This window comes from Actinomycetota bacterium, from assembly GCA_023488435.1.
Classification (GTDB): Bacteria; Actinomycetota; Coriobacteriia; order Anaerosomatales; family UBA912; genus UBA912.
In genome coordinates this window covers 1-46,060 of record JAMDCK010000051.1, presented here as the reverse complement: position 1 = coordinate 46,060, position 46,060 = coordinate 1, and the positions used below count along the sequence as shown (strand labels likewise).

Genomic DNA, 46,060 nt, shown 5'->3' with positions numbered 1-46,060 from the left:
ACCTTCTGATCCCACCGTCACCCCCAAGTGCGGGACGCCCAATCTGCGCATACTAGATACTGGTTCGACGATTGGCGCCCGCTACCTGCCAAGAATCCATAGAAGTGGGCAAATCCTTGTAGGAAACCGGCTACTGGCGGAGAAAAGAGCCATGGAGGATCCATCCGACGCGCCCGTAGGGGCTGCTTTTGGGCCGGTGTCGTATGAGTGGCAAGACTATTCTGATCGCTGATGACAACAACTTCATACGGCGCTTGGTCAGCGCTGCTCTTCAGCCTCTCGGCTGCGATCTCATCGAGGCTGTAGACGGCGAGGAGGCCATAACGATCATCGCAGACCGATGCCCCGATATCGTGCTGCTCGACCTCGTCATGCCCAAGCTCAATGGCTTCGAGGTACTTGAGTGGCTACGAAGGAGACCCGAGACCTCGGACCTTACCGTAGTGATGCTGACGACCGCCGCCTCCGAGGCGGATCTAGCCGCAGGCGAGCAGCACAGGGTCGCTGCGTACATCGTGAAGCCGTTCAACAACGCCGAGCTCAAAGAGACAGTCGCCCAGCTACTGCAACACTGATCAGTGCAGTAGCGCTTCGCTCACTCGCGTGCCTAGATGGCCATGCCGAGCTCATCGTCGATCATGTCGATGGTAGCTGTGTCGCCTTCCGAGATGACACCCTCGATCAGCGCCTTGGCCACACGGTCGATCACCTCACGCTGGATCACTCGCTTGAGCGGACGCGCTCCGAACACCGGATCGAATCCTTCGAGCGAGATGCGGTCCATCGCTGCGGGAGTAATCTCGAGGGTCACTTTCCGTTCGGCGAGTCTGTCCCGGACCTTGCGTAGCTGTATCTCGACGATCTCGCTGATCTGCTCCATCGAAAGCGAGTGGAAGAGCACGATGTCGTCGATGCGGTTCAGGAACTCTGGGCGGAACGTCTGCCTGAGGGCCTCTTCGACTGCGGAGCGCATATCGAGCTCCTCGCCGCCGGAGCGGGCATACTCCTGGATGTAGTGTGAGCCGACGTTGCTCGTCATGATCACGATGGTGTTTCGGAAGCTCACGACCCTGCCCTGTCCATCGGTCAGGCGACCGTCGTCAAGCACTTGGAGCAGCACATTGAAGACATCCGGGTGGGCCTTCTCTAGCTCATCGAGTAGCAGCACGCTGTAGGGCCTGCGTCTCACGGCCTCGGTGAGCTGGCCGCCCTCTTCGTAGCCGACGTACCCCGGTGGCGCGCCGATCAGGCGCTGGACGCTGAACTTCTCCATGTACTCGCTCATGTCGATGCGGATCATTGAGCGCTCATCATCGAAGAGGAACTCCGCAAGTGCCCGCGCGAGCTCGGTCTTGCCCACCCCGGTCGGTCCCATGAAGATGAAAGAGCCCAGCGGTCTGTCGGGGTCGGAGAGCCCGGCGCGCGAACGCCGAACCGCCGAGGCCACCGCGCGGACGGCCTCCTCCTGACCGACGACCCTCTGGTGCAGGTGCGCTTCGAGCTGGATCAACCTCGCGGTCTCACCCTGCAGGAGCCTTGCGACCGGGATGCCGGTCCACGACGCCACGCCCTCGGCGATCTCGGCCTCGGTGACCTCTTCGCGCAGCATCGCGTCGCCCGATTGCAGCTCGCGAAGCCTGACGTCCGCGGCTTGCAGCTCCTGCTGCAACTGCGGAATGCGGCCGTAGCGGATCTCGGCCACTCGCTGCAGATCGCCATCGCGCTCGGCGCGCTCGGCCTCGATGCGGGCCTCGTCGATCTCAGCGTTGAGGCGTCCGACATCAGCGATCACGCCCTTCTCGCTCTCCCAGCGCGCTTTGAGTCCGGTCAGCGTCTCCGAAAGGGCCGCCATCTCCGCTCGCAGGGCTTCGAGGCGCTCGGTGCTTGCAGCGTCGGACTCCTTGAGCAGCGCGGCTTCCTCGATCTGGAGCTGCCGATGCTTGCGGTCGAGCTCGTCGATCTCGGCAGGCATCGAATCGATCTCGATGCGCAGTCGCGACGCCGCCTCGTCGATGAGATCGATCGCTTTGTCCGGCAGGAAGCGATCGGCGATGTAGCGATCCGAAAGCGTGGCGGCGGCCACGATGGCGCCGTCAGTGATGCGCACGCCGTGGTGAACCTCGTAGCGCTCCTTGAGTCCCCGGAGTATCGCTATGGCGTCCTCGACGGACGGCTCGCCCACGAGCACCGGCTGGAAGCGCCGCTCCAGCGCCGCGTCCTTCTCGATATGCTTGCGGTACTCGTCGAGCGTGGTGGCTCCTATCGCGTGCAGCTCGCCTCGGGCGAGTGCGGGCTTGAGCATGTTGCTCGCGTCCATCGCTCCTTCGGCGGCACCGGCACCCACGAGCGTGTGCAGCTCGTCGATGAAGAGCACCAGCCGCCCTTCGGCTTGCTCGATCTCGCGCAGGACCGCCTTGAGGCGATCCTCGAACTCGCCGCGATACTTCGCGCCGGCGACCATCGCGCCCAGGTCGAGCGCGACCACGTCCTTGTCTCGCAGGGTCGTCGGCACGTCACCGTCGACGATGCGCTGCGCAAGCCCTTCGGCGATAGCGGTCTTGCCCGTGCCCGGCTCGCCGATGAGCACGGGGTTGTTCTTCGTGCGGCGCGACAGCACCTGGATGACCCTGCGGATCTCCTCGTTGCGGCCGATGACCGGGTCAAGCTTGCCATCCCTGGCCGCCTGAGTGAGGTTGCGCGAGAAGCGCTCGAGCGCTTGGAACGAGGACTCCGGGTTCTGGTCGGTAACCTTCGCACCGGCCCTGAGCTCGACGATCGCCTGCATCAACCGCTCGGTGGTCACCCCGGTATCGGCAAGTAGCCGCCCGGCCGCGCCGCTGTCCTGAGTCATGCCAAGCAGCAGGTGCTCGGTGGAGACGTACGCGTCCTTGAGGGTCTCGGCGTGCTTGAATGCCGCCGAAAGCAGCGTGTTGAGCCTCGCACCGACCGAAGCAGGCGCACTGATGCCTGAACTCGTCACCTTAGGTGCGCTCTCAATAGCTGCCGAGACACCCGCCGAAAGAGCCCCCGCGTCTGCGCCGATCTTTTGCACGACAGGGCGGACGATGCCATCCGCCGAATCGAGGAGTGCTTTGAGCAGGTGTTCGGGCTCGATGACCTGCGAGGATGCGTCGTGGGCAGCCTCTTGTGCGGTCTGCAGGGCCTCCTGGGCCTTTATCGTCAACCTATCGAGTCTCATGCCAGGTCGCCTCCCTCGCGCCGAACAAGTCCTCCTCTTCTTACCATCACAAGCTCGGTTCTAGTCGTTGAACTTGCAGTCTTCCTCGCTATTTTGGCCAGCTCGTGGTCCTTGAGGACCAGAGCGGACTTGAGTGCGTCTCTCTCGGCACGCAAGCCTTCTACCTCCGCCCGGAGCTCGAGGATACGCAGGACGCCGGCAAGATTCACGCCTTCGGCGGTCATCTCCTGGATGAGTCGCAGCTGGTCGATGTCCGCGTCCGAGTAAAGGCGCGTGTTGCCCGATGAGCGCTGCGGCATCACGAGTTCCTTGCGCTCGTATATACGCAGCGTCTGCGGGTGCATGCCCGCCAAGTCGGCCGCCACGCTGATCATATACAGTGGCCTGCTGCGATTGTTCGATCGCCCGCGTTTCATCTTCCTCCGCCTTTCGGCTTGTCGTTCTCGGCCGCACACATCGTTGCGTGCACACCGCCTGCTATCGTGTTCGCCATCACGTCATGTGTGCGCGGATACTGCCATCCGCGAGTTCGCCCAGGCTCTCCATGAGTTTGCGCTCCTCGGCGGTGAGCTTCGTGGGGATGGAGACCTTCACCTTCACGTTGAGGTCGCCTCGGCCGGAGCCCTTGAGTCGGGGGGCACCCTTGCCTTTCATCCGGAAGACCTTGCCGTTCTGGGTCCCTGCGCCGATCTTGAGCTTCGCACGCTTGCCATCCGGAGTCGGGATCGTCACCGCTGCGCCAAGTGTCGCCTCGGCGATGGTGACCGGCACTTCCATGTGGACGTCGGCGCCATCCCTGACGTAGTAGGCATGCGGATTCACCCTTGTCACGACGTACAAGTCGCCGGGCGGGCCGCCGTGCTCGCCGGGCTGTCCCTTGCCCTTGAAGCGCAGCTTTCCGCCATCCACCGCACCAGGCGGGACATTGACGGTCAGCGGGCGGACCCTCGACACGCGACCGTTGCCCCTGCACGTCGTGCACGGGTCCTTGATGATCGTGCGCGCGCCGCCGCACCTCGGGCATGGGCGCTGGAATGCGAACATGCCTCCGCCCTGGCTGACGTGGCCGGTTCCCGAGCACGCGGGGCAAGTCACCGGCGAGGTGCCGGGTTTGGCCCCGCTGCCTTTGCAGACATCGCACTCCTCGGTGAGCTGGACATCAAGTCGCACCGAAGCACCGGCGAACGCCTGCTCGAAGCTGACCTTCGTCTCGTAGGTGACATCACGACCGCGCCTCGCCGAAGACGCCTGTTGCCTCCCACCGCCAAAAAGGTCGCCGAAAAGGTCGCCCAAGTCGACGCCTCCCGTGCTCCAGCCGCCAGCGGAACCACCGCCGGCGCCCGGCGGCCATCCAGCAGCCCCACCCGGGGGCGTCGCCCCGCCGAAGTACTGGCCGTACTGATCGTACTGCGCCCTCTTCTCGGTGTCCGATAGAACCTCGTACGCCGCGTTGATCTCCTTGAAGCGCTCCTCGGAGCCGCCCGCATCCGGGTGATGCTTCCGCGCCAGGCGGCGAAAGGCCTTCTTTATCTCTTCGGCCGTGGCGTCCTTCTTGACGCCTAGTGTCTCGTAGTAGTTCTTGCCCGCCGCCATCGTCTCTCTATCCTTCCTGAGCCGGACCTCCGAAAGACACGACGACCGCGGCCGGACGGATCACGCGCTCAGATAGCGTGTACCCCTTCTGGTACACCTCAAGCACGGTTCCTTCGGCGACGTCGACATCCTCTCGCTGCCCGACGGCCTGATGCACGGTGGGATCGAAGGGCTGCCCGGTCGGATCGATCGCGGCGACGCCTTCCTTTCGCATCACATCTTGCAACTGCGAAAGCACCATCTCTACCCCGGTGAGCAGCTGTGACTCGCCGGACTCGGCCGCATGGGCTATCGCCCTTTCGAGATTGTCGATTGCCGGCAACAGGCTCACGACCACTCTCTCGCCCGAGCGCTTGAGGAGATCCTCTTGCTCGCGCTGGACCCTCTTGCGATAGTTCTCGAACTCCGCCTGGGTCCGCTGCGCGACCTCGAGGTTGCGAGCAGCCTCTTCCCGGGCCTCGGCGAGATCAGCGGAAAGCTGGTCTCCCCGAAGCTCGAGTTCGGGCCCTAAATCCTGCGAAAGCTCCGGGTCTACCTCTGCGCGCTTGCGGGCAGCTGTCATTTCTTGTCCTTGTCGTCATCCTCGACTACCTCGTAGTCGGCCTCGACCACATCATCATCGGAGTCCTTGGCCTCTTCGGCACCCTCGTGCTCGGCGTGTGCCGCCTGCGCGTCCGAGTACAGGATCTCCGCTAGCTTGTAGCTGGCAGTCTGAAGGTTCTCGGTAGCCGACTTGATCTCATCGGAATCCTCGCCCTCGAGTGCCTTCTTGCATGCCTCGACAGCGCCTTCGACCTCTGTGCGAGTCTCGTCGGGAACCTTCTCGCCGAGGTCCTTGAGGGTCTTCTCGCTCTGGTAGATCAGGGTGTCGGCCGTGTTGCGTGCCTCAGCGGCTTCCTTGCGTGCCCTGTCCTCATCGGCGTGCGCATCGGCGTCCGAGACCATGCGGTCGATCTCCTCGTCCGAAAGTGCGGTTGTGCCGGTGATTGTGATCTTCTGCTCCTGGCCCGTGCCCATGTCCTTCGCCGAGACGTTCACGATACCGTTGGCGTCGATGTCGAAAGCGACCTCGATCTGCGGAATGCCGCGGGGAGCGCCCGGGATGTTCATCAGATGGAACTTGCCGAGCGTCTTGTTGCCCGAAGCCATCTCGCGCTCACCCTGCAGCACATGGATCTCAACGGAGGTCTGGTTGTCCGCAGCGGTCGTGAAGGTCTCGCTCTTGCGGGTCGGGATCGTGGTGTTGCGCTCGATGAGCTTGGTCATCACACCGCCGAGCGTCTCGACGCCCAGCGAGAGCGGGGTCACGTCCAGAAGCAGGATGTCCTTGACGTCACCAGCGAGCACGCCGCCCTGGATGGCCGCACCGATGGCGACGACCTCGTCAGGGTTGACGCCCTTGTGTGGATCCTTGCCCGTGATGCCCTTGACCATCTCGGCGACTGCCGGCATGCGGGTCGATCCACCAACCAATATCACGTGTTCGATGTCTGCGGCCTTGATTCCGGCGTCCTTGATGGAGGCCTGGACCGGCTTCTTGCAGCGATCGAGCAGGTCGGCGGTAATCTTCTGGAACTCGGCGCGGGTAAGCGTGTAGTCCAGGTGCTTGGGGCCCGAGGCATCGGCCGTCACGAAGGGGAGGTTGATCTGCGTGGTCTGCGTGGTCGACAGCTCGATCTTGGCCTTCTCGGCAGCATCTTTCAGGCGCTGCAGGGCCATTTTGTCGGCGCGCAGGTCGATACCCTGATCCGACTTGAACTTATCGGCGATCCAGTCGATGACCCGCTGATCCCAGTCGTCGCCGCCCAAGTGGTTGTCGCCGCTGGTGGACTTCACCTCGAAGACTCCCTCACCGAGCTCGAGGACGGAGACGTCGAACGTCCCGCCGCCGAGATCGAACACGAGAATCGTCTGGCTCTCGTGGCTCTTGTCGAGGCCGTACGCCAGCGCTGCAGCGGTCGGCTCGTTGATGATCCTCTTCACGTCGAGGCCGGCGATCTTCCCGGCGTCCTTGGTGGCCTGGCGCTGCATGTCATTGAAGTATGCGGGAACGGTGATGACCGCCTCGGTCACGGTCTCGCCGAGGTAAGCCTCTGCGTCGGCCTTGAGCTTCTGCAGGATCATCGCCGAAAGCTCCTCGGGCGTGTAGTTCTTACCCTCGATCTTGACGGTGACGCGACCGTCCTTGCCCTTCTGGACATCGTAAGGAACGGTCTTGCGCTCGGAATCCGTCTCCTCGAAGCGCCTACCGATGAATCGCTTGATAGAAGTGATCGTGTTCTCAGGGTTGGTTATCGCCTGGTTCTTGGCGGACTTGCCCAGAACGCGCTCGCCATCCTTGCGGAAAGCCACGACCGAAGGGGTCGTCCTATCACCTTCGGCATTGATGATGATCGTCGGCTCGCCACCTTCAAGCACCGCGACCGCAGAGTTGGTCGTGCCAAGGTCAATTCCGAGAATCTTACCCATCTCTATCTCCTTCCATTGCGCGAAGACGCCATGACAGCGACCGCGCGGATGCATTCACATGTGAACGTAGTATAAAATCTCACTCACCCATTGTCAAGTTTTCTCAAGTGCGCGTACTCTACATCAGGCCCTAGCAAGTACTAGGTATCTTTCTCCCCCAACAAACCCCACAACAATGTCGTTTCGACCTTTACATCACCGGCCCGCACCGATAAAGTTGCTTCCGATGAAGGCCGAATGACCAGCATGAGAAGGAGGCGTTATGCCCCGTCCGATCATCAACACTGACGACTGTTCTGCTTGTGGGATTTGCGTCGACGCATGCCCCGAAAGCGTTCTTGAGATAGTCGGAGACACCGCAGTTGCCGTCAACGATGACGACTGCACCGCTTGCTCCGCATGCCTGGAAGAGTGTCCTATGGGTGCCATCGAGGAGATCGAAGAAAGCTAGAGCCCTGTGGGTCGGGGCACTTTTCGAAGCTGACCCCAGATCACTCGCTTCCGGCTCTCGTCTGAAAGCGCTTCCTCGAACCCATCGACTGCGTGGACGACCCGGTCCCTGATGTGGATCGGTCTGCCGAAATCCGGCACATCAATTCCAAGTGCTAGCGCCACATCTGCCGCAGCGATGCGATCGAGCGCAATGATCCAGAATGGGTCGACAGCCTCGATCTGCAATCTCAGTCTTGAGGCCACGGCGTCGTCCGGATGGGCGCTCCCGAATGGCCGTGTCAGCGTCTTGAAGCTTTTTGCCGCATCGAATCCCAGCGCAGTCAATGCTTTGCCGATAGCCTCCCCGTCGGCTCCGCTGAGCGGACTCCCGCCCGCTGATTCTGCGGGTCCCGGAATCCCCTTCGCGAGCATGACCTGAGCAAACATTGAGCCGGCGAAGTATCCGTCTCCGGCCAACCCCAGTATCTGCTCCGCCTCCATCAAATCGGCGTGTATCTTGGCTGCGTAGATTCCCTCTAGGTCGGGAGCCTCAGGTACTTTCTCGGCCATCCTCGAGCCTCCGTCTCGCAGCGTACCAGTCCAGCGTCGCAGCAATCCCCTCCGCTAGCGGGATATGCGCACTCCAGCCGAAAACCTGCCGCGCTTTCTCGGAATCCAGATAGCTGCTCCTGATATCACCCGGCCGTGGAGGCTCGTAGAGCACCTGTACTGGCGTGGCCGAACGAACCGCCATGATTTCGATCATGTCCGAAACGCTCGTCTCGGTCCCGGTGGATATATTGTATGCCGAGCCAGCGCCTCCGCCTTCCCTGAGCACCGGCTGGGATGCTAGGGCGAACAAGATCCCTGACACCACGTCCTTGACGTAGATGAAGTCGCGAGTCTGATGTCCATCGCCGTACACCACGATCGGGTCGCCGGCAGCGATCTTGGCGGCGAAAATGGCCACCACTCCCCCCTCGCCCTCGCTGCTCTGCCTGGGGCCGTACACATTCGCGAAGCGAAGACTCGCAAAGTCCACGCTCGTATCGGCCAGCTCTCCCGCAAGGATCTCTTCGGCGGCGAGCTTCGACTTGCCGTAGGGGCTCATAGGACGCTTGTGGCTGACCTCCTGTAGCGGCATCGAGGTCGGATCGCCATAGACAGCCGCCGAGGAGGCCGAAAGTACCGTCCGGGTACCTGCAGCGAGCGCCGCCAACGCCACTCGGCGAGTACCTTCGACGTTGAGCTGCCAATCCGCGACCGGGTCCTCAATCGATACGCCGACGCTCGTCTGGGCTGCGAGATGGACTATGGCGTCGGTCTTGAAGTCGACGACAACCGCCTCGAACCGGGGGTCGAGGATGCTTAGCTCCGTGAATCTTGCTGCCTCGCTCAGATTGGCGCGATTCCCGGTCGACAGATCGTCCACAACCGCGACATCGTGCTCCTCAACCAATGCATCGACCAGGTGCGATCCGATGAATCCGGCGCCGCCCGTCACCAATACCCGCATCCACATCTCCTGTCTTCGTACCCTAGAACTTCGTCACTTCTACCAGCCGTGCCTGCACAATCAACCTGTAATCTGCGCTGAACGGCGGATCGCATGCCGAGAGGGTGAGCGTCGGCTCATCCGTTGGGCGCATCACATCCACTCTGTCAGGGGTGACCCTGAACACCTCGGCGACGCTGTACCTATAGCTTCTGTACGGCGATTGCAACTCGAGGATGTCCCCTACCCGGACTTCGTCCAGTCGTCTGAACGGTGCGCCGAAAGTAGTCCTATGGCCAGCTATGCCTACGTTGCCGGTCTCGCCTGGAACGTCAGTGTAATCTATCCACCCCGGTCCTCGCCGGAGCACATCACGAGAGTGGCCTTTGACTACCACCTGGTCGAGATCAATCCGCTCGATGATCAAGCGCCCGAACGAAGCCCCTTCGGCTTGCTCTGTCCAAAAGCGCAGGTCCTGCTCATCCCAACCGACAAGATCGATGGGGTCGGCGGGTGAGGGGTCAGGGACCGGAAGGGTGTCTGCCCTTGCGGGGAACTCGGCCTGCAGCTCCCATTGCTCGAAGCGGTTCAAGACGTCTGTCAGCAGGTAGTAGAGCAGTAGTCCCGCGGAAAATCCCAGCAGCACGTTGCTAGCCGCCAGGGCAATCACACGGATCCTCGCCCGATTCTGTGTCGCCGATCCCGCTGCCTGTTCGAGGTCGCTTTTCATGACATTGAGTTTACACCCTAGGCCCGTTCGGGGGGTCGGGCTAATGTCGCGCGCCGAAATTCCGATATATGCAGTGAAGGCCATCCGGCCCAAGCAGCCCGCAAACCGAAAGCTTTTGGGCTGGGAAGAAGGAGTGTCGAAGTGCGACTGAACTCGAAAAGAACGATCCTGCAGGTAGCCGCAGTGATGGCTGCCGTTCTGTTGCTGGCTGGATCGGCATCCGCCGTTGCAGCGCTGTCCTCAGCCCCCGCCGCAGCCGGACTTACGGCAGGATTCACCGAGACCAACCCACCAGCAACCGCTGAGAAGGTGCCTCTCCAACTCGACCGACCGCAGGCAGGAGCGGTCGCCTCGGCAAGAAGGAGCGCTCCTGCTCCTGGGACAGCCGCGATCGGCTCCTCAGATGACCGAGCGCAGGCGATTCTGGCCTCGTTCAAAGCTCGCTACCCGATCCTTCGCGGTGTGACCGTCGAGTATGGCAATGCGCGAGGCTTCCAGGCGATCGCCTATTTCCAGAGCGGGCGGATCGTCATCAGCAGGACGCACACTGCATCGCTTGAGAGGATCATCGAGCACGAGGTCTGGCATGTCATCGACTGGCGTGACAACAACCGCATCGACTGGGGCGAGAACGTACCGCCCGCCAACGCCAGCAGCTTCGCCAGATAGCGGCTGTCACCTACTGCGGCGCTTTTTGGAGCTGATTCCGGCTGAGCAATCGGCGACCAACGCTCGCTCGAGAACCTCGTCCATCGTCTTGACCGCGATTATGTCGAGCTCTTCTTTGATTGGAGCCGGCAACAGGTCTAGGTCACGAACGCTGCCATGCGGTATGAGCACCGTTTTGACTCCCGCCCTGTGAGCGGCCAGAAGCTTCTCCTTGATCCCACCCACTGGCAACACCTGTCCACGCAAAGTGATCTCGCCAGTCATCGCGATATCGCGGCGCACCGGACATCCCATCAAGCATGATGCGAGCGAGGTGGCCATCGTTATACCCGCCGAAGGTCCGTCTTTAGGGATAGCAGCGGCCGGCACGTGGATGTGCATGTCGAACTCTTCCGCGAAATCCGACTCCAAGCCCAGCTCGGGTGCTCGCGTCCGGATGTAAGAGAGCGCGGCTTGCGCCGATTCGCGCATCACGTCCCCAAGCTGACCCGTCAAGATGAGCCCGCCTTTGCCTTTCATCTTCGTCGACTCGATGAAGATGACATCGCCACCGACCTCGGTCCATACGAGTCCTGTAGCTACACCGATCTGATCCTTCTCCTCGGCGAGTCCGAAGGTGAACTTGGGTGGACCGAGGTACTTGTGAAGGGTCTTTGCTGTCACTCGCGTCTTGGTCTTCTTGCCTTCGACCACTCGGCGGGCGACCTGTCGGCAGATCATGGCGACAGTGCGTTCCATCCCACGGACGCCTGCTTCGCGAGTGTATCTGCGCACGATCTCTCGCACGGCGTCCTCGCTCAATTCGAGCTTACCCTTGCTCAGCCCGTGCTCTGCGAGTTGCTTGGGTATCAGGTAGTCGTGCGCGATCCGGGCCTTCTCGTCCTCTGTGTATCCGGGGAAATGGATGACCTCCATGCGATCGCGCAATGGCGAAGGGATTGGATCGAGCAGGTTGGCGGTCGTGATGAACATGGTGTTGGACAGGTCGAACGGCGCCTCCAAGTAGTGGTCCTGGAATGCGTAGTTCTGCTCGGGGTCGAGGACTTCAAGCAGCGCGCTCGTCGGGTCGCCTCGGAAGTCCAGGCCGACCTTGTCGATCTCGTCCATCATGAAGACCGGATTCTTGGTTCCCGCCTGGTTGATCGATTGGATGATCCTTCCGGGTAGCGCTCCGACATACGTCCGCCGATGCCCCCGAATCTCGGCCTCGTCGCGAACTCCTCCGAGCGACATGCGGATGAACTCGCGGCCGAGTGAGCGGGCAATCGACTTGCCGATCGAGGTCTTCCCAACTCCGGGGGGTCCCACGAAGCACAGGATCGGGCCGCGCATCCGGTCCGTGAGCTTATGGACCGCAAGGTACTCCAGGACGCGCTCCTTGACCTTCTCGAGACCGTAGTGATCCTCGTCGAGGATCTCTTGGGCCGCAATCAGATCGAGTTCTTCGACCGACTCGGTGTTCCAAGGCAGGCCGATCAGCCAGTCGAGGTAGGTGCGGATCACGCCTGTCTCTGCACTCGCCGAAGGCATCTTCTCGAGTCGGGATAGCTCCTTGAGCGCCTTCTCTTCGACCGGCTCGGGCATGCCCGCTTCAGCGATCCTGGTGCGATAGTCATCCATCTCGGCCTGAACCTCGTCGTAGTGACCGAGTTCCTGCTGGATGGCCTTGAGTTGCTCCCGCAAGAAGTACTCGCGCTGGGTCTTGGTCATCTGATCCTTGACACGGTCCTGGATTCGACTCCCGAGCTCTAGAATCTCGAGCTCCTTGCCCAGATAGCGGGCTGCAGTCTCCAGCCGCGTGTTGGGGTCGATGGCCTCTAGGATGCTTTGCTTCTCGGCGACCTTGAGGTTCAGGTGGAAAGCCACGAAATCGGCTAGCCTCCCGGGCTCTGCGATACCGGAGGCGGCCATCAGCACCTCGGCAGGTATCGGCTTGCCGAGTCCCCCGGCCTTCTCGAAGTCGTTGATCAGCGCCCGCATGAGCGCCTCAGTCTCGACGTCGGTGTCGGGGACTTCGTCGATGTACTCGACACGCACCTGAATGAATGGCTCGGATGTGATCCACTCGAGGATGCGGATGCGCTTTCCGCCTTCTACCAGCGCTTTTGCGGTTCCGTCTGGCAGCTTGAGTTCTTGTATCACGTTGGCCACACAGCCGATAGAGTAGACCTCCGCCTCACCTGGATCCACTGTCTCAGCGTTTCGCTGTGTGACGAGCGCAACCTGATGGTCGCTGCGCATCGCCTCTTCCAGCGCCTTGATCGAGCGCTCGCGGCCGACAAACAGCGGCACCACAAGGTGCGGGAAGAGTATCAGATCCCGCAGAGGGATCAGCGGTAGTATTTGGGACATCTGATTCGAACTGCTCTCTTCAGACAATCGAACAAGCTCCTTTCGATACATCATGCGATAATCAGCTTGTATGCACTTATGGTACGACACTCGCTGACACTGTTCACTAAAATTCGAAACCCTATGACTGTTCCAGGAGATATGAGATGACCTACCCTCCGGTCTTTCGACCGGCAAGAGTCCGATACCTGCTCTTGGTCGGCATATTGTCGGCAAGCGTGCTGGTGGCTGGCGCACTGGCGGCTTCCGCATGGGCGAATCCAGCGGTCTCAATCACACAAGACGGGCTCGTCAGGCTTGAGAAGGATGCCATATCCACCACCGAAGATGGATCCCTCGCAGCAACGGTGACCGTCACGATCGATCGACCGACCAGCTACCTCGAAGCCAGACTCCAGATGCGCACTCAGGCAGGGCGACTGATCTACCAGAAGACCGAAGTCTTCAGCAACCTAACCACCGGAACCATCGATATTCGCTTCGACCGCGCTTTGAGCGACCTAGGAATGGACACTGGGGCTTACCCCATCGAACTTCGAGTCAGATCCGATTCGACCGAGGTCCGTGAGTGGAACATCTCCGATCGGCTGCTGGTGTGGGATCCAGAGCGCGAGTCGGCCCCGGTGGTTCTTGTCGCCAACATCAACGGCATGCCCTCCTTCGACTCTTACGGCAGGTTCGTGCGCGATCCCGCCCTGACATCACGCGCACGACTGGACGCGCAACGGATAGCCCAGCTTGTGATCGACAACCCGCGGCTCCGGCTGACTCTGGCCGTGCCCCCGTTCCTGCTGGAAGAGTGGCACGCCATCGCGCAAGGATACGAAGTTCTGCGCGAGGATCGCGTCATCGCTGTACCAGCCGAGGATCCCACGGCTCGAGCATACGCATCCACCCTTGACCTCATCGGACGCGCCGTCGCTACTGGAAGACTCGAGTTGCTGCACCTGCCATACGGCCTGCCTGATGTCGGCGTTCTTCAGGAGGCCGGGCGACTCGGAGATCTGAGTCGGCATCTTCGCCGAGGTGCCGATGCGTATCGCACCGTACTCGAGACTACACCGACCGCCGGCGCCCTCTTCTCCGAAGGTCTGCCCGGTGCCGCAACGCAGTATCTGGCAGACTCCGGGATCGAGTTCATGATCTCGGGAGTGGGTACACTCCAGCCTTCCGACGAGACCACTCCTCACTCGGGAGCCTACCGGTCGGGAGCGATGGGAGTTCTGCTCTCCGACTCGAACATCTCGCAGGCTCTGAGCACAGCGGACGCCGACTCGGCACTCGATGCCATCTTCGATCGAGCGGTATCGGAAGATGCGACCATGCCCATCGTTGCCGTGATCGAGATGGGCTCTGGCCCGCAATCCGACTCGGAGGAAATCCAGGATGCGATCCTCTCACTCCTCGATCCAGGATGGATGGCGTCCATATCGGCAGAAAAGGCTTCAGCGCACCCGGATGCCCAGCCTGTAACGCTTGCCGAAACGATCCTGCCTGCAAGCGAAGCGAAGGCGGACTACTGGGAGACTGTTACCGAGGCGCGGATCCATGCGGCAGCCCTGGTCGAGGTCGCGGGTCTTGACAACCCCATCGCCCACTCGGCGGATGCTGCATCGCTGCTAGCGCAGGGGCGCATGTGGGCCGGCCCGGATGGCCGATGGGCGGCGGTGGATCGGGGGCTGGCCTTCGCAAACTCGGCGCTGCGGGATTCACAGTCAGTGTTTGAGGCGGTCTCCATCAGTGCTCCCGCTGATCTGACGCTATCCTCGAGCCGAGGCGAAGTCCCGCTTTCCATCACCAACGACTCAGGTGCCGACCTCGAACTCAGGATCACGGCCATCGGCGACGGCCTGCTCGCCAATGATGAGCCAAGGACGCTACAGATTCGACCCCAGGAGAACTTCATCACGGTCCCGGTCGACCTCGAATCCTCGATCTCGGGCCGCTTGGGCATCGAGATTTGGGCTGGCGAGCTCAGGCTCGCACATGCCGAGACGACCGTGCGTGCCTCCTACATCGACAGGCTCGTCATCGTTGGCAGCGTGATCCTCGTGATGCTCGGCTTGCTGCTGTTCGTCCGAAAAAGAGTACTTCCGACCCTGCGTGCTGATAATATCTCAGGTAGTCAGAAGTGAACCGGCGGAAGAGCACATGAGAACCGTAGTCCTAGATACCAACGTTTTGCTTGCTGATCCGGCAGCACTGTTCGCTTATCCCGGTGCCAACGTCATTATCCCTGACCCGGTCCTCGGCGAGCTGGATAAGCTCAAGACATCAAGGGTGGACCCGGACCTCAGGTTCAGGGGGCGATTGGTCAGTCGTCACATATTCGAGCTTTCCGAAGGCGGTTCTCTCGCAGAAGGTGTGCCCCTGCCAGGCGGCGGCACTCTGCGGGTGATGTCTCTACCGTCCGACGCCATCATCCCCGACGGCCTTTCGCCCAGGAACACCGATGACCGGATACTGGCTGTCGCAAGCCTGGCTTGCGGAGACGGGTGCGATGGTCTCACGCTGGTCACGAACGACCTCAACATGCTGCTCAAGGCTCAATCCTTAGGCCTGGAGGTCGATAGGTACAGAGACGGCACCGACGACACCCCCGTCAAGAAGTATCTACTGCGGCCTGCGCAAAGGTACAAGATCCCCATCAGTATCCTGGCCATCTCGCTCGCGGTCTTCGTCGCAGTCTTGCTCTTGGCTATATACGGCTCAAGACTGGTTGCCCCACAGCCTCAGGCAGGGGTACCCGAGGAGTTCCTGCAATTGCTCAATGCGGAGCAGCGCAATGTCCTTGAGGACCTTCAGATACTCGCTACCAACCCTCACAACCCACAGGCATTGCTCGACATGGCGAACTACTACTATGCGCTCCGGGAGAACACGGGCGACCCACGATGGGGCCGACTGGCGATCCGATACTACGAGGATTACCTCGAGATCACCCCTGACGACGTCAACGCCAGAACCGAGCTCTCCGTGATGTACTTCCTCATCGGCCAGACGGACCGCGCCATCCAAGAGGTCTCGAAGGGACTCGAGGTGGAGCCGAATCACATCAGCGCGAATTTCAATCTTGGCCTGTTCTTCTGGCAGGGACGTAAGGATTTCGCTGGTGCCGAGGCACAACTGATGCGAGTGCTGGAGCTCACCGACGCCACCCCGAACTCACCCGATCACGGATTGCGACAGCAAGCAACCGCCGCCCTGGAACAACTTCGCCAAGAGGCAGAAGCTGCTGGAGCCCCGCTGCCTGACGAGACTACCGAAGGAGCCACCTTTTGAGCGACATCGAGCAGATAGACATTGCGATCATCGGCGGCGGACCGGCTGGTCTGACTGCGGCCATCTACGCTGGGCGGGCTAGGGCGAAAACCGTCGTTTTCGAGCGAGGCATACCCGGCGGGCAGATCACGACCACAGACATGGTCGAGAACTACCCAGGTTTCCCTCAGGGAATCTCAGGCCAGCAGCTCGGCGATTTGATGCTTGCACAAGCCGAGGAGTTCGGGCGAACTACTACTATGCGCTCCGGGAGAACACGGGCGACCCACGATGGGGCCGACTGGCGATCCGATACTACGAGGATTACCTCGAGATCACCCCTGACGACGTCAACGCCAGAACCGAGCTCTCCGTGATGTACTTCCTCATCGGCCAGACGGACCGCGCCATCCAAGAGGTCTCGAAGGGACTCGAGGTGGAGCCGAATCACATCAGCGCGAATTTCAATCTTGGCCTGTTCTTCTGGCAGGGACGTAAGGATTTCGCTGGTGCCGAGGCACAACTGATGCGAGTGCTGGAGCTCACCGACGCCACCCCGAACTCACCCGATCACGGATTGCGACAGCAAGCAACCGCCGCCCTGGAACAACTTCGCCAAGAGGCAGAAGCTGCTGGAGCCCCGCTGCCTGACGAGACTACCGAAGGAGCCACCTTTTGAGCGACATCGAGCAGATAGACATTGCGATCATCGGCGGCGGACCGGCTGGTCTGACTGCGGCCATCTACGCTGGGCGGGCTAGGGCGAAAACCGTCGTTTTCGAGCGAGGCATACCCGGCGGGCAGATCACGACCACAGACATGGTCGAGAACTACCCAGGTTTCCCTCAGGGAATCTCAGGCCAGCAGCTCGGCGATTTGATGCTTGCACAAGCCGAGGAGTTCGGTGCCGAGATCAAGCCCTTCATCTCCGTCACCAAGATCGAATCCGAAGGCCAGGACTTCCTGGTAACCACCTCTGAGGATGAGCGGTACCTGGCGAAATCCGTCATCGTTGCGACGGGTGCAGTGCCCAGGAAACTCCACATTCCTGGAGAAGCCGAATTCACCGGCCGAGGGGTCTCGTGGTGTGCGACGTGCGACGGAGCGCTCTTCAGAGACAAGGTCGTCGCAGTAGTAGGTGGCGGTGACGCTGCGATCGAGGAAGCCCTGTTCCTGACCAAATTCGCCGCCCGAGTACACGTGGTCCACCGCAGAGATGAACTTCGCGCCACCAAGTGCATCCAGGAGAAGTGCTTCGCCAACGATAAGATCGAAGTGCACTGGAGCAGGGCGGTCCGCGAGATCCAGGGTAGCGACAGCAAGGTTCAATCGGTGATTCTGGCGTCTACCAAGGGCGAAGCGGATGTGGTTCTCCCCTTGGACGGGGTGTTCATATTCGTTGGAATCGATCCGGTCAACGAATTGGCAATTGACGTGCTCGACTTGGACGATGCCGGGTATATCAAGATAGACCATGACGGTCGCACCTCGTGGCCGGGCATATTTGCCGCAGGTGACGTGACCGATTCGGAGCTAAAGCAAGTCATCACCGCTGCCGCGAAAGGCGCTTCTTCGGCGTTTGAAGCGGTCAGGTATATTGATGAGAAGGTCTGTGCTATCTAGATCGACGGATGCATGACAACGAGAGGAGACTGGAATACATGGGAGAGCTAGTAAAGGTCACGGATGCCAGCTTCGAGGCAGATGTGACGAACAGCAGCGTGCCGGTGGTCCTCGATTTCTGGGCACCATGGTGCGGGCCGTGTCGGATGATGGAGCCTGTACTGGCAGAGGTCGCCTCGGAGTATGGCGATAAGCTGCGAGTGGCGAAGCTGAACGTCGATGAGAACCCTGGAATCGCAACGCGCTTCGAGATCCTCTCGATCCCGACCCTGCTCGTCTTCGTCGATGGACAGGTCGTCAAGAAGCTCGTTGGCGCGATGCCGAAGAAGAAACTCGTAGAGGAACTGACGCCCTTGATGGGCTAGGAGGCAAAGGGGCGAATATGTGCGAGAAAGGGCTGAACGCCGAGCAGTTCCAGTTCATGATCAAGCAGGCTGATGACTCACTGGCGATGTCGCAGCAGTGGCTCGAGCAACTCCACCACCTTGCGGACCATGCCGCTTTGCGTGATGCGAGCGTGGCGCTCGCACAAGCGACGGTGCTGCTCGGCGAGACGCGAGCCAAACTCGAGCATGCGGTCGACATGCTCGATGTTGCTCCCAGCGCATCCGTGACCGTGAAGCGGATCTAGGTATGCGCACATCGGATACCCGGCAGGACCGATGAAGAAAGCGAAAGCCTCCAAAAAGGCCGTCGTGCACAAGCGAGTCAGCGATGTTGCGCCCACATACTTCGAGTGCCCGGAGTGTGGTTATCTCACGGCCGACCCCAAGTTCGGCTCACATGAGATCGCCTGCCCGGTGTGTGCCGCGTTCGGGGATAGCCGAAGGACGTTCCCCACGGATCGCCTCAGGAGACTTGATTCTCGGATCCGCGCATACTATCGCGAATCCGAACACGAGATCGTGGTCATCTTGGCCGAGACCTTCCTTGAGTCGATCTTGGAGGACATCATCGACCGGATACTGACCGCCCAAGGGGCAAGCCTCAACGTCAGGGAGTTGGTTTTCGACAGCCAGCGATCCATCGGCGCGCGGATCGGACGTCTGTTCCCGAGCTTGGTGGGCGAGTCCTTCGAAGACGTAGCCGCCGAGCTCGGGTTCCGCGATTTTCCTCGGCGGTGGCGGGCGACTCGAGCCGTTCGCAACGCGTTCATCCACGACTCGCCGTTCCGAGGTCCGCAGGAGGCACTTACTTCGAAGGACTCCGACACGGCGATGGAGCTACTCGACCAGGCATACGCGCTGTTCGTCCTGATCAACAACCGCTTCGTGGCGGGCAGCTTCCCCAAAACCCCACAACAGAAGCACGGCTGATCACAGGGCGCCGCCGATGCAGACCCAAGCCCTGAAGGTCCACATAACCGGCATCGTCCAAGGCGTCGGATTCCGCCCGTTCGTGTACAACCTGGCGGTCCGACTTGGGATCGTGGGCTGGGTCATCAACTCCAGCGACGGAGTCCACTGCCTGATCCAAGGTAGCCCCGAGTCATTGCGAGACTTCCTCGAAGCGCTTCGGCGAGAAGCTCCACCGATGTCGGTGATCGAGGACATAACTGCCGAAGATGCGCCACCCGGGGATTTCGGTGGCTTCACGATCGGGGAGTCACAGGCCGTGGCGGACGCCATTACGCTCGTGTCGCCCGACATTGCGACGTGCGATATGTGTGTGAGCGAGCTGTTCGACCCGGCGGACAGGCGATCGGGTTACCCGTTCATCAACTGCACCAACTGCGGTCCTCGCTTCACGATCATCGACGACGTGCCGTACGATCGTCCCTCGACGACCATGAAGGTCTTCGGGATGTGCCCGGATTGCTCGGCCGAGTACGCCGATCCGGCCGACCGTCGGTTCCACGCTCAGCCTGACGCTTGCTTCGTTTGCGGCCCGCGTCTGTACCTCAACGTCACGAACCCCGAGGCCGGCGACAACCGATCTCAGGCGGGCTCCTGGGAGTGGACGCCGGATGTCGAGTCGGTGCCGCGCCCTCATCGTGACGGCGGCTCCGAGCGAAAGCGCAGCAACGACATCCTGACAGCGGTGATCTCCCTGCTCGAAGAGGGCGCCATCATCGCAATCAAGGGGCTGGGCGGATTCCACCTTGCGTGCGACGCAAGCAACGAGTCGGCGGTCAAGCGACTCCGAGAACGCAAACACCGCTGGGGCAAGCCGCTTGCGGTCATGGTGCCTGATCTCTCCTCGGCGGGTAGGCTGTGTGTGGTGAGCGATGCCGAGGAAGCCCTGCTCGCCGGCACCACGCGGCCCATCGTCCTCATGCGGCGCCACGACGGCGAAGGCGGACTCGCTCCGTCGGTAAGCGGCGACCTGCCCGAGATCGGCGTGATGCTGCCGTACACTCCCCTGCATCACCTGCTCCTGGCGCGAATGCGCAGGCCGCTCGTGATGACTTCGGGCAACCTGTCGGAGGAGCCGATAGCGACCGGGAACGCCGAGGCGCTCAGCCGCCTGGCGCGCATCGCCGACGGCTTCCTGCTACACGACCGCGACATCCACTCCCGCTACGACGACAGCGTGTTCCGCGTGGTTGCAGACGTCGTGGAGCCGGTCCGCCGCGCGAGAGGCTACGCTCCCTATCCCCTGCGGTTGCCCGGGCGGTCGCAGGTCGACATACTCGCCGTAGGCCCCGAGCAGAAGAACACGTTCACGCTAGTCAGGGCCGAGCACGCCTTCGTATCGCAGCACATCGGCGATATGGAGAACCGCCAGACCCTTGAGCACTTCGAGCAGACGATCGATCTCTACAGCAAACTCTTCCGGGTGAAGCCGCAGCTTGTCTCCCACGACCTGCACCCCGAGTACCTCTCGACCAAGTACGCAACGCAGCTCGATCTGCCGAAGGTCGGGGTCCAACACCATCACGCCCACGTGGTCTCAGTCACCGCGGAGCACGCGCTCTCTAGCCGGGTCACCGGAATCGCATTCGACGGCACCGGCTTCGGAAGCGACGGACGGATCTGGGGCGGGGAGGTTCTGCTGGCCGACTGGAGCGAGTTCGAGCGGTTCGCGCACCTGGCGTATGTGCCCATGCCCGGAGGCGCGGCTGCAATCCGCAGGCCGGCGCGTATGGCGATCGGGACCCTGCACGCGACCGGACTACTGGATCACCCGGGAGCCGGCCCCTTGCGGCAGCGCCTGCGCGAAGGCGAAGAGGAGTTGCTGCTCAAGATGGTCGACCAGGGCATCAACTCTCCGCTCACATCGAGTATGGGTCGGCTGTTCGACACCGTCGCCGCCATCGCAGGCGTGCGTGACGACGCCGCATACGAGGGCGAGGCCGCCATCGAGCTCGAAGCTTGCGCCGACCGCTCAGAGGCTGGTGCTTACGCATTCGGGTTTCTCGGCGATGGGGAAGCCACCGTGGTCGATCCCGAGCCCGTGCTGCGGGCAGTGCTCGATGACGTAGCTCGCGGCGTGTCAGCTGCGGTCATCTCGGCGCGCTTCCACGCTGCTGTGGTTTGCGTTATAGTCGACCTTGCCAGACGGGCGGCAGATCTCACCGGCGTACGAGACGTCGCTTTGTCCGGCGGAGTGTTCATGAACCGCATAGTGCTGGAGGGGGCGTTGCGAGACCTGGGCGAAGCTGGATTCTCGGCGCTCACCCACAAGCGGCTGCCCACCAATGATGGCGCTGTGTCGTTCGGCCAGGCGGTCGTCGCCTGGACCAGAAGCAGGCAGTGATGAGCCCCGTGAGCTACGGCGGATCATCCCGGCAAAGGAGGTAAGGGAGCATGTGTCTGGCAATTCCCGCGCAGATCACCAGCATCGGTGATCACAACATGGCCGAGATCAACATCCTCGGCGTCACCCGGCATGTCAGCCTGGATCTGATTTCCGAAGGTAGCGTTGGCGATTGGGTGCTCGTACACGCTGGTTTCGCGATCCAGGTCGTCGATGAGGAGTACGCGAAGGAGACCCTCGAGATCCTCAAGGCCATCAATGTCGTCGAAATGGATGAACCGGAGCCTCTCAAAGAGGAGGCCTGAGCATGGATCTCAACACATTCCGCGACCCACAGATCGCCCGCGGGCTAATCGAGGCAATTCGCGCCGTCCCCACAGGCCCGGTCAAGTTCATGGAAGTCTGCGGAACCCACACCGTCGCCATCGCCAAGTTCGGGCTGCGGGCAGTGATGCCCGAGTCCATCACGCTGATGTCTGGACCCGGATGCCCTGTCTGCGTGACCCCCAACCGTGACATCGACATCGCCGTCGAGTACGCCCGCCAGACCGACGTGATCGTCGCCACCTTCGGCGACATGATGAAGGTCCCGGGTTCCTACTCCTCGCTCTCTGCCGAGAAGGCCGACGGCCGCGATGTCCGCATCGTCTACTCGCCCCTTGACGCCCTGCAGATCGCAGAGAGTAACCCCGACAAGCTCGTCGTGTTCATCGGCGTTGGCTTCGAGACCACCGTCCCGCTGATCGCGGCCGCCATCGTCCGCGCGCAGGAGAGCGGGATCGCGAACTTCGCGGTCTTCTCGGCGCACAAGACCGTGCCCGAGGCGCTGCGAGCGCTTGTGAACGACCCGCAGGTGGCCGTTCGCGGACTCATCCTGCCAGGCCACGTCTCCACGATCATCGGCGTGCAGCCATACCGCTTCCTCGCCGAGGAATTCGGGGTGCCCAGCGTGATCACCGGATTCGAGCCGCTCGATGTGCTGCAAGGCATCTACATGCTCGCCAAGCAGGTCGCCGAGGGGCGCGCCGAGATCGAAACGGCCTACACGCGCGCGGTTCCGCCGGATGGCAACCCGTCGGCGATTGCCATGATGGAGCGCGTGTTCGAACCGGCGGACTCCGAGTGGCGTGGCATCGGCGTGATACCCGCCACCGGCCTGGCGATCCGCCCCGAGTTCGCTGACTTCGACGCCATGCGGCGCCTTGAGGTCACGCCGCCTGAGGAGCGCAGCACTCCGGGCTGCCAGTGCGGAGAGGTGCTACGCGGGATCACGTTGCCATTCGAGTGCAAGCACTTCGGACGGGCTTGTGTGCCTGAGCATCCGGTGGGGCCGTGCATGGTCTCCTCGGAAGGTTCATGCGCCGCCTACTACCGCTACACCGACTACGGCAAGCAGACGACTACGCCCGCCTCGGCGGAGTAGACGGACGCGCGAGCCATCTGGATCAGGACCCCTAGGAGGATCGATGCTTTCAGACAAGATCGTGCTGGCGCACGGGAGCGGCGGGACGTTGATGCGCGCGCTCATCGAGGAGCTTTTTGTCGAGCAGTTCGCCGACCCCGAGCTCAGCCGCATGGATGACGCGGCCTCTCTTGCCGTGACCGGGTCGAGGATCGCCATGTCGACCGACACCTACGTGGTGAGCCCGATCTTCTTTCCGGGCGGCGATATCGGCAGGCTGGCCGTGTGCGGGACCGTCAACGACGTTGCCACATCCGGGGCCGTGCCACTCTACCTCTCCGTCGGATTCATCCTCGAGGAGGGGCTTCCCATCGCCGATCTCAAGCGGGTGTTGGTCTCGATGAGCGAGGCGGCTGCCGAGGCAGGCGTACGCATCGTCACCGGTGACACCAAGGTCGTCGAGCACGGTCACGGGGACGGGGTCTACATCAACACGACTGGCGTGGGAGTCCTCGCCGATGACGCTGAGCGCAGAGCCGCCAACTGCAAGCCCGGCGACAAGGTGCTCCTCTCAGGAACCCTCGGGGACCACGGGATCGCTGTCGTCTCGCAGCGCGAAGGGCTCGCTTTCTCGACCGACATCCGCACCGACGCCGCGCCACTCAACCACCTCGTGGCCAACGTCATCGAAGCGGCTCCGGCCGCCCGGTGCTTCCGCGATCCCACCAGGGGCGGCCTAGCGAGCGCGCTGAACGAGATTGCGGTAGCCTCGGAAGTCTCGATCGTGGTGGAGGAAGCCGCTGTACCCGTCCGCGCGCAGGTGCAGGGCGCTTGCGAGATGCTCGGATACGACGTCTACCAGGTAGCCAACGAGGGCAAGATGATCGCAGTCGTACCTGCCGAGCAGGCCGAAGCGGCGCTCGAAGCCATGAAGCGATCCCCCTACGGCGAGGATGCGGCCATCATCGGCGTTGTCGAAGAGAGTGCTCCAGGCAAGGTCTATGTGAACACCCGATTCGGGTCGACGCGCATCATGGACATGCTAGTCGGCGAGCAGCTGCCCCGGATCTGCTGATCATTCACACAATCGGGTCTGCGTTTCTAGTACACTTCCAGGAATGACTTCAGTCGCGAACCTGAGCCTTTCCGGCATCAACCGCATAGCGTTGGCCGCAACCATTTGGGGATCGATCGGCGTATTCGCCCGAGCGATCGACGCACATCCCGCGGTCATCGTGTTTTGGCGGATACTTTTCGCCGCTGTGGCGATTGCAGCGGTCTCAGCCGGAGCCAAGCGATTGTTCGCTTTCTTCGCACTCTCGCGCCGCAAGCAAACCGCCGTCGCGGCCATGGGCTCCCTGCTCGCACTTAACTGGATTCTGTTCATGGGCGCGTTGCAGCTGGTGGATGTTGCGGTGGCCGTCCTTTTGGCCTACTGCGGACCGATATTCGTAGCTGCTCTGACTCCGTTTGTCATGCGAGAAGCGTTCGACCGGCGCGTGATCGTGCCTCTTCTCATCGGGCTAACAGGCACGACCATCATCATCGCCCCGAAAGGTCTGGAGATCGCAGGCGGAACCCAGATGCTTGGAGCTGGGATGGCTTTTGCTTCGGCGATCACCTACGCCGCACTGATTCTGAACACGAAACGCCTGCTCAAAGGCATTCCGGTGACTACCTACATGCTGGGCCAATACGTTGCCGCCACCATACTCTTGCTGCCCGCCGTGTTCCTCCTCGATGGCCCTTCGGCCCCGATCGAGTGGGGAGCGCTGCTAGTCCTGGGCGTCGTGCATACCGCACTGACCGGCCTGCTCTTCCTGTCCGGTCTTCGGAAGGTCCGACCCGACCATGCTGCGATCATCACCTACGCGGAGCCGCTGAGTGCGGTCGTCTTCGCCGCCGCCTTCCTCGGAGAGGGCCTGACTGTTTGGGTGGCGCTCGGAGGGCTGGCGATCGTGGTCGGAGGCATCATGGTTGCGAAGATGCGCTCGGAAGCCACTGTTGAAGGCCCCCCGCTCTTACTGGACCAGCCCGAAGAAACCGATCCGATTCGGGAAAATACCTCATATAAGCCGCACTCCAAGCCCCCAGACGGAGGAGACGCATGATTGCGATACAGCGACTGATCGAAGCGGATGCCGTCAGCAGGCTCGTTAGGCGCGACGCGTCCTTGTTCGCCCCGGACTTCGAGAAACGCAAGTCGATATCGAACCGGCTTGGGTGGACCGACCTCGCCGAAAGAGGCGACCTTCGAGCGCCTCTCGTTGAGACTCTCAAGCGCGCCATCACTGAGGAGGGTGCGACCGACGTAGTCCTTTTGGGTATGGGGGGATCGTCCCTTGCGGCACTCGTGTTCGAGCGTGTGTTCGGCACTCAGGTCGAGGGCCTGAAGCTCCACGTCCTCGACACAGTGGATCCTCAGACTGTGGCGAAGCTGATGGCCGAACTCACCCCTGCGAACACGTGGTTCCTGCTCTCGAGTAAGTCAGGGGCCACCATCGAGCCCCTCTCGCTCTACCGAGTCTTCCGGGCGTGGATGAACGAACATATGGAGGGGCCAGCCGCAGGCAAGCGCTTCGTTGTCATCACCGATCCTGACAGCCCAATGCAGGCCCTGCGCACCAAGGAGTTCATGCGCATGGCTATCAACGCACCAGCCAACGTGGGTGGGCGCTACTCGGCGCTGAGCCTTTTCGGCCTGACCCCCGCCGGCCTGCTCGGTGTCGACCTGAAGGCGCTGCTCAAGGTGGCGCGCGCCATGGAAGTCGAGTGCGCCAAACCCGCCGAGGAGAATCCAGCCGCTAAACTAGCCGCCTGGATCGCGGACAACCACACTGACGGCCGCGACAAGCTGACGTTCATCGCATCGCCCGGGCTCGAATCCTTCGGCCTGTGGGTCGAGCAGCTTGTCGCCGAGTCAACCGGTAAGAGCGGAATCGGGGTCGTGCCCGTCATCGCCGATCCTGCAGACGATCTTGCCGGGTTGGGCTCAGACCGCGCGGTATTCATCATGCGCGATGCGAACGACCCTGCACTAGCCGAGCTGACTGCCGCCCTCCAAGGAGCCGGGCATCCCGTCTTCGAAGTGACTATCGACGACCGGCTCGCCCTAGGTGCAGAGTTCGTGCGCTGGAAGTACGCCACCGGCTTGCTCGGCTTCTTGATGGGAATCGACCCGTTCGACGAGCCCAACGTCTCCGAAGCCAAGCAAGCGACCCTGGAGGTGCTCGAAGGCAAAGCATCCCCTCCTCCTGCCGTCGTCGACATCGACGGAGTTTGGCCCGCATACGCCGGAGTCTTCGAGGGGGCCAATCCACCAGCGGACCTGACGTCCGCTCTCGCCCCGCTTGCCGCCACTCGCCGTCCGGGGGATTACTTAGCGGTGCTGGTGTACCTTCCCTACGACGACGCACTGGTCGAACCGCTGAGAGCCGCGCTTCGCAAGGTGACCGCAACGACCACGATCCCATCCATCCTGCAGTTTGGCCCCCGCTACCTGCACTCCACCGGGCAGCTCCACAAGGGTGGACCCGACAACGGCGCCTTCCTGGTGATCACCGCGCGGGATAAGACGCGGATCCCTGTACCTGGAAGCCCTTACACGCTGGGCGAACTGTATCGCGCCCAAGCAGAGGGTGATTTCATGGCCCTAGGTGCCCATAACCGACGAGTGATGCGCCTCGATTTGCCTGACACCCGAAAACCGACTATCGCGCGTCTCGCGTTAGCAATCGAAGCAGCCCTCGGCTGAATTGTAGCTACAAACCTAGAGCCCTCTTCAGCGCAGGGACTCTGCGGCGCGACACCGGCACCTGGGTTCCAGCGCGGTCCGATAGCGTCAGCAGAAGGGTGCCGCCGTACATCGGTACCACTTCCTTGACCTGCCCCAGGTTCACGAGATACCTGCGATGCACTCGGAAGAATCCGCTGGCATCAAGCTTCCGTTCGAGCTGAGCAAGCGAGTTGGTCGAGAGGTACCGCTCGGCATCTGTGTGCAAGTACGCGTAGTCGTCCTTGGCCATGACGTAGTAGACGTCCTCTACCTGCAGCAGCAGCTTCTTCCCCGCTTTCTCAACAGAGATCCGCTCCACCTTCACCGGAGCTATCTCGGCAGGAACCAGACGAGCGAGAGCCTGCTTGAGGCGCGAGAGATCCACGGGCTTCATAAGATAGTCGGTCGCAGCCACCTCGAAAGCCTTCACGGCATGCTCGCTGTGTGCCGTCACAAAGATCACCGCCGGCGGACGCTCGAGTTGGGCGAGAATCTCTGCCAGCTCGATCCCAGAGACTCCAGGCATGTCGATGTCGAGAAAGACGACATCGTAAGCGATTGCCCTGATGAGCTGAGATGCCTCCGAGGCATTGGACGCCTCGCCGACGACCTCTACCCCCCCGGCCTCGTCCAACAGATATCGAAGCTCCGAACGGGCGGGTGCCTCGTCGTCAACAACCAGAGCTTTCAGTGTCACTGTAGGCCTTTCGTCTCAAGATCCACGCCGCGAATGATCAGCTTGACCGTCGTCCCAACGCCTTCCACGCTTTCGACTTTGAGCCCAGAACCTGGTCCGAAGTGACCCTTCAATCTGTCGTGGACGTTTGTCAGGGCGATGCCCATCCCTACGCCGATGCCCGGTTCCAAGATGTGCGGCAGTCTGTCTTCGGAGATTCCGATCCCGTCGTCTATCACCGAGAGGGTCAGGACGTCGTCCTCGATGCTCGCCACGACTTGGATGTGAAGCGCCGCCTCGGCTCGCATTCCGTGTTGGATGCAGTTTTCGACTACAGGTTGAACGATAAACGCGGGTACGGGGAAGTGCAAGACCCGCGGGTCTATGTCCTCCGCTACCACGATTCGCTCCCCGAACCTTGCTCGTTCGAAGTGAAGGTAGGTGCGGACATACTCGAGTTCCGATTGAAGCGCGACCGGTTCCTCGCTGGTCTCAAGGGTACGCCTGTAGAAGTGCGCGAACTCCCGTAGCAGCTCCCGTGCGTGGGGTGGATCCGTTCGTATCAACGAGGCGATTGTGTTGATCGTGTTGAACAGAAAATGTGGGTTGATCTGCGCCTGGAGGGCTTTGAGTTCCATGCGATACGCCAGTTCTGTCTGGCGCTCCAGTTCCGAAAGCTCGAGTTGCGTGGATAGCAGGCGCGCAAGGCCCTCGGCCATAGCCAGCTGCGTCTCGTTCAGGAGATGAGGCGCAGTGTAGTAGAACTTCAGGGTCCCGCAAGCCTGCCCTCGCATCTCAAGCGGCACAATGATGGCTGCCCGCAGGGCGCAATTGTAGTCGGGGCATCCGATATCCTCCCTCAGCGGAATTACAGCATGCTCTCGTGTATCCAACGCTTGATGGGTAGCCTCGGTGAGTATCAGGCCGCCCACGAGGTGATGGTCTTCGCCGACCCCTGCGAAGCCGAGCACCCGCTCGGTGTCGGTGATTGCAACCGCAGCCGCCTCAGTGTGTTCCAGCGTTATCTGACAGACAGCCTGGGCGCTCTGTTCGGTAAGCCCCTTCCGAAGGTGCGCCAGACTTTGGTTCGCGATCTCCAAGATGAGATGCGATTGTCGTGCCCTGAGATGATCCGGTCGCAGGATGAACCTCATTACCACACTGCCCAGCGCAACCGCCGAAAGGCCACCCAGAGCCAACGCCATCATCCATCGCGGTTGATCGATCGCGATGAATCCCCATGCCGCCACAATCGCAAGAACCGTCACACCGAACAGGAGCAACATGTCAGTGACCAGGGTGCGCCGCGACATCATCAATGCTTTGAACTTACTCACTCTTTGCATGTGGGGCCGATCATCAGTGAGAGCGTCTCTTCGAGCTCGATTCCGCCGTGCCGTGCGTACAGCGACCTCGATACGTGGTCGTCGATCCGGGCACACAGGCTCATGCTGCGAGCACCTGTTCCCGCCAGGGTACGTCCCGCCTCCGCCAGCAGAGATGACCCGAAGCCCTGACCCCTGAACTCAGGCGCCACCGCAATCCGTCCAAGGGTCGCACAGCCCCGGATAACCTCTGTGTGAGTATAACCGATGACTCGGGGCCCATCAGTCGCCACCGTGAGCCTGCCGCTCGATGCCAGCGCCTCCAAGTAGCGGCGATCGTATGCCCAGAACGGGTCGAAGCAGTTCGAATCCAGGTCGTAGATCGCTTGAATATCTCCACTGCACGCAATCCGCAAAGCACACTCTGCCGAAGTGCCGGATGCCCTTCGCCGAAGATGCCGCAGCTCAATGCGTACGACCACAAGCTCCTCGTGCAAACACATCCCTGCAGCCTCGTAGACGGTGGCACGAGCGGAGTCGACCATCGGGCTCAGAAGCTGACGAAGGCCGTGCGAGTCCGCTGACTCTCGGACTGCTTCTAGAACTGCGGGGACCTCGGCATCCCGGACCCGTAAAGTGCGAATCGCAAGGATGTCCAGGGCCTCCCTCCATCGCCCGACGACCACATCCCGCCGCTCATCGACCTCGCCCGGCGCCTCGTCCCAATGAATTGCCCAGTTCACAGGAGCGCTGCCAGCTCACTATATGCAAGCCAGGTCCCCGCAAATGCGAGGAACACCCCGAACCCAGCCCGCACTGTCTGATCGGCGGCCACCGAAGTGAGCCATGCCCCCATCAAAGCGCCCGGTACCGACCCTATAGCCAATCCAAGTGCCAGCGACACATCCACGTTTCCCAGCAGATGATGAGCTACCGCCCCAGGCATCGCCAAACCGATCACTCCGGCCAGACTTGTGCCTATCGCTCGCTTTATAGGGTAGCCAAAATGCCTTACCAGAATCGGTACGATGACTATCCCTCCCCCTATCCCGAGCAGGCCCGAGAGTAGCCCTGCGAACACTCCTGTGAGTCGCAGCGGCCACACGCCCCGCACCCCTCCCTCGGCAGGCCCTGAAGTGACATGTGGATCCACAGGCTTACGCAGGAAGCTCGCCGAGGTCACCACAAGAAGCCCCGCAACGAGCAGCAATACAACACTGTGCCCTAGCACTGTACCCAGACCGGCTCCGGCGATAGCGGCCAACATCCCCCAGCCGACGATCGTGGGTACGACAGAGAGGTCGACTTGGCCCCTTCGCAGATGCGCCCAAAGTGCCACTGCAGCAGTGAGTATCACCACGAGTAGCGATGTGCCAACCGCCACAAGTCCTGGATATCCGAGCACCAGCCGTGCAGCTGGTGTTGTGATCATGCCGCCACCGACCCCAAAAGCCCCGGAAAACACACCGGCTACAAACCCTGACACAGCTGCCAGGATCGGCTCGAGCACGTTCAGTCGCTCCGAATGACGGGGAAGCGCCCCGTTATCGCTGTTCGGTCGATCTGACGCTCACCGGTGAACAGTGGCCTAAGAGCGATATCGTCCCAAATCCTATCCATCAGCATGGGCCAGCGTCGTTGGAAGTCGAAGTAGTGCTGGCAGTGCTCGAGCGAGTAACGGGACGCGTCCTTGAGAGCCACTCGGGCGACCTTGAGGTACTGACCGCCACCTCGCTGCGACAGACCGCGCAAAACAGCGGTCGCCATCGCCCTAAGCGGAACAAAAGAGTCAAGGAAGGGACCCGGATACGGCATCATCGATTCAGGTGTGACCTGCCGAAGGTCGACCTGAGACTTAGCGAACTCCAGCTTGCGGTGCTCGTAGATGAAGCGATAGACGTCTTGGCGGAAGTGCACTGCCGGATTCGCTGGCTGAGGGGGTTGATGGATGACATGCCACTCTCCATCGAGGAAGACATCGCCGCCATGCATCCTAGCGTTGATAACATAGTCGATATCCTCGCCACGCATGACCCAAGGATCGAAGCTGACGTTGCAGAACATGTTCTTGTGCAGTGCCAGGCAGCCGCCGAAAGCGATTGAGCTCGGCTGAATCCTCGGCGGTGCATCGACCTTCGAAAGAGCCTGATTGACGGCATCCTCCTGACGCCAGAATATGTCAGACCAGTGCGGCAGGGTCTGACGCTGATAGCGCCCATCTGCATCCGTGTAGTACCCAGTCTTGGCAAGCACAGGCTTGCCATCGGGCATTTTATCGCCCAGTCCTTCCATTGCTACTTTCAGGAAGTTGGAGTCTGTGATGATCTGGTCGTCATCGAGGAAGACAACACTCTCATAGCCGAGAACCGCAGCCGCCATCAGGCCGACATTGCGCACCGCGCCGTAGCCGACCAGGCTCACTCCATCGATCATGTCGGCGAATTCGAGCTGTTCGAGGCGCCGATGCAGTGACCCAAGTTCAGCTGGGCCGAAGACCAGCGCATCAATCGAGGGGAAGTCCTCCAAAATCTGCCGTACCTTGTCCTCGGCAGCATGCTCGATGCCGGGGTCGGTTGCTGCAACGATAAGCACGACTCGGCCGAGGCCCTCGACTCCCTCTAGGGATCGCAGGCAGTCGGGCAAGGTCCCGTCGGAGTCGATGGGAGTAGGATGATCGTAGACTGTCAAAGGATTCTCAGATATCCGCGCTCTTCGGCGAGTCCAGAACGTCGGTATTATCACGCAGGGTTCCACAGGCACTCCTGGTTCGTCGGGATGGTTCGATTTCTATTCGGTTAATCGATGGAACTCTTCATGTCATGATACCGCCTACCGAGGATGCAGTCAGGCATCCGGGCGATCTTCGCCCGGTGATCCCGGGCGAGTCAGGCAGCGCTGTACGGCCTCTTCCAGGACTCGATAGGGGCGGACGCCGATCAGAAGTTCATTGCAAATCAGTGCCGCCGGCGTCGAATCGACCCCCAAGTCTAACGCAAACTTCCGAAATCGGCTCAGCCTAGCGTCGTACTCGCCGTCATCCCACGCTCTCTTGACCTCGCGCTCCCGAAGTCCATGGCGCTTGCCGATGTCGAGAAGCACCTCTCGGCTGCCGATATCCAGCGCATGCTCGAAATACGCCGAGAAGATTGCTGCGTGTAGCTCCGCGTGAAGTTCCTCCCCGCCATCCCTGCCGATCTCGCTCAGGGCCATAGCCAGGTGAGTGCTTGGGGTGAACTCAGGCATCACCATCTTCGCACCCTCCCCAGCAGCTTGCCGCAGGATGTACTCCACAACTCGTTGGGAGTGCTCGGTGCTTGTCTCGGCGGTGTCCGGGGCGTGTTTCCCGACGGGCATCTGTGGACGCAGCTCGAAGGGGCACCTCACCATTTCGAGGTCGGATTCGCGCTTCAGCCTGTCGAACCTGAACCGGTCGACGAAGCAGAACGGTCAGGTGTAGTCGAAGAAAACCAGCAGACGAGGCTTCATGGTCGCAATCCCACCGATCCCTATCCTGGGGCCAGCTTCACCCTATCTCTTCCGGATCGCCTTGCGTCTAGCAGGGCGCCCTTCGCCGCCTTGAACAGCTGGTCGGCTTGACCAGTGTTTTCAGAAAGCGCCGCTACGCCCACACAGATGGAGGCCGGAGGCTCCGAACGCGTTCCGCCGCCAGATTCTGCTGACGCAGCTGCTATCAAGGTTCTCAGCTTCTCGGCGACAGCGAACGCTGCAGTCTTGCCGGTCGAGGGGAGAATGATGGCGAACTCTCCTCCAGCGATTCTTGCGAGATAGTCGGATTGTCTGACTTCGCCGAGGAGTTCGTCGGCAACGGCCTTGAGCGCCGAATCAGCAGTCGAAGGCATATCTGGGTCTCCGAAGCGCTCGAAGTCGTCGATCGCGATCATCAACAGCGACAGAGCAGCTCCGTACCGCTGTGCCCGCGCAATCTCCTCGTCCAGCCGCGTATCGAATGCACGGCGGTTCCACGCACCGGTGGGTCCGTCGATCAACGAATCCCGCTCCAGCCTTTCGATCGATTCAGCTTGCCGAGTCTTCTCCTGAGGCAGGCACCTCTCCCACTTCGAATGGGAGCGTATGACCGCGGCGGCGTGATCCGCGCACTTAGTGAAGCCGCAGGCTCCACAATCAATCACCTCGGCGATTGAGGCGAATCCACCCCTTCGCAGCTCTTCCTCGATCTGAGCCTGCGGGACCGCGCGCTCAAAGACTGGAATCGGCCGGAAGGATCTGCGCAAATCCACCGAAGGCAAATGTTTCAGAATCTCGCGCGTGCTCAAGCCGGGAGCGGCGTTCTTCTCGCGTTCGGTGGCGATGAGATTTCTCTTCGCGAATCCTGATAGTCGAGGGTTCACCGCAGGTCCGTCGATGCAGCTCTCGCAGTTCAGCATGTCGACGATTGTTGGGGCAGTCTCCCCTCTTGCCATCGCTGACAATAAGGCGTCCAGCTCATTTAGGCCCCGGACAGTCACGACCTGCTCGTCCATCTGACAGTGCTCCTGCAGCGTCTTTCTCGGGAACCCATCGGTCAACGAGATCTCTTTGGTCGGCATCGGTCTTCGCCCTGGCGAACTCGCAGTCGATTTGCTCTGCACCAAAGAGGAATTCTCCGCCAACAAGCACTCCAGTTCGGTGAAGTCGATCGCCACGTCCACAACGTCTCCGAAAGCCGGGTCGAATATCTCGTCTTTCCGCGCGTAGCATGGCGAGGCATAGACAACCGCTAGGTCTTCGTCGTACATCGCTCGAACGAGATGGGCCTGCGCAATGTACGGCGGCAATATGGGAGCTAGCGCCTTGCTCATGCCAGGGTGGAACTTGCGGATCCAATCGACCGCCACCGGACACGTCGACCGTAGAAGAAAAGCTCCTGTTTGTCGCGAGTGGGTCTTCTCATACTCTGCTGCCACCAGCTCCTCGCCCAGCAAAGTGCTCTCAACACTGTAGAACCCAAGGTTGAGCAGCGCCTGCTCAACTTCGATTGCCGAGCGCGGATGCAGCGCCGCAAGGTATTCCGTGGCCAACACTATGACGACCTTGTTCCCACTACCAAGAAGATCGCGGACCTTCGGCAGATCGTCCCTTACAGTGAACCTGCCCCGGGGACACCCCTGAACGCACATCCCACACTTTACGCAGCGCTCTTCGATGACTCGAGCACCGCCCTCTGCGACACTGATTGCATCGGCGGGACACGCCCTAACGCAGCCAAAACAGTGTTCACAGCTACCGACAGATTTGGCGAAGAGGAAGGCGTCCGGCGTCCGGACTTGCGGGCTGCCTACCTCAAATTGAAGTTCGGCATCCGCAGGTCCAGGCATCCAGAACCCTGCTCTAACTGATCTCACCGCACGCTCATCCCTTGTCGATCAAACCTGTGCGCCTCAATGTGGAGTAGAGTGGCCAGCCTAGGCCATACACCACTACCGCCTGTCCAATCCCAACCGAGGCGACTCCTAGTAGATACATCCCCAGCCAGCTCCCTTCCAAATCCAAGCCGAGCACAGGAACTGTGTAAAGCCCCATGCCGGCCAACAGTATAGGAAGATAGGCTGGCACAATCAGCGCATTGCTGACCACTGGTCCTAGCATAGCCAAAAGTGGCTTCCCGCGCATCTTCCAAGCCCAGGTGGCCCCCAGTAGCGTGGCGAGGGACCCGAATCCTACATCCAGCAGGGCTATAGGCCCCACCTGCGTGATGAGGTAGGCATTGGCAACAGCGGTTCCAATGGTCAGGCCAGGAATAGCCGCAGGCGTGAAGAGGGCGAGCACCGTCAGAGCCTCGCTAAGCCTGAACTGAACGAGTCCCCATCCCAAATACATGGGAAGGTTGAGAATCGCGAGGGTGAGTGCCGCATACAAAGCAGCGATGACCCCAGCTTGGGCCAAGAATCGGGAACGCATCAACGGGCCAGCCTTTCTTCGGGTTTTTGGGATTGTATCCGGGAACCGGCGAGTGTCCGATTTCCAGGACCCCATCATACCCGACCACGGGGCAATCTTAGAATGAAGACGCTCCCAACCCCGAGTGTGCTCTTGACTTCGATTGTTCCGCCCAATCCATCGATGATGGTCTTTGCAATCGGAAGACCCAGGCCAAAGCCGCCCGATCCCTGGGAACGCGAGATATCGGTTCGGTAGAATCGCTCGAATATGCTTGGGATATCCTCTTCAGATATGCCGATGCCAGTGTCTGACACCTCTATCACGATGGCCCCACGCTTGCACCTTGTCTGCAGGCTAACTGTGCCCTTCTGCGTGTACTTGGCGGCGTTGTCGAGCAAGATGGAGATGGCGTCTTCGATACGATCAGGATCCCCAACCATCATCAACCGACCTTCATCGGGGCCAACAAACTCCAGTCCCTTGGACATATATCTCGTGGCCGCAGCAGCTAGTATCTCCCTACATCTGGCGTTCAGATCAAAGCGCACGTTACTGATGCGCAAGGTCCTTTCGTCACGCACGAGGGCGAGAAGATCCTTCGATAGGCGAGCCATCCTGCCGGACTCCCTATCTATGGCAGCTATCGCTTCGGCCTGCACATCCGGATCGCTGTGGCCCCACTCTCTGAGGATGCTGGTGTAGCCCCTGATCCCAGCGACAGGCGTCGCGAGTTCGTGCGAGGCATCTGCGATGAAACGCGACTGAGCCTCCGATTTCCTCTGCAACCTGTCTAACAACGAGTTCAGGGAGCGAGCCAGCGCGGTTATCTCATGATCCCCCTCTTCAGGGAGGCGCACATCCAGCTTGCCGGTATCGATAGCGTCGGCAGCAATGCGCAGATTCTTGACGAGCCGCAGCACCCACGCCATGCTGTACTGCATTATCAGGATCATGGTGATGATCGACACCAGTGCCAAGACCGACATCGGCGGCCTGATCGCATCGATGATCTGCTCCTCGCGAGTCGAATAAGAAACGATGTCGAGAACCCCCCGGGAGCCGTCTGGCATCTCGATGGGGACGTGTGCAACATAGACTGGCAGGATCGCCTGCGTTAGGAGTCCACGCAGAGGCGCCTCTTCGGTTAGGGTCAAAAACTCGATCGAGCTGCCCCTCATGGCCGGCGCCCTGGACTGCTCGAGTCCCTCGACCTCGGTGGCGGTGTTCTCCCATACAAGATCAAGGTTCTGGTCGTACAGGGCGACCCGCACTTCTGGTACGGCCTCGCCAATTCGAACTCGCTCCAGGTATAAGGCCAGCTCGGCGTGAGAGGCCGCGCTTGGGTCAAGCTCAGCGGCTTCCTCGGCGAAGAGGCGGAGATGTAATTCTACGGTGCCCGTCAGACCATGAGCCATCTGCTGGAAACCGGTTTCGGCTACCCGGGTCATCCCGTCGTAAACGATCGTATAGGTGAGCAGCAGGATTCCGCCCAGGGTAAGGAGCGAGAACAGTACCGAGACTGCTAGCAGGCGTACCCTCAGTGTGAAGCGATGCACGCCATCAGCCTTTTGCGAAGAAGTAACCGACGCCTCGGATGGTCTGGATGATCGTGTTGTTGTGGTCCCCGATCTTGTTGCGAAGGTGGCAGACGAACACCTCGATGACATTGCTGTCCATCGAGTGTTGCCCTCCCCAGACCGACGTGATGATCTCGTCCCTCGAGATCACCCTGCCGGCGTTTGCGACTAGATAACTGAGCAGATCGTACTCTTTCGCGGTGAGGTCTAGGGGCTCTCCGTGCACCGTGGCCCGCCTAGAATCGGGATCCATGGCCACACCTGAAGCCTCCAACAAGGATGATCCGCGGACGTGCTCTGAGCGCTTCAGCAATGCTCGAACCCTAGAGAGGAGCTCGCTCATCTCGAACGGCTTTCGAAGATAGTCATCTGCTCCAGCATCGAAGCCGGTGACCAGATCGCTGGCTTCCGAAAGTGCAGTGAGCATTAGTATAGGAACCTCGTTGCCGCTCTCACGTATCTTGCTGGCTACTTCGAGTCCGCCGATACCGGGGATCATGAGGTCCAAGATGACGATGTCGGGGGATTCATTTTCGACGGCTGTCAGTGCCGCATGTCCGTCGGAGACCTTTACCACCGAGTATCCCTGATGGCTCAGCTCAAGCTCTACAGAGCCAGCTATCGTGTAGTCGTCCTCGACCAAAAGTACCTTTGCATCGCCCATCTCGGCTGCACCTCCACGTCGCCTCTAAAGAGATGTTATCACCAGATGCCGTGCTGGCAGCAAGATTCAGGGCAAGAGCGCTTCGGCAATCTGCACGGCATTGAGGGCGGCACCCTTCCGAAGCTGGTCGGCGACGACCCACATCGCAATCGAGTTCGGAGCGGAGCCATCGAGGCGCAGTCGGCCGACATACACATCGTCGCTACCCATCAGCATCGCCGGCATCGGATACTCAAGGCTCGCCGGGTCATCCAGCAGGGTTACGCCGGGGGCCTCGGCAAGCGCGCTACGCACGTCGGCCAGCGAAACCTCACTCTCGAATTCAACATTGATGGACTCGCTGTGACATCTCAGGACGGGAACCCTCACGCAGGTCGCGCTCACTTGTAGGTGCGGTGCGTGCATGATCTTCTGTGTCTCGACGACCATCTTCCACTCTTCCTTCGTGGAGCCGTCCTCGAGGAAGACGTCTATCTGCGGGATGCAGTTGAATGCGATCCTGTGTGCGAACTGTGAGACCGTGAGGTCCGCTCCACCCAGGAACTGGCCTGTCTGCGCGTAGAGCTCGTCCATGGCCGCCTGACCGGCGCCACTGGCAGCCTGATAGGTCGAAACGACCACTCGCTTAATCCGAGCCAATCTGGTCAGCGGTGCAAGCGTCACGACCATCTGGATGGTCGAACAGTTGGGGTTCGCAATCACCCCGCTGTGCAGCGCGATGTCCTCGGGGTTCACCTCCGGCACCACCAGCGGCACATCCGCATCCATACGAAACGCCGAGGAGTTATCAATCATCACCGCACCCGCACCAGTCACCGCCTGCCGAAACTCCTTGCTGACCGAAGCTCCAGCGCTGAAGAGCGCGATGTCGACACCCTCAAAGCTTCCCGGAGTCATCTCCCCAACGGTAAGCGTCGTATCACCGAATGGCAGAACGCGCCCTGCCGATCGCGCGGAGGCGAGAGCCCTCACCTCTGTAGCCGGAAAGTTTCGCTGGACCAGAATGTCGAGGATCTCGATGCCTACTGCACCTGTTGCGCCGGCGACAGCGACTACCGGCGAAGCGGGCATCCTGCGGTCCCAGATCATTTCAGGCTTCCTTGTCGTGGACAGAGCCTGCCTCGGCAGCAACCTGATCTCTTGCGAGCCCGAACGAGTCGTGCAAAGCGCGCACAGCGATTTCTGTCTGGTCTTCGGCGATCACGCACGAAATCCGGATCGACGAAGTCGAGATCATGTCGATGTTGACTTCCGCATCCGCCAGGGCGGCGAACATCTGAGCCGCCACGCCCGGGTGCGTCTTCATCCCAGCACCCACCAGCGAGATCTTTGCGATCGACTCATCGACGTTCCAAGATGGTGCACTGAGCTTGTTCGCAATCTGCTCGGTGCTACAGCGCGCCTTAGGCAGATCGTCCTTGGGCACGGTGAAAGAGATGTCCGTCGTTCCTTGTTCGGAGACGTTCTGGATGATCATGTCGACGTTGACGCCCGCCTCGGCCAGTGCTCCGAATACCGTCGCAGCGACTCCCGGGGTATCCGGCACCGCGCGTATCGTGACCTTCGCCTCGGATATGTCGTGTGTGACTCCCGAGATGATCGCCATCTCCATCTGGTCCTCGACCTCCTTCACGATCGTTCCTGCAGACTCAGTGAAACTCGAACGGCTATGGATGACCACGCCGTGATTGCGCGCGAACTCTACGCTCCGAAGCTGCAATACGCGGGCCCCGGAAGCCGACATCTCCAACATCTCCTCGTACGAGATCACATCGAGCTTGCGTGCGTCTGGGACGATCCGAGGATCGGCAGTGAATATCCCGTCCACGTCCGAGTATATCTCGCAACTGTCTGCACCAATGCCGGCTGCGACCGCTACCGCAGTGGTGTCCGAGCCTCCGCGCCCCAGTGTGGTGATATGTCCGTCCGAGGTCATGCCCTGGAACCCGGCCACGATCACAATCCGGCCTTCATCCAGCGCATCTCCGATACGATCGCCGCGAATCTCCTTGATCTTGGCCTTCGTATGTCCCGAATCGGTGACAATCCCGATCTGTGGTCCCGTGAACGAGATGGCCTCATGTCCCAGCGAATGGATCGCCATCGCAAGCAGCGCGATCGTGACCTGCTCGCCGGTGGCAAGCAACATGTCCATCTCGCGTTCGTGCGGGACTTCGGTAATCTCCTTCGACAGCGCAACCAGCTCGTCGGTCACATCTCCCATCGCCGAGACGACCGCAACCACGCGATCCCCCGCCTGCTTGCGCAAGATCAGCCTCCGGGCAACCGCAAGGATCCGCTCGGGTGATTGAACCGAGCTGCCTCCGAACTTCATCACGACAAGGGCCATCCGCTGCTCTCCATCTTCAAGTACCGCTGCCGAGGAGACAGCGCAAGACCGTCGACGTACCTACATGGGTGCTGCCCCAGTGTAACACTGCACGAACGATGTGCGGCACATCAGCGTCGGATGATGCCCATCTGTTGAGCCACACTCGTCATCCGATGCGACATGGCCAAGGTTGCCTCGGAATGATACTGCTCGAGTAGAGAGGGTCCCGACATCCTCTCCATGATGTCGTCGATGACCTGGAGAGCCGAACGATAGTCCTCATGGCTGGGGGAGGCCCCTCCGTTCTGTAAAATCGAGGGCCGCCCCTTGTTGATTCTGAATGGCAGATCCGAGAGCGCAAATGCTGCATTTATCTCGGTTTCAGCCCTGCTGGCCATCCGAGGTCCCGCAAGTCGAGAAAAGCTGGACACGAGCCCCTCCGCTAGAACTATGAACGTCGCACCCGCTTCTTCAGGGCCGATATCATCGACTCCTGCGGCGCTGCCTGATTCGCTTCCGTCCGACTCGATCATCTCGACGAACGATGCAACGATATCTGGGTCGAAATGAGTACCTGCACTCCGCTGTAGCTCCCGTATCGCGTCTTCGAAAGCGCGAGCCGCCCTATATGGCCGATCCGCAGTCATCGCCTCGAAAGCATCGGCAACGCTTAGGACTCTGGCCAGAAACGGAATCTCGTCCCCTTTCAGTCCCGCCGGATAGCCGGTACCATCCCATCGCTCATGGTGATGGCGCACGATTGGCGCCACAGACCACGGGAACCCGACCGGCTTGAGTATGTTCGCGCCGATCAGCGGATGATGCCGCATCTCGGCCATCTCCCCTTCGGACAAGATCCCCGGCTTGGACAGAATATGCTCCCTGATACCAATCTTGCCGATGTCGTGCAGGTAAGCGGCGATCTCAAGTGCCAATTGCTGATCCCGCGAGAACGTCATGTGTTGCGCGATCTTTGTCGCATACTGAGCCACTCGATCCGAGTGACCTTTAGTGTACGGGTCCTTCGCATCAACCGCCGCTGCAAGTGAGCGCACCGTGGAGAGATAGGAGTCCTCCAGCGTTTCGACCAACTCGATATTGCCGATGGCGATGTTCGCATGATTGGCAATTGTTGACATCAACCGAACATCATCGCCAGAGAACCGAGAGTCCTGACTCGAGAACCCGATTGTGATGGCCCCAAAGGTTCCCTCTGAGGAGATGAGGGGAACGCACATGGCTGCCAAAGCGCCGGTCAAGGTTTCATGTCGGTCCGCCAAGCGGGTGTCAGTGGGGTTGAAAATCAAAGGACGACCTTCACGCACCACCCAGTCCGACAAGGACGACCTCAGGGCTTCTGTTCCCGGAGGTTCTCTGTCGCCTCCACGCCATGCCTTGAGCTCCAGTTGGCCGGTCTGCCTATCGACTAGCGCAATGTACCCGAGATCGGCGCGGAACACCTGTAGGGACGAATCGAGGACGTAGTCCAGCAGGGTGGACATGTTCAAGGTGGAGCCCAGCGATTTGCTCATCTCATAGAGAAGGGCGATTTCCAGCATCCGCTTGGTCAAGGATTCGGTGCGCTCACGAAGAGAGTCCGTCATGTCATTGAACGACGCCGCTAGCTCCTCGATCTCAATCGATCCTTCGGTCTCGATTCGAGTGCTGAAGTCGCCTTCAGCGATCCTTTTCGCTCCACTTGTCAGCTTCTTCAAAGGCGTCGATACTCTGCCGTCCATCCAATAGCCCAAGGCGGTGATCGCTACCAGGGCTATGGCTGCCCAGAGTGCGACCAAAGCCACCGTCACGTTGCGGGTCTCCTCACTCAATGCCAAGCTTGTGACGGTGACTAGATGGGCTCCCGGTATCGCATGAGCCGCGTCTTTCATGGAGATGTTCGCCGCAGTAACGCTATAGACTCCATACGGGGTCCTCAGGGTCTCGTGACCCGGGTCTGCAGAAACGTTCTCGATGGCCTCCAGGATCGCCGGATCACGCTGCAAGAACGCTTGCTCGATAGCACGGGATTCGTCGAGTCCGACCAGCGAGGCATCGTCTACGAAATAGGCCACGGGCCTCAAACGGTCATCGTATACTGCTGTGGACTCACCGGTACCGCCTGCGATCTGCTTGAGGATCTCGGAGTCAAGCACGTGAACCAGACGTAGTTCGTAGGAGTATCCGCCGGTGATAATTGGACGGCTTGCTGTCACAATCATTCGGCCGTCCCCCGCAGTCCTGAATGCGGGTTCGGTATCGATCGTATGCCGATCTAGCGATGCTCCTTCATCGATAGATCGGAGCCCCGTGGCGCCGACTTGGCTTGACGCCAACTTATCGCCAGCACCGCTCCATAACTCCAAGTAGTCGCAGTGAACTGTGACAGCCAGTGCCTCGAGGATCTCGGTTGTCCGCTCTTCATCGCCATCTGCTATCGCTGCTATCAGCTCATCATTGGTGGAAAGCAGGTCAAGGGAGTACTCCATGTGTTTCACATGGGTAGCAAAACCCTCCACGGTATCGAGCATTCGGTATTCGGCGACCTGGTCAACCCAGCGATCGGTCACGCTCGAAACCGAATATACGGCCATCACCGTGACCATGATCCCAGCGATGATGGCGGCTGTTACCAGAGGCCACACGATCTGTGAATGCAGTTTTCTGCCGAAGTTCGGAAAAGCCATCGAACCACCATCGGTGTGCAATCGAACTTACCTATGCCGTCCCAGCATACGCGATGCCACAAACACTATACCCACGCTAGGTCCCTGCTCCCATCGATTCTATCGGAATCAACGATGCGATGCTTGACAAGGACCCTACATTTCCCGGCGTGCCTCAAGGGCCCTACCGAGCGTCAATTCGTCCGCATACTCAAGGTCGCCGCCCACCGGAAGCCCTAAAGCAATCCGAGTCACCCTGACATCGAGAGGCGCTAGTATCCGAGCCAGGTAGAGAGCTGTCGTCTCCCCCTCGACGTTAGGGTTCGTTGCGAGCAGTATCTCTGCGACGTCACCGTTTGAGATTCGATCGAGCAATCCCTTGATCCGAAGATTCTCTGGACCCACACCGTCAACGGGGGAGATCGCACCATGGAGCACGTGGTATGTACCACGGATCTCGCCGGTGCGCTCTATCGCCATCACATCCCGAGGCTCCTCGACGACACAGATCAAAGTTGAGTCGCGACCGGCATCCATGCACACTCCACACAGTTCGCCTTCGGCGAAATTGAAGCACCTGGAGCACAATCTGATGTTGTGCTTCACGTCCACTAGAGCCTTCGCCAGATCTTCGATGTCGCCTTGGTTTGCGCGGAGCACGTGGTAGGCGATTCTCTGGGCGGACTTGGGCCCGACGCCCGGAAGTCGCTCCAGCTCAGTGATGAGTCGGGCGATCGTGTCGGCGTACTTCATGCCTACATCAGGCCCGGAATATTCAAGCCCCCGGTGACTTCGGACATCCTGCGGCTGGCAAGCTCCTGGGCCTGCCGAGTAGCCTCGCCGACCGCAGCGACTATCATGTCCTCTAGCATGGTCACGTCATCGGGATCCATCGCCGCGGGATCGATGGTGATTCCCTTTAGGCTGAGGTCGCCGGTCATCACGACCTTCACCATGCCGCCTCCCACCGAGGCTTCCACCGATTCCTCGGCGAGCTCCGCTTGGACGCGGGCCATATCCTGCTGCATCTTCTGCGCCTGCTTGAGCATGTTACCCATGTTCGGTTTCATCGCTATCCTTCTTCCTTCTCTTCGGGGTGTGGGTGCTCCGCTATCATCTGAGCGCCCAGTTGGGCCATCAACATCTGCTCTACCTCGGACTCAATGACATTCTCCGAGCTTGAGGTTACCTCTGGGTTTGGCGCCGACGGTGGGGCCTCTGCCCGGGGTGGCGGTGCAGGCGACGAGAGTTCCGTCTTGGCCGAAGGCGAGGCGGTAGTCTGGACTTCGGCCTTGGCCGGCGCGACTTCGGCCTTCGAAGGCTTCACGGGCTCCGCAGCTGGCCTTACCGGTCCGCGACCCAGCTGGTATCGCAGTGGCGGGACGCTTCCGAAGACTTTCCCGAGTGCCGCGAGCAACAGTTGGCGTGTATCGGGATTGCCGGCCATATCCATGGTGTATCTGCCGTCGGCGGGGAATTCGATGACGATCGTCTTACCATCCGGATCCATGTCGACCTCGGTGTTGGCGAAGATCTGCGACCGGGAAGGCTTCAAGCGCTTGATCTCGGCCACAACTGCAGGCCAAGCGCGCTTCACGTGCGCCCTGTCGACCGGAGCCACGGGGGTGACAGGCGGAGCGGGGGCGGGGCTAGAGGCGACTGCTGCGGGGGTTGCGGCGGCGGGCTTTTCAGCGGCGGCGGGGGGAGCGGACGGCGGAGCAGGTGCGGGCGCGGCGGGTGCGCGTGTCGCGATCGAGCCGGTCTCCAGGGCCTCCACCCGCTCGGCGAGTGCCTCGAGCGTCAGGTCGCCATCGGGGCTGGCCATGCGCGTCAGCGAGACTTCGAGCGTGAGGCGCGGATTGCTCGACCACCTGATCTCCCCGGCCAACACGCCGAGAAGGTCGAGTATCCTGACAAGGCGCGTGGAGCCCAATCCGCGGGCTTGCGTCGTCAGGCGTGCGAGCTGGTCGGTGGTGGTGTCGACTATGCCGGAAGCGTCGCCGGCCACGGAAGTCACATACAGGTCGCGCACGTGAGCTGTGAAGTCGCGGACGAATTCGGTCATGTCCACGCCTGCCTCGGCGATGCGCGCGACGAATCGGAACGCCGCGACGATATCGCGGTGCGTGACGATGTCCGCGAGCTCGAAGAGCAGCGCCACATCGACCTCGCCCAGCAGCTTCTCCACGTCTTCGAGCGTGATGCTCTTGCTGGTGAACGCCGAGAGCTGCTCGAGGGTAGTAATCGCGTCGCGCATCCCACCGGCCGCATGCCGGGCGATCAGCATCAGCGAGCCTTCCGCGACGGTGATCCCCTCCTTGGCGCAGATGTGCTCCAAGCGACCGACGATATCCTCCACGCCGATCCGGTGGAAGTCCAGCCTCTGGCAGCGCGAGTGGATGGTATCGGGCACCTTGTGCGGGTGCGTCGTGCACAGCACGAACACCGTATGCCGAGGCGGCTCCTCCAGCGTCTTGAGCAGCGCATTGAACGAGTGGTTCGAGAGCATGTGGACTTCGTCGATGATGTAGACCTTCCACGTGCCCCGGATCGGCGCGTAGGCCAGTCGACCGATGATCTCCTCGCGCACGTTGTCCACCTGCGTACGCGACGCGGCATCGAGCTCGTAGACATCCGGGTGCCGGCCTTCGGCGATATCGCTGCAATCCTGGCAGGTCGCGCCGCCATCTGCCGAGAGACCCGTGGGACAGTTGAGAGCTTTGGCCAGGATGCGGGCGACCGTGGTCTTGCCGGTGCCTCTGGGGCCAGTGAACAGGTATGCGTGCGCGACGGCTTCCTCGGCGAGTGCGTTGGTCAGCGTGCGAACCACGTGCTGCTGCCCGACGACATCACCGAAGCCCTGCGGGCGATACGTGCGGTAGTAGGACTGGTGGGTCACTTGAGGCCTTTCAGGGATCGACGAAATGGCCATCACAGTATACCCCTCGGATGTGACACGAGGCACGATCTCAATGCCCTCGGGTGGATCCCGGACACCCAGCAGAGGCCGCTTATGGCTGCTTCCTTCCGGATCTGACCAGGTTCACAGCTTGCCACCGTCCGGGACCCGCCCGAAGGCATCGGCGTGATGGTTGATCGGGAGGGTGATGGTGGCCAGAGGCGGACTTGAACCGCCGACACGCGGATTTTCAGTCCGCTGCTCTACCAACTGAGCTACCTGGCCCCGTCCGACGCCGGACTATAGTAGCCGCATACGGGGACCGGGGTCAAGGAAGCGACTCGCGATCTGGGTGTGCGACGATGTCAGGTGTGCCTTCGAAGTTCTGCATGTGCTGATACCAGAACCCGGATGGCGGATCGCAGAAGGAAGATGACCAGGAAAGAAGCAACAAGCAGATCCGGCCATCGTGATTCCGTCGCCCATACACCTGCAGCAGCAACGAAAACCGAGATGTTTGCAACGATGTCGTTGCGGGAACACTCCCAGACCGAGCTCATGTTGATATCCTCAGTCTTGTGGCGCCACAACAACGCGAGGCATGCACCGTTAGCTGTCAGTGCGATCAGACTGAAGATTCCCATCACCTCGAACAACGGGACGGTGGGGTCCGCAAGCCTGTACACGATCTGGCCCAGTACAGCGAGTGCCGCCAGGAGGATCAGAAGTCCTTTGAAGTAGGCGATACGAGCCTTTATGCGAAGACCGAGACCGACCGCCCAAAGACTGAGACCGTACGTCAAGGCGTCACCGAGATTATCCAGGCTGTCCGCCAACAGCGCCGAAGATCCAGCGTAGAGTGCAGCCGCGACGATCACGAGGAACATCACCGCATTGATTGCGAGAACGATCTTCAGCGTTCCGCTCTGTCGCTCCCGTAATTTCTCAAGCTCGGAACCTTTGTCACAGCACTCTCCCATAACCCGCTCCTCTCGATGCGTACTGAGAAGTCCTCTGTGTTTCCCGCACCATCTGTGCCCCAATGAAACCCGCAGCGAGCACCAAGCCCATCGTACCATTGCCGTTGCTCACTGGATAGCCCTCGGGGCGACGCAAAAGTGTGGGCGCGTCTTAGCTTGCGCTCGTATATCCTCTTAGTGTATGCTAAGCACCACAAGCCGTTCCGCCGAGAGGAGCTACCGTGTCACTAGCCGATTGCCCCATCGCCACCGAATGCGTGGTCACATCGATAAGCCCCACCGCCGAAGGCGAATCATTCCGGTTCGTCGGCGTCAACGAAGGCGTCACTGCCCGAGTGATGGCC

At 60.9% G+C, this 46,060-nt stretch carries 43 protein-coding genes, 1 tRNA gene, 1 other RNA gene and 1 pseudogene; 18 read left to right on the top strand and 28 right to left on the bottom strand.

Translation table 11 applies throughout. The features are described from left to right. Together M1617_07170 and M1617_07165 are read left to right on the top strand one after the other, a co-directional pair. A partial coding sequence (locus M1617_07170) for a hypothetical protein (protein ID MCL5888049.1) occupies positions 1–232 on the top strand: 232 nt, incomplete at its 5' end. Next, a complete protein-coding gene (locus tag M1617_07165; GenBank protein ID MCL5888048.1) occupies positions 204–575 on the top strand; it encodes a response regulator in 372 nt (123 codons plus the stop codon). The genes M1617_07170 and M1617_07165, both read left to right, overlap by 29 nt. Before the next feature lie 32 nt (positions 576–607). Here the strand turns inward: M1617_07165 and clpB are convergent, their stop codons facing one another. From clpB to dnaK, 5 genes are all read right to left on the bottom strand, one after another. Continuing rightward, on the bottom strand, positions 608–3,199 hold the full coding sequence (clpB, locus tag M1617_07160) for an ATP-dependent chaperone ClpB (GenBank protein ID MCL5888047.1): 2,592 nt from the start codon (positions 3,197–3,199) through the stop codon (positions 608–610). After that, the gene (locus M1617_07155; GenBank protein MCL5888046.1) at positions 3,196–3,615 is read right to left on the bottom strand and encodes a MerR family transcriptional regulator; all 420 of its coding nucleotides are present in this window, start codon (positions 3,613–3,615) and stop codon (positions 3,196–3,198) included. Before M1617_07155 ends, clpB begins: the two co-directional genes overlap by 4 nt. A gap of 76 nt (positions 3,616–3,691) precedes the next feature. Continuing rightward, the gene (gene dnaJ, locus M1617_07150; GenBank protein ID MCL5888045.1) at positions 3,692–4,792 is read right to left on the bottom strand and encodes a molecular chaperone DnaJ; all 1,101 of its coding nucleotides are present in this window, start codon (positions 4,790–4,792) and stop codon (positions 3,692–3,694) included. 7 nt (positions 4,793–4,799) lie between these two features. Next, the gene (grpE, locus tag M1617_07145; protein MCL5888044.1) at positions 4,800–5,354 is read right to left on the bottom strand and encodes a nucleotide exchange factor GrpE; all 555 of its coding nucleotides are present in this window, start codon (positions 5,352–5,354) and stop codon (positions 4,800–4,802) included. Continuing rightward, positions 5,351–7,261: a molecular chaperone DnaK gene (dnaK, locus tag M1617_07140; GenBank protein MCL5888043.1), complete on the bottom strand. Its 1,911-nt coding sequence runs from the start codon at positions 7,259–7,261 to the stop codon at positions 5,351–5,353. The genes grpE and dnaK overlap by 4 nt, the downstream gene beginning before the upstream one ends. A gap of 262 nt (positions 7,262–7,523) precedes the next feature. Between dnaK and M1617_07135 the strand changes: the two genes are divergently transcribed. Continuing rightward, positions 7,524–7,712, top strand: coding sequence for a 4Fe-4S binding protein (locus M1617_07135; protein ID MCL5888042.1), 189 nt, complete (start codon positions 7,524–7,526; stop codon positions 7,710–7,712). Here M1617_07135 and M1617_07130 read toward each other — a convergent pair. From M1617_07130 to M1617_07120, 3 genes are read right to left on the bottom strand one after another with little or no spacing between them, the layout of a single operon-like run. After that, the gene (locus M1617_07130) at positions 7,709–8,263 is read right to left on the bottom strand and encodes a hypothetical protein (GenBank protein MCL5888041.1); all 555 of its coding nucleotides are present in this window, start codon (positions 8,261–8,263) and stop codon (positions 7,709–7,711) included. The two genes, M1617_07135 and M1617_07130, sit on opposite strands and share 4 nt — an antisense overlap. Then, entirely contained in the window at positions 8,244–9,209 is a 966-nt protein-coding gene (locus M1617_07125) for an NAD-dependent epimerase/dehydratase family protein (protein MCL5888040.1), read from the bottom strand. The genes M1617_07130 and M1617_07125 overlap by 20 nt, the downstream gene beginning before the upstream one ends. A 22-nt stretch (positions 9,210–9,231) precedes the next feature. After that, on the bottom strand, positions 9,232–9,918 hold the full coding sequence (locus M1617_07120; GenBank protein MCL5888039.1) for a class E sortase: 687 nt from the start codon (positions 9,916–9,918) through the stop codon (positions 9,232–9,234). A 141-nt stretch (positions 9,919–10,059) separates the two neighbouring features. Between M1617_07120 and M1617_07115 the strand changes: the two genes are divergently transcribed. Next, positions 10,060–10,587 (top strand): hypothetical protein, encoded by a 528-nt coding sequence (locus M1617_07115; GenBank protein ID MCL5888038.1) that lies wholly within the window; start codon positions 10,060–10,062, stop codon positions 10,585–10,587. A 6-nt stretch (positions 10,588–10,593) separates the two neighbouring features. Here the strand turns inward: M1617_07115 and lon are convergent, their stop codons facing one another. Continuing rightward, positions 10,594–12,939: an endopeptidase La gene (gene lon, locus M1617_07110; protein ID MCL5888037.1), complete on the bottom strand. Its 2,346-nt coding sequence runs from the start codon at positions 12,937–12,939 to the stop codon at positions 10,594–10,596. A gap of 146 nt (positions 12,940–13,085) precedes the next feature. On the opposite strand from lon, the gene M1617_07105 reads away from it, so the two are divergent. From M1617_07105 to M1617_07040, 14 genes and pseudogenes are all read left to right on the top strand, one after another. Further along, positions 13,086–15,074, top strand: a complete 1,989-nt coding sequence (locus M1617_07105) for a hypothetical protein (GenBank protein ID MCL5888036.1) — start codon at positions 13,086–13,088, stop codon at positions 15,072–15,074. 16 nt (positions 15,075–15,090) lie between these two features. Continuing rightward, a complete protein-coding gene (locus M1617_07100) occupies positions 15,091–16,221 on the top strand; it encodes a PIN domain-containing protein (protein ID MCL5888035.1) in 1,131 nt (376 codons plus the stop codon). Beyond that, positions 16,218–16,448: pseudogene (locus M1617_07095) on the top strand (FAD-dependent oxidoreductase). Before M1617_07100 ends, M1617_07095 begins: the two are co-directional and overlap by 4 nt. A gap of 125 nt (positions 16,449–16,573) precedes the next feature. Then, entirely contained in the window at positions 16,574–16,879 is a 306-nt protein-coding gene (locus tag M1617_07090; GenBank protein ID MCL5888034.1) for a tetratricopeptide repeat protein, read from the top strand. Positions 16,880–16,884: 5 nt separating this feature from the next. Beyond that, positions 16,885–17,823: a thioredoxin-disulfide reductase gene (gene trxB / locus M1617_07085; GenBank protein ID MCL5888033.1), complete on the top strand. Its 939-nt coding sequence runs from the start codon at positions 16,885–16,887 to the stop codon at positions 17,821–17,823. Between the two features lie 38 nt (positions 17,824–17,861). Next, positions 17,862–18,188, top strand: coding sequence for a thioredoxin (trxA, locus tag M1617_07080; GenBank protein ID MCL5888032.1), 327 nt, complete (start codon positions 17,862–17,864; stop codon positions 18,186–18,188). Positions 18,189–18,205: 17 nt separating this feature from the next. Next, a complete protein-coding gene (locus tag M1617_07075) occupies positions 18,206–18,454 on the top strand; it encodes a hypothetical protein (protein MCL5888031.1) in 249 nt (82 codons plus the stop codon). Between the two features lie 31 nt (positions 18,455–18,485). Then, positions 18,486–19,139: a hypothetical protein gene (locus M1617_07070; protein ID MCL5888030.1), complete on the top strand. Its 654-nt coding sequence runs from the start codon at positions 18,486–18,488 to the stop codon at positions 19,137–19,139. A gap of 16 nt (positions 19,140–19,155) precedes the next feature. Further along, positions 19,156–21,522, top strand: coding sequence for a carbamoyltransferase HypF (hypF, locus tag M1617_07065; GenBank protein ID MCL5888029.1), 2,367 nt, complete (start codon positions 19,156–19,158; stop codon positions 21,520–21,522). A gap of 50 nt (positions 21,523–21,572) precedes the next feature. Further along, positions 21,573–21,827, top strand: coding sequence for a HypC/HybG/HupF family hydrogenase formation chaperone (locus M1617_07060; protein ID MCL5888028.1), 255 nt, complete (start codon positions 21,573–21,575; stop codon positions 21,825–21,827). A 2-nt stretch (positions 21,828–21,829) separates the two neighbouring features. Further along, positions 21,830–22,945: a hydrogenase formation protein HypD gene (hypD, locus tag M1617_07055; GenBank protein ID MCL5888027.1), complete on the top strand. Its 1,116-nt coding sequence runs from the start codon at positions 21,830–21,832 to the stop codon at positions 22,943–22,945. A gap of 43 nt (positions 22,946–22,988) precedes the next feature. Beyond that, positions 22,989–23,999, top strand: coding sequence for a hydrogenase expression/formation protein HypE (gene hypE, locus M1617_07050; GenBank protein MCL5888026.1), 1,011 nt, complete (start codon positions 22,989–22,991; stop codon positions 23,997–23,999). Between the two features lie 43 nt (positions 24,000–24,042). Next, positions 24,043–25,035, top strand: coding sequence for an EamA family transporter (locus M1617_07045; GenBank protein ID MCL5888025.1), 993 nt, complete (start codon positions 24,043–24,045; stop codon positions 25,033–25,035). Further along, positions 25,032–26,678: a glucose-6-phosphate isomerase gene (locus M1617_07040; protein MCL5888024.1), complete on the top strand. Its 1,647-nt coding sequence runs from the start codon at positions 25,032–25,034 to the stop codon at positions 26,676–26,678. Before M1617_07045 ends, M1617_07040 begins: the two co-directional genes overlap by 4 nt. Before the next feature lie 7 nt (positions 26,679–26,685). On the opposite strand, the gene M1617_07035 is transcribed toward M1617_07040, so the two are convergent. From M1617_07035 to M1617_06945, 19 genes are all read right to left on the bottom strand, one after another. After that, entirely contained in the window at positions 26,686–27,396 is a 711-nt protein-coding gene (locus M1617_07035) for a LytTR family DNA-binding domain-containing protein (protein MCL5888023.1), read from the bottom strand. Further along, entirely contained in the window at positions 27,393–28,721 is a 1,329-nt protein-coding gene (locus tag M1617_07030; GenBank protein MCL5888022.1) for a histidine kinase, read from the bottom strand. The genes M1617_07035 and M1617_07030 overlap by 4 nt, the downstream gene beginning before the upstream one ends. Further along, on the bottom strand, positions 28,709–29,443 hold the full coding sequence (locus tag M1617_07025) for a GNAT family N-acetyltransferase (GenBank protein ID MCL5888021.1): 735 nt from the start codon (positions 29,441–29,443) through the stop codon (positions 28,709–28,711). The genes M1617_07030 and M1617_07025 overlap by 13 nt, the downstream gene beginning before the upstream one ends. Further along, positions 29,440–30,210 (bottom strand): sulfite exporter TauE/SafE family protein, encoded by a 771-nt coding sequence (locus M1617_07020; protein ID MCL5888020.1) that lies wholly within the window; start codon positions 30,208–30,210, stop codon positions 29,440–29,442. Before M1617_07020 ends, M1617_07025 begins: the two co-directional genes overlap by 4 nt. 2 nt (positions 30,211–30,212) lie before the next feature. Continuing rightward, positions 30,213–31,442 carry a hypothetical protein gene (locus tag M1617_07015; GenBank protein MCL5888019.1) on the bottom strand — a complete coding sequence of 410 codons (1,230 nt, stop codon included), beginning with the start codon at positions 31,440–31,442 and terminating at the stop codon, positions 30,213–30,215. A gap of 102 nt (positions 31,443–31,544) precedes the next feature. Next, a complete protein-coding gene (locus tag M1617_07010) occupies positions 31,545–32,087 on the bottom strand; it encodes a DsbA family protein (protein ID MCL5888018.1) in 543 nt (180 codons plus the stop codon). A gap of 119 nt (positions 32,088–32,206) precedes the next feature. After that, a complete protein-coding gene (locus tag M1617_07005) occupies positions 32,207–34,063 on the bottom strand; it encodes a diguanylate cyclase (protein ID MCL5888017.1) in 1,857 nt (618 codons plus the stop codon). 7 nt (positions 34,064–34,070) lie between these two features. Continuing rightward, positions 34,071–34,619 (bottom strand): QueT transporter family protein, encoded by a 549-nt coding sequence (locus M1617_07000; GenBank protein MCL5888016.1) that lies wholly within the window; start codon positions 34,617–34,619, stop codon positions 34,071–34,073. A gap of 74 nt (positions 34,620–34,693) precedes the next feature. Further along, a complete protein-coding gene (locus M1617_06995) occupies positions 34,694–36,157 on the bottom strand; it encodes a HAMP domain-containing histidine kinase (protein ID MCL5888015.1) in 1,464 nt (487 codons plus the stop codon). A 4-nt stretch (positions 36,158–36,161) separates the two neighbouring features. Continuing rightward, a complete protein-coding gene (locus tag M1617_06990; protein ID MCL5888014.1) occupies positions 36,162–36,842 on the bottom strand; it encodes a response regulator transcription factor in 681 nt (226 codons plus the stop codon). Positions 36,843–36,908: 66 nt separating this feature from the next. Continuing rightward, a complete protein-coding gene (locus tag M1617_06985; GenBank protein ID MCL5888013.1) occupies positions 36,909–37,931 on the bottom strand; it encodes an aspartate-semialdehyde dehydrogenase in 1,023 nt (340 codons plus the stop codon). Position 37,932: 1 nt separating this feature from the next. Further along, positions 37,933–39,192 (bottom strand): aspartate kinase, encoded by a 1,260-nt coding sequence (locus M1617_06980; protein ID MCL5888012.1) that lies wholly within the window; start codon positions 39,190–39,192, stop codon positions 37,933–37,935. 110 nt (positions 39,193–39,302) lie between these two features. Continuing rightward, complete coding sequence (locus tag M1617_06975; protein MCL5888011.1) at positions 39,303–41,858, bottom strand: HD domain-containing protein; 2,556 nt, start codon at positions 41,856–41,858, stop codon at positions 39,303–39,305. 135 nt (positions 41,859–41,993) lie between these two features. Then, positions 41,994–42,590, bottom strand: coding sequence for a recombination mediator RecR (recR, locus tag M1617_06970; GenBank protein ID MCL5888010.1), 597 nt, complete (start codon positions 42,588–42,590; stop codon positions 41,994–41,996). Positions 42,591–42,592: 2 nt separating this feature from the next. Then, complete coding sequence (locus M1617_06965) at positions 42,593–42,907, bottom strand: YbaB/EbfC family nucleoid-associated protein (GenBank protein MCL5888009.1); 315 nt, start codon at positions 42,905–42,907, stop codon at positions 42,593–42,595. Between the two features lie 2 nt (positions 42,908–42,909). After that, complete coding sequence (gene dnaX, locus M1617_06960) at positions 42,910–44,769, bottom strand: DNA polymerase III subunit gamma/tau (protein ID MCL5888008.1); 1,860 nt, start codon at positions 44,767–44,769, stop codon at positions 42,910–42,912. 41 nt (positions 44,770–44,810) lie between these two features. Beyond that, positions 44,811–44,910: signal recognition particle sRNA small type (gene ffs, locus M1617_06955), an RNA gene on the bottom strand. A 35-nt stretch (positions 44,911–44,945) separates the two neighbouring features. Continuing rightward, positions 44,946–45,021: transfer RNA gene (locus tag M1617_06950), tRNA-Phe, on the bottom strand. 80 nt (positions 45,022–45,101) lie between these two features. Continuing rightward, a complete protein-coding gene (locus M1617_06945) occupies positions 45,102–45,716 on the bottom strand; it encodes a cation transporter (GenBank protein MCL5888007.1) in 615 nt (204 codons plus the stop codon). Between the last annotated feature and the right edge of the window lie 344 nt (positions 45,717–46,060).

Coding starts and splice junctions, on each gene's coding strand:
- M1617_07165 (MCL5888048.1), top strand. CDS start 204: ATGAGTGGCAAGACTATTCTGATCGCTGATGACAACAACTTCATACGG.
- clpB (MCL5888047.1), bottom strand. CDS start 3,199: ATGAGACTCGATAGGTTGACGATAAAGGCCCAGGAGGCCCTGCAGACC.
- M1617_07155 (MCL5888046.1), bottom strand. CDS start 3,615: ATGAAACGCGGGCGATCGAACAATCGCAGCAGGCCACTGTATATGATC.
- dnaJ (MCL5888045.1), bottom strand. CDS start 4,792: ATGGCGGCGGGCAAGAACTACTACGAGACACTAGGCGTCAAGAAGGAC.
- grpE (MCL5888044.1), bottom strand. CDS start 5,354: ATGACAGCTGCCCGCAAGCGCGCAGAGGTAGACCCGGAGCTTTCGCAG.
- dnaK (MCL5888043.1), bottom strand. CDS start 7,261: ATGGGTAAGATTCTCGGAATTGACCTTGGCACGACCAACTCTGCGGTC.
- M1617_07135 (MCL5888042.1), top strand. CDS start 7,524: ATGCCCCGTCCGATCATCAACACTGACGACTGTTCTGCTTGTGGGATT.
- M1617_07130 (MCL5888041.1), bottom strand. CDS start 8,263: ATGGCCGAGAAAGTACCTGAGGCTCCCGACCTAGAGGGAATCTACGCA.
- M1617_07125 (MCL5888040.1), bottom strand. CDS start 9,209: ATGCGGGTATTGGTGACGGGCGGCGCCGGATTCATCGGATCGCACCTG.
- M1617_07120 (MCL5888039.1), bottom strand. CDS start 9,918: ATGAAAAGCGACCTCGAACAGGCAGCGGGATCGGCGACACAGAATCGG.
- lon (MCL5888037.1), bottom strand. CDS start 12,939: ATGTCCCAAATACTACCGCTGATCCCTCTGCGGGATCTGATACTCTTC.
- M1617_07105 (MCL5888036.1), top strand. CDS start 13,086: ATGACCTACCCTCCGGTCTTTCGACCGGCAAGAGTCCGATACCTGCTC.
- M1617_07100 (MCL5888035.1), top strand. CDS start 15,091: ATGAGAACCGTAGTCCTAGATACCAACGTTTTGCTTGCTGATCCGGCA.
- trxA (MCL5888032.1), top strand. CDS start 17,862: ATGGGAGAGCTAGTAAAGGTCACGGATGCCAGCTTCGAGGCAGATGTG.
- M1617_07075 (MCL5888031.1), top strand. CDS start 18,206: ATGTGCGAGAAAGGGCTGAACGCCGAGCAGTTCCAGTTCATGATCAAG.
- M1617_07070 (MCL5888030.1), top strand. CDS start 18,486: ATGAAGAAAGCGAAAGCCTCCAAAAAGGCCGTCGTGCACAAGCGAGTC.
- hypF (MCL5888029.1), top strand. CDS start 19,156: ATGCAGACCCAAGCCCTGAAGGTCCACATAACCGGCATCGTCCAAGGC.
- M1617_07060 (MCL5888028.1), top strand. CDS start 21,573: ATGTGTCTGGCAATTCCCGCGCAGATCACCAGCATCGGTGATCACAAC.
- hypD (MCL5888027.1), top strand. CDS start 21,830: ATGGATCTCAACACATTCCGCGACCCACAGATCGCCCGCGGGCTAATC.
- hypE (MCL5888026.1), top strand. CDS start 22,989: ATGCTTTCAGACAAGATCGTGCTGGCGCACGGGAGCGGCGGGACGTTG.
- M1617_07045 (MCL5888025.1), top strand. CDS start 24,043: ATGACTTCAGTCGCGAACCTGAGCCTTTCCGGCATCAACCGCATAGCG.
- M1617_07040 (MCL5888024.1), top strand. CDS start 25,032: ATGATTGCGATACAGCGACTGATCGAAGCGGATGCCGTCAGCAGGCTC.
- M1617_07030 (MCL5888022.1), bottom strand. CDS start 28,721: ATGCAAAGAGTGAGTAAGTTCAAAGCATTGATGATGTCGCGGCGCACC.
- M1617_07010 (MCL5888018.1), bottom strand. CDS start 32,087: ATGGTGAGGTGCCCCTTCGAGCTGCGTCCACAGATGCCCGTCGGGAAA.
- M1617_07000 (MCL5888016.1), bottom strand. CDS start 34,619: ATGCGTTCCCGATTCTTGGCCCAAGCTGGGGTCATCGCTGCTTTGTAT.
- M1617_06990 (MCL5888014.1), bottom strand. CDS start 36,842: ATGGGCGATGCAAAGGTACTTTTGGTCGAGGACGACTACACGATAGCT.
- M1617_06985 (MCL5888013.1), bottom strand. CDS start 37,931: ATGATCTGGGACCGCAGGATGCCCGCTTCGCCGGTAGTCGCTGTCGCC.
- M1617_06980 (MCL5888012.1), bottom strand. CDS start 39,192: ATGGCCCTTGTCGTGATGAAGTTCGGAGGCAGCTCGGTTCAATCACCC.
- M1617_06975 (MCL5888011.1), bottom strand. CDS start 41,858: ATGGCTTTTCCGAACTTCGGCAGAAAACTGCATTCACAGATCGTGTGG.
- recR (MCL5888010.1), bottom strand. CDS start 42,590: ATGAAGTACGCCGACACGATCGCCCGACTCATCACTGAGCTGGAGCGA.
- M1617_06965 (MCL5888009.1), bottom strand. CDS start 42,907: ATGAAACCGAACATGGGTAACATGCTCAAGCAGGCGCAGAAGATGCAG.
- dnaX (MCL5888008.1), bottom strand. CDS start 44,769: ATGGCCATTTCGTCGATCCCTGAAAGGCCTCAAGTGACCCACCAGTCC.
- M1617_06945 (MCL5888007.1), bottom strand. CDS start 45,716: ATGGGAGAGTGCTGTGACAAAGGTTCCGAGCTTGAGAAATTACGGGAG.